We start from the raw sequence: 50702 nt of genomic DNA on the forward strand, positions 1-50702 counted from the left end.
CTTATTGATTGGTGGTTTGGCGACGTTAGCACCATTATTTGGTCGTAAAATGCTGGTTTGGATCGTAGATGCAGGTGGTTTTGGCATCGTCATTGCTTATACCTGTGTGGCGATATCATTCTTAGTATTACGCTATCGTGAGCCTGATATGGTACGTCCATTCAAAATACCCGCAGGTAAACTGGTCGGTATGGTCACGATTGCGCTCAGCATTGGTATGTTGATGCTGTATATGCCAGGTATGCCATCGGCACTGACACCAATCGAGTGGTGGATTTTCTTTGGCTGGACTGTCTTGGGCATCGTGTTATATGGCTATGCGAGAGTGAAATATCCGGGTATTAGTGAGGCAATCATGGCAGAAGAGCTGCGTGAATTAAAAATCGTCAATCAGTTGTGGTTAAAAGACAATCCTCCCAAACGTTAAGCTTGTCGAGCAGAACTTTTAGCCAAATCATCCTTCAAAAAAAGGCCTAACATTCAATGTTAGGCCTTTTGCTATTCTAGAAACCACGCTATTGATTAAGACTTATCACGAATCAACTTATAGTTTAAGAACTCAGTGATGCCAAGGGTGCCAAGCTCACGGCCAAAGCCTGAACGTTTGACGCCGCCAAATGGGGTATTGGCTTCGGTACCAGACGGCGCGTTGATAGTGACCATGCCCACTTCTAATTTATCAGCAATTTCAGCAGCTAGGGCAGCATCTTGCGTTTGGATAGAAGCACCAAGACCAAAAGGCACATCATTAGCAATCTTGATAGCGTGATCGACATCACGAGCCTTGTAGACGACAGCGACAGGACCAAACAACTCTTCACGGTAGACATCCATTGATTCAGTGACATCTGTTAGTACCGCAGGTTTGAACCATGCACCAGGCTTATCTTTTTCCATGCCGCCTTCTACCAATACTGTCGCACCTGCTTGGATAGCACTGTCTAGCTGCGCTTGCAAGTTGACCGCAGCGGCTTTTGATGACATTGGGCCAATAAACGTATCTTCCTTAAGCGGGTCGGCCAAAGTCATGTTACTGACCGCATTGGTAAAGCCTTCAACGAATTTATCATAGACTGATTCGATAACGATTAGACGCTTAGCAGCATTACAGGCTTGTCCAGTATTACCAAAACGACCAGAGATAGCGCCTTGTATCGCTTGCTCAATATCGGCATCGGCTGCAACGATAAAGGCATCGGAGCCGCCAAGCTCCAACACGACTTTTTTGAGTGCGCCGCCTGCTTCTTTTGCGACGGCTTGTCCAGCGCGCTCAGAGCCAGTGAGTGAGATACCTTGTACACGCTTGTCATGAATAATAGTCGCTGCCTGCTCGTTAGTGGCAAAGATATTGTTATAAACACCTTTAGGTACGCCGACCTCTTTGAACATATCAGCGATAACTTCTGCAGTCTTAGGGCATTGAGGCGCGTGCTTTAAGATAATAGTATTACCTGCCATAAAGTTTGGCGCGACAAAACGGGCCACTTGATAATGCGGATAATTCCACGGCATGATACCGAGTAGAACGCCAACAGGACGTTTTTCTACCGAAGCTGATCCTGAGTCAACGTCAATGGTATTCGGCGCGAGTAGCTGCTCAGCATTGTCTGCATAGTAACGATAGATCTCAGCGACCAGACCGATTTCACCCTTGGCTTGTGCAACGGGTTTACCCATCTCACCCGCCACGATACGAGCCAGCTCGTCTTGACGTTCCAGATAGCTATCGGCAATTTTATGCAGTAGTGCACTGCGCTCACTCAATGAGACTTGACGCCAGTCTTGATAGGCGTTGTCAGCCTGCTCGATGACTTGCTGGATGTCTTGTTCAGTGGCGGTAGGGTAAGTGGCTTCTAGTTCGCCAGTGGCTGGATTGTTGATTTGATAATCGCTCATATTTTTTCCTTATTTTTAGCGTGTTTTTGGGTTTAAAATCCATTTTTGGGTTTATGCTTATACTTTCAGTTGCTAATAAGTGCGATTTATTATGGTTCATTCTATGCCAAGCGGCGTGTTTTAGAGTGACGCTTTGGTTACAGGTTGTTGCTGGGTAATACAATGAATATTACCGCCGCCATAGACAATCTCTTTTGTGCGTACTCCCACTACTTGATGCTGCGGAAAGATTTTTTCAAGCTGCTCGATGGCGAGTGCATCATTTATATCATCATATTGCGGTACGATGACCGCGTCATTACAAATCAAAAAGTTGGCATAGGAGGCGATACAAACATCACCCGTTAGGCGAGGTTTGGCATCATGAGATTGATGAGTGTTTACAGTGGTTGATTGTCTTCAGTTGTTTCTGTCGTATCTACATTATCCGTTGTCTTCGATTTTTCTTTGGTTAGCTTTATTTTTGGATTTTTAGCAACAGGCTCAATATTTTTCACAGCGACGTTAAGGGCAGGTTTAGACGCTTTTTTCAGACTGCGTTTGATCCGTCGAACTGCGATAGCATCTGCTTCTGCTTGTTCTTCGGCAAGCGCCGCATCATGTAAGCTTTGATATACTTCAAGCGTCTTTTCAATCATTTCACGCATGGTGAATTTGTTGGTCATTTCAGGGCGCGTCACACTCTCTAGCTGATTTCTAACCGCTTTACAAAGCGCATTGGCATTGTACTTTTTTACCAATCCTTGCGGGTAGAGCGGTTGTAAAATCTCGCTAAAGGCAGCTTGATCCCATCCAATGACTGGCGTACCTAGATGTATGGCTTGTAGGGCATTGATACCGATTGACTCGGGCTCATTGGCAAGTGCCATGACAATATTGGCCGCCGATAGCCATTCTCGCATATCATTACGCTTGCTACCCACATAGGTAATGCGCTCCGCCAGTCCCAAGCTATTGGTACGTTGACGAAAATCTTCATGAGCGACATCGCCGTCTTTATAGTCTTCATCCATAATAATGACGTGAATATTGGGGAACTGCTCTTGCAGGTTACCCAAGATATCTATCAGCCACTCTTGCCCGTACTCGTTACCGATTACGGTTGGGAATACGAGCCATTTTTTGTGCTCAAGCTCAGGGTATTCAGCAAAGGTATGACGTAACCAATAGACCGAAGGATTATGACGATAAGGGTAGCGCCGAGTATCGACACCGCGATAGATACGCGTGATGACTTTGGGATCTACGTCTTCGATGCGCAGTCCTTTTTTTAAGTATTGCGTGACGCTATCAGATACGGTGATTATCGTATCAACATTGAGTAGGGCTTGAGAGTACTTATTAATAGGATAAAACCCATACATGGTCGAGACCAGTTTGGGAAAACGTCTAACGCGAGCACGGCGCAATGCCAAATGCAATATCCATGCAGGGGTACGCGAATGCACATGAATGACATCGGGCTCGTACTTTTCTATCAAATGCCGTAGGGCAGAGACTTGCAATAGCGATAGCCAAGACTTTTTATTCACATGTAGCTGATGGTAAATATTGCCATCACGTTTGAGACGTCTAACCAAGTCGTTGTCTTCATCGGCACTAGAGACAATGATAGAGGTATGCTCATTTTTGACCAATGCTCGCCCAAGATGAAAAATGCCGCGCTCGGATTCATCATGCTTTAGAGACGACAGTAAGCGCATAACTTTCATAATAGCGTTGGTCACCAGTTAGTAATATCAATTTGCTATTGTCAGTTAAAAGCGATTAAAACTCAACCATCAAGATAAAAAGATGAGGTCAGATAGGTATTTTTTAGACTATATAAGCGTAAGACATGGATTAATAAACACCAAAAGCCATTAGCGTCGTTTTTGTAAATGCTCAGCATTGGGCAGTACTTGTTTTTCACTCAAGTATTTCCAGTAGCGCTGCGGGAGATATTGCTTATGCAGCTTAGGATTTTTGCGCTCTTTGATATTGACGTTGGTAAAGTAACCTTGCCAGAACTTTTGATAGCGTTGCTCATCAGGACTATGGATGCTGGCAGGATTGCGTAGTACCGCATCATCGAGATCAGTAATGGTTTGCAGCTTTGCTGGACGTGATGGCGTGCTATTACTTTTATCATAATAGATACCGTAGCCCCGAGTCAGATCATAGATTGCCCAATGTTGATCCTGATAACGCTGCCGAAAGTGCTCTCCGATGAGTGGCAGTACATTAAAATCAGGATCTACACGTGCAAAATAAATATCATCAGTTGTATGCTCAAAACGTACAAATGCTTCCATACGATGTTTTTCACGGCCAACCGATTTGACCGTCTGCACCAGCTCAAGCACGTCCAAATTACCCAAATCCTGCATGATTTGACGATTGGGATAGTCGATGGCGTATTTGACCACGCGGAACAATGTCGTACCGATATCGTCCTTCTCTGATAAAAATCCCCACAAGATATTTCGCATGCCTGAGCGACCCAATAAGGTATTTAATTTGACCAACACACGCTCGGCTTTATCCTCATCAGTTGCCACGCTAGTCGCCTGAGCGATGAGTGATGGTACATAGCAATCTTGAGCGGTGAGCTTTAGTGACATATCGTTTTGTAGACGATTGGCATAGACATAAAACACAGCACTCAGCCAACCTTCAAAGCTAGGCTCATACAGTACAATGCTAGGCGTCAATTGACCGACAGCGTAAGAGTCATTTTGCACAAGTGCTGACATGGTTTGTCCTAAGTGTTTATCGTAAATAACTATTATAAATACAATAGCGAGATAGCAGGTTTTTTAACACATGCTATCTAGAGCCATTTTAAAATAAAGCCAACTGCCCAGTACGTTGATCGTTAAACTTGGTCTGCGTTTGAGCCAGTACATACTGACGGAAGTTATCGCGTGTCAAATGGGCAAGGTGCTCATTTTTGCCAGTGGTTGCGATGAAGTATTTAGCACGGTTGACCGCAGCCCCCATCTTTTTTAGATGGTAGAGCGTCAGTTGATTGAACTTACGTGCTTTGACGATTTTTTTAGCAGTTTTTGTACCGATACCTGGGATACGTACAATCATCTCATAAGTCGCTGTCTGAATATTGACTGGGAAATGCTCGCGATGGCGTATTGCCCAAGCAAGTTTTGGATCGCAGTCTAAATCTAAAAACGGCGACTCCGGCTCCACAATCTCATGCGCGCCAAAACCATAAAAGCGCATTAACCAATCTGCCTGATACAGACGATTCTCTCGTACCATCGGCACAGGCGTTCCAATCGCAGGCAAACGATTGTCAGAGAGCATAGGTACATAACCTGAGTAATAGACCCGCTTGAGATCATACGTTTTGTAAAAGTGACTCGACAGCTGAATTACCTGCAAGTCAGTCTCGTTACTTGCACCAACGATCATTTGACTGGTCTGACCTGCTGGCGTGAACTTAGGCGCTTTTTTATGAGTCTTTCGGCTTTCACGAATGGTGATAATTTCTTCTTTTACCGTCTCCATCGGCGCTTTTAATTGCTCGTGTGATTTTTCTGGTGCAAGTAAAGCCAGTCCTGATTTGGTTGGAATTTCAATATTCACACTCAAGCGATCGGCGTAGAGTCCTGCTTCGAGCAATAGTTCCTTTGACGCGCCGGGGATCGTCTTTAGATGGATGTACCCATTAAAGCGCTCGCGAGTACGCAGGATTTTGGCAACTTCGACCAGTCGCTCCATCGTATAGTCACCACTTTTGAAGATACCAGAGCTGAGAAAGAGACCTTCGATATAATTACGGCGATAAAACTGCATGGTCAAATCGACGACTTCTTCCACACTGAACGCGGCGCGTGGCGTGTCATTACTCTTGCGCGAGGTGCAATAAGCGCAATCATAGATGCAATGATTGGTCAAAAGAATTTTTAGCAAACTGACGCAGCGACCATCTTCGGTATAGCTGTGACAGATACCCGTTGCTGAGGCATCGCCTAGTCCGCCGCCTTGGTTTTTACGAGTACCAGCGGAGGATGAGCAAGAGACATCATATTTGGCAGCATCGGCCAAGATATTGAGTTTGCCCTGTAATCTTTCATAATTGATGTTTGCCATAAGTCGGTTATTACCAATTAATTGATGAAAGACTATTTTACCAAAATTATCGCTAAGTCATTGTATTAATAGGATAATTATAAAAACAACACGACAAATAGTGTCGTATGATTCGTGTCTGATATAGTAAACAGTAGTTTGAGGTTTATTTAAAGGCTAAACTCTGTGGCTTAATATATTCACTTTTTAAGGGTAAATATAGATTTTTTCAAACATTCCAAGAAAGGCTCTTTTAGAGGGATTTTATGCTCAAAAAATTTAAAGAAAAATCAGCGTCTCAAAAGTTCGATACGTTTCTAAATGTCTCGTTTATATCTTTTTTCATTGCACTCAATTTTTTGGAATGGCAGGGTAGAGGTTTTCCGCAGGAGTTGGAGCTACAATACAGTGAAGGCATTATCACTGATACGGGATTTAGTATAGCCTTGCAATCTATCGAAAATCCTAAACAAATAACGCTTTACGGCTGTAGCTATAATGTATTTGGCTTTATTAATACTGGGTCATGTATGGGTCCTACATACCTTGAACCTAGGCTTGGCAAGTACGCAAGAGTTGGTTGGTACTATCAGCCCAATTTTTTAGGCGTATCGAATAATTTACCGCAATTAGTCAGCTTAGACATTAGAGAATCAGAGGAAGATCTGCAAATAACTTACGAAGATACCAAAAACCTAATGTTCGATCAAAACATGATAAGAGTGCTCACTACGTCAATCTTTGGTTTTGGTTTTATCTTTTTTATGACAAAACTTAATAATCTAATTAATCGGCCTATTCTGTATAAAGAAAAATGATCTTCTCTAAAAGCTCAGCTATTTCTGCCACTGCATCAAGCATTTATATCCTAAGCTTAAAGCAGTGCTTTACCACACTCAAAACCAAGCTGCCGACACAAATAAAGGTCTTGTCGACTAGATAGCTAGTCCACAAGACCTTTTACATATTCAGATAGCTGTCAAATAATAATGCGCGACAGTTTGATGTTTATTGAACCTTGGCACGTATGACCACGGTTTTGGCCGCATTGGCATCAAAGTTCACCAAGTTCCATTTCAGACCAGAGTAGTTTTCTTGGACAACCACCGTATTGCCAACCTGCTGAATGGTTTGATAGCTGTCTCCGCCAGTGGTGGCAAGCGTCGGCAGAGGACTATTCAACGAGACTAACTGGACGCCACTTGGTAATGAGATCATGGCGTTAATGTCATTAACCGGCTGTGCTGTGGTGTTTGTATAAGTGGTGTGATACTCGATTACATCGCCTGGAGCAATATGATTGGCAGGAACGGCAACTTCACGTCCATCAGCATTTTTTAGAATTTTCATGACTTTGGTGTTGGCATTGACCACGCCAGGCGTGCTAAAGGTAGGAGTCAGTTGCAACGTATCTAACGTGGTCGTCGTTGTCGTTACTTGATTGGTCACTGGCTGCTGCATAATCACTGGCGGGGTGACGTTGGTTGCGACAGGTAGTACTTGCGTCACGCTGCTGGCAGGCGTGGTAATCACATCTACTTTAGTGACCTTATTGGTAATAGAGTTAGTCACTGGTACGCTAGTAACGGTCGTCGTACCTTGGACAACAGGAGACTGACGCACGACATAGCGTGGCACAGTGGTCACCTGAGTTACCGCGTACGGCATGCCATCTTGCATGGTGATACCGTTTGGCGTTGCCGTAATCGTAGCAGTTTTGCCATCAGAGTATTGCTCGACCACGGTGGTGCTACCGCTCGCAGATGAGCTAATAGCAATCTCAGGGGCAGCATTGGCCGATGATGTGGCCAATGCGATACCTGCTAGCAATACAGACATAGCTGTATTTTTTGCCATAGTTGTTTTAGCAGTTGATGCTTGAAAACCATCATTCATAATCATAAATATCTCCTCAAAAATAATAGTAAGTAATACAACAATAGATAATGCCTAGATAAACAAAACCCCCGCTAAATGACACCAAAAAATATGCCAAATAACGAGGGTAGTAGTGCTGATATTAGCCTATGTATGCGATCAGACCATCATTATTTTTAGTAAAAGCGCCGCAATACTAACTTGTATAAAAGCTAATCAATCTTAACTATTTCTTATTGAATAGACTGAATACTAAAGCTGTGGTGTGCTCAAACTCAAATAATTATGCGCCAAAACAAATCATGGATAAAAGCAGCATTGTGTAACCGAAACGGTATAAATGCTATCTATGTGTAGTACAGCTTTCATCTATGAAATTGAACGGCTAAGTAGTCAATCGCAATCATTGTCATCGAAGCTACTATCTAAAAGTCATTTCTCAAACTGTCTATCTTTGAGAACATCAAATTTATAGATTAGAACGCAGTGTAGCTATTAAGTGTCGCTATTAGTCATATATAACTTTCATGACTTCATATTCAACGACGCCCTTTGGCGTTTCGATGCGCACTTCGTCGCCTTCGAACTTACCAATCAAACCACGAGCGATTGGTGAGTTGACTGAGATTTTACCAGCTTTAAAGTCAGCTTCATCGTCGCCAACGATTTTGTATTGTTTTTCTTCTTCAGTGTCCATGTTTTCGATCACGACGCTGACGCCAAACACGATACGGCCTTCTTTTGGCAGTGTCGAAGGATCGATGACTTGAGCGCCACCAAGTTTGGCTTCGATATCACGAATACGTGCTTCACAAAAACCTTGTTGCTCGCGGGCAGCATGGTATTCAGCATTTTCTTTCAAATCGCCGTGTTCGCGTGCTTCAGCAATCGATGCTGTGATGCGTGGACGGTCGACACTTTTTAGCTGTTTTAATTCGGCTTCTAGAGCCGCGTGTCCTTGCGGAGTCATTGGGTAACGTTGCATGTTTTTTCCTTAAACCAATAACACCACACCACCTCATAATGAGATGGTGTCAGTGTTGTTGCAATGGATATAAAATATAAAAGAGTGATAATTAAGACGATGTAATGAATAAGTTGGCTATCATTTATGAGTGTATATCATCTCAATTCAAGCATAGGCGCACTTAAGCTTACGTAATAAAAAGCATAGTCGCAATTTAGCCACTATGCTTTTTAGGTCTATCACGGTAAAGGTATCGTTCCTCAAGCATGGTTGGCTATATTTAAAGCAAACAACGATACTTGAGTGAGCTTTTAGGCAAGCCTAACGGTTATGCTTAATCTACTGAAATTATTCAGCCACGTCAATAGACTTTGCTTGCTCATGCAAATCTTGTAACTTATAGACATCAAATGGTAAGTCAATCGCGTAAGATTTGCAGACGGCATCAGCGGCACCTAACGTGGTGACGTAGAATACTTTGCCCTGTAGCGCACTGCGGCGAATAGAGAACGAATCCTCTTGAGCTTGCTTACCTTCAGTCGTATTGATGATAAGGTCGATTTTGCCGTTTTTCAAGGCATCAACGATATGCGGGCGACCTTCAGTGACCTTGTTGATTTGCTGACTTTCGATACCAGCGTCGCTCAATACTTTTTGCGTACCAGTGGTCGAGACAATCTTAAAGCCAAAGTCTGCAAGCTGACGAGCAATCGGAGCGATTTGCGCTTTGTCACTGTCACGAACTGAGATAAAGACGGTTTTTGTCTCGCCTTCAGTCGGTAGACCTGGCAGACGCTCGTTACTACCGATAATGGCCTTGTAGAATGCTTCGCCAAAGGTTTTGCCCACGCCCATAACTTCGCCCGTTGATTTCATCTCAGGACTCAAGATTGGGTCAACACCTGGGAACTTAGCAAATGGGAATACCGCTTCTTTGACCGCATAGAATGCTGGGACAATCTCAGTGGTAAAGCCTTGATCTTTAAGCGAAGTACCAGCCATACAGCGAGCAGCAACCTGTGCTAAAGAAGTACCGATACACTTAGAGACAAACGGTACTGTACGTGCAGCACGTGGGTTCACTTCTAGGATATATACAGTTTCGCCTTTTACTGCGAACTGTACGTTCATTAGACCGATAACGCCTAGCTCTTTTGCCATAGCAACTGTCTGTGCGCGCATCACGTCACATAGCTCTTTAGATAGCGAGTATGGTGGTAGTGAGCATGCTGAGTCACCTGAGTGGACGCCAGCCTGTTCGATATGTTGCATGATACCGCCGATGACGACATCAGTACCATCGCATACACAGTCTACGTCGACTTCGATAGCATCATCTAAGAAGCGATCTAGTAGAACAGGGGCTTCATTCGATGCTTGTACCGCAGTACGTAGATAGTGTCTTAGCTCGTCTTCGTTATAGACGATTTCCATCGCGCGGCCACCTAATACATAAGATGGACGTACAACCAATGGATAGCCTACGTCTTTTGCTTTAACCAAGCCATCTTCCAAGCTGGTTGCTAGTGCGTTTGACGGCTGTACTAGGTTTAGTTGCTGAATCATATGCTGGAAACGCTCACGGTCTTCGGCACGGTCGATTGCATCTGGGCTAGTACCGATGATTTTAACGCCTGCTGACTCTAGTGCACGAGCAAGTTTCAATGGTGTTTGACCACCGAACTGGACGATCACGCCATCTGGATTTTCGATACGAACGATCTCTAGCACGTCTTCTAACGTGATTGGCTCAAAGTATAGACGGTCAGAAGTGTCATAATCGGTTGAAACCGTTTCAGGGTTACAGTTAACCATGATGGTCTCGTAACCATCTTCACGCATGGCGAGCGCTGCGTGTACACAGCAGTAATCAAACTCAATACCTTGGCCGATACGGTTAGGACCACCACCGATAACCATAATTTTCTTTTTGTCTGTTGGGTTTGCTTCACATTCGCTATCGTACGTCGAGTACATATAGGCCGTGCTAGTAGCAAACTCTGCTGCACAGGTATCGACACGCTTATAGACTGGATAGACGTTTAGATCCCAACGCTTTTTGCGAAGTTGCTTTTGTGAGATACCAAGCAATTTAGCCAAACGCAAATCTGATAAACCTTTACGTTTAAAGCTACGTAGATTTTTCTCGTTCAAGCCGCCAAAACCAAGTGATTTTACGGTAGCTTCTGTTTTGACGATGTCTTCTATCTGCACCAAGAACCATGGGTCAATCTTAGTAAAGTTAAACACTTCATCGACACTCATACCGACGCGGAAGGCATCAGCAACGTAGTAGATACGCTCAGGTGTTGGAATGGTTAGGCGGTTGATGATTTCGCTACGTGCTTTTTCGGCGCTTACTTTTGATAAGTCAATTTGCTCATCGAAACCATCCGCACCTGTTTCCATGCCGCGCAATGATTTTTGCATAGACTCTTGGAAGTTACGACCGATTGCCATCACTTCACCGACCGATTTCATCTGAGTCGATAGGATGTTGTCTGCTTGTGGGAATTTTTCGAAGTTAAAACGAGGTATTTTAGTCACGACATAATCAAGCGCAGGCTCAAAGCTGGCCGGCGTTTTGCCACCAGTGATGTCATTTTGCAATTCATCTAGCGTATAACCAATTGCCAGTTTCGCTGCGATTTTGGCAATCGGGAAACCAGTGGCTTTTGAGGCTAGGGCAGACGAGCGTGATACGCGTGGGTTCATCTCGATGACGACCATGCGACCAGTGTCAGGGTTGATACCGAACTGTACGTTTGAGCCGCCTGTTTCAACACCGATCTCACGCAGTACTGCTAATGACGCATTACGCATGATTTGGTATTCTTTGTCGGTCAAGGTCTGTGCTGGTGCGACGGTGATTGAGTCGCCTGTATGCACGCCCATTGGATCAAAGTTTTCGATGGCACAAATGATGATGCAGTTGTCGTTTTTGTCACGAACCACTTCCATCTCGTATTCTTTCCAACCAATCAATGATTCATCGATAAGTAATTGATGGTTTGGAGACAAGTCAAAACCGCGCTCGCAGATTTCAATGAACTCATCGCGGTTATAGGCGATACCGCCGCCTGAGCCACCCATGGTGAATGATGGACGAATGATACATGGATAGCCCATTTTTTCTTGAGTAGCAAAGGCTTCTTCCATGGTTTCAGCCGTTTCAGCGCGAGGGCACTCAAGGCCGATACGCTTCATAGCTTTATCAAACAAGTTGCGGTCTTCTGCCATCTCGATTGAGTCTTTGGTCGCGCCAATTAACTCGCAGTTATACTTGGTCAATACACCGTGCTTATCTAGCTCTAGCGCACAGTTTAGTGCTGTCTGTCCGCCCATCGTTGGCAAGATTGCATCTGGACGCTCTTTGGCAATGATTTGCTCAACGGTTTGCCAAGTAATCGGCTCGATATAGGTCGCGTCAGCCATGACAGGGTCAGTCATGATGGTCGCAGGGTTTGAGTTGACCAAGATGACACGGTAGCCTTCTTCTTTTAGTGCTTTACACGCCTGTGCGCCTGAATAGTCAAACTCACATGCTTGGCCGATGACGATAGGGCCTGCGCCAATGATAAGAATGCTTTTTATGTCGGTACGTTTTGGCATAGTTAGAGCTACCTTCGTTTGGGTGATAATTTGAGTAATCTTTATTTTTGATAACGCTCATGGCGTTTTATGCTTGCAGTGCTTATTTAATGCCGCTTGAACCGCTATGGACGATTCAAGCGTTTACTTATTATGTAGTTATAATCAACCGTTTACGCTTGGGCAGTTTTAGACTGTGCCATCATATCCGCAAACTTATCAAACAATGGTGCGCAGTCATGTGGACCAGGGCTGGCTTCTGGGTGACCTTGGAAGCTAAAGACTGGCTTATCGGTCAGCTCGATACCTTGGTTGGTACCATCGAATAATGAGCGATGAGTAGATTTAACGTTGTCAGGTAGCGTGTCTTCATCAACCGCAAAACCATGGTTCTGACTGGTAATCATAACCGTGCCAGTCGCTAGATCTTGTACTGGATGGTTGGCACCATGATGGCCAGTTTTCATCTTGATGGTGTTTGCACCGCTGGCAAGACCAATCAGCTGATGACCTAAGCAGATGCCAAACGTTGGCACGTCAGTTTGCTCAATGATGTGGCGTACCGCATCGATAGCGTAATCACAAGCTGCAGGATCACCAGGGCCGTTTGATAAGAAGATGCCATCTGGGTTCATTGCTAGCACATCTGCGATGGGGGTCTGTGCTGGTACAACCGTTACGTGACAACCGCGGTCGACGAGCATGCGTAGGATGTTGGTTTTGCTACCGAAGTCATAAGCGACGACGTTGTATTTAGAATCGATGTGAGTGCCGAGTTGCTTAAAGAAGCCGCCAGTACCGCTATCATGACTACCAGGGATATCACGGTTGAGTAGGGTGTCTGATAAATCCCAGGTACCCGCTGTCCACTCGAAGTTCTCTTTAGTACAGCATTCTTTTGCCAAGTCCATGCCCTTTAGACCTGCAAAACCTTTTGCTAACTCAATCGCTTTTTGCTCATCATCGCTGCTGATAGTCTCGCCGTTTGAGGCAGTCATGATACAGCCGTTCTGTGCACCTTTATCACGTAATAGACGTGTTAGCTGACGCGTATCAATTTCAGCGATAGCCACTGTCTCATTACGCTGTAGATAGTCGCTGAGTGACTCTGAGTTACGGAAGTTAGAAGTTGCCATGGTGGCATCACGGATGATAAGACCGTCTGCCCATACTTTGTGACCGTTGCCAGATTCTGTGTCCTCGCTATTAGTGCCTGTATTACCGATATGAGGGTAAGTCAAAGTCACCAGCTGGCGGGCATAACTTGGATCGGTTAGGATTTCTTGATACCCTGTCATGGCTGTGTTAAATACCACTTCACCAATACGATGACCTAGGCTGCCGATACTGACACCGCGAAAGATTGTACCGTCTGCTAGTGCCAAAATTGCTTGTATTTCTGCCGATGAATTCAAGGATTGCCTCCGCTGTTATTGGTGAGTGCCATCATGTTTTGTTGGTCTAAAATTGCTCCGTATCCTTTTATTTACGGCATTTGACTGTTGTCATATAAAAGTAAAAAAAGGGCGATACACAAAAATTTTCCACAAAAAAGCGAGAAGACATTATTGATGAAAACTACAAAACCCACTAGATAGTGAATAGGTAACTTGCATCATGTCCGCTCGCTTAGGCACAGATTTTGCGTATTATATACAAAATAGACGGTTATAGCTAGCCGATTTACTGGATTAATAGTCATTTCATGGCTAATAATGAGGTCTTTATAAAGATATTGACTTTATAAAATAGCCTAAGCAGGAACTGACTACTTTCTCTTTTATAAAAATCGACATCGAGCGTGTATTAATAGCGCTGGATTTTCGCAGTTGGCTTTGCCACAATGGACAGCGCAGCGCTAGACCCAATTTTTATGGTCGTTTGTTATAACAATAATGAAGATGACAAGGAGTCGTTATGATTTATCAGTATTTAGACAAAACCCCTGAGTTTGCTGCACCGTTCAATGGCTGGGTAGCAGATTCAGCGCAAGTGATGGGCGATGTATATTTAGGCCATCAAGCCAATATTTGGTTCGGTGCAGTGATACGCGGTGACAACGATCGTATCCATATCGGTGACTATAGTAATGTCCAAGAAAACAGCGTGATTCATACCGATGCAGGTGTCAAGGTGACCATTGGTAACTACGTGACTATCGGTCATCTGGCTATGCTACATGGCTGTGAAGTCGGTGATAACAGCCTAATAGGTATTGGCGCTGTGGTACTTAATAATGTCAAAATTGGTAAAAACTGTTTGATAGGGGCAAAAGCCTTGATTACTGAAGGTCAAGTTATTCCTGATAACTCGCTAGTGATGGGCGCGCCTGCAAAAGTGGTCAAGACGCTGACAGATGAGCAAGCAGCGATGCTAAAAATGTCAGCGCTACATTATGCTGAGCGTTGCCAGAAATTTAAAACAGGCTTAACAGAAATAGCGATGCCTGACTAAAGGTAAATAGTCTAAGCAATTCTAAAGAGGTAAATTACAAGGTACAGGCTTATTTCATTTACATGCTGTTTAGGTGATGAGCTCAGCCTGAATAGATAAATGTACCCAATTTTATTAAACGATTCATATTTTTTCGCAACCAACGATAAGGTCTCACCATGCAGGCAAATCAAGCACAAACAAAACAAAAACAACTGGCACTATTTGATTTAGATCATACATTACTTGATGTCGATAGCGATTATCTCTGGGGTGAGTATATCGTAAAGCATGACCTTGTCGATGAGGCGCAGTACCGTACTGCCAATCAGAAATTTTATAATGACTATATCGAAGGCACGCTAGACGCGACAGAGTACAATGAATTCGTCGCGCAGTTTTTAAGCAGTCTGCCGCTTGATAGACTGGATGAGCTAAGAGAAGACTATATCAAAAGCGAAATCGAGCCACATATTCGCCCAAAAGCAATGGAAGCATTGTGTCAGCACATTGAGCAAGGGCACGATGTAGTGATTATTTCTGCGACCAATGATTTTGTAGTGTCGGCCATTGCCAAGCGTTTTGGTGTAGAAGAAGCCAATGTATTGGCAACGCCATTAGAGATCAAAGATAATCGCTATACAGGTAAGCTAATTGACAGACCAAACTTCCAAGCGGGCAAGATATACCATTTGGATAAATGGCTAAATAAACAGCAAGCCTCTGGCATCTCGTTTGAAAAAACATACGCATATTCAGATTCTAAAAATGATATTCCGTTACTCGAATGGGCTGATGTGGCCGTTTGCGTGTCACCTGATGATGCGTTACATGCGCATGCTTTGGCCCATCGCTGGGCAGTAGAAGATTGGTCGATCTAGATTATTTAATCCAGTAATAGTAGCAACATTAGCAATAGTGATAATTAGCGAACCATTTAGTCTCAATCTCATTTAAAATAGCGCCACATTCGTTATTTATTTTATTAGAAAAACAGGAATATTCATGGAAATCAATCCGTATCAAGAGCAAATTAAAGACTTATCAGAGCGTGGGCAGGATTTGCGGAGGTATCTTTGACTTCGATGGTAAGCAAGAACGCTTAGAAGAAGTCAATTTAGAGTTAGAAAACCCCGAGCTATGGAATGATCCAGAGCGCGCGACCAAGATTAATAAAGAAAAAAGTCACCTTGATGGTGTCATCGATGTGGTAGTGTCACTTGAAACTACACTAGAAGATGCGTCTGCTATGCTAGAGTTGGCAGTTGAAGCAGAAGATGAGTCATTGCTAGCCGATGTGCAGAGCGAGCTAGATAGCGCTGAGAAACGTGTTGCTGATTTAGAATTCCGCCGGATGTTTAGCGGTGAGATGGATCCAAATAACTGCTACTTGGATATTCAGTCAGGTAGTGGCGGCACTGAAGCGCAAGATTGGGCTGAAATGCTACTACGCATGTACACGCGCTGGGCAGAAGCTCATGGCTTCAAAGTAGATGTTATTGAAGTGTCATCAGGTAGCGTGGCTGGTATCAAGTCGGCAACCATTGAGATTAAAGGCGATTATGCGTTTGGCTGGTTGCGCACCGAGATTGGTGTCCACCGTTTGGTACGTAAGTCACCATTTGATAGTAATAATGGTCGACATACCTCGTTTGCTGCGGTGTTTGTCTCGCCTGAGATTGACGACAACGTTGAGATTGATATCAATCCAGCGGATTTGCGTATCGATACCTATCGCTCATCTGGGGCGGGTGGTCAGCACGTAAACACGACAGATTCTGCGGTACGTATTACCCATGAGCCGTCGGGCGTGGTAGTGACCTGTCAGAATGAGCGTAGTCAACATGGTAACAAAGCCACTGCGATGAAGATGCTACGTGCTAAGCTGTATGAGCTGGAAATGCAAAAACGCATGGAATCACAGCAAGCAGTCGAAGACGGTAAATCTGATGTCGGCTGGGGCAGTCAAATTCGCTCGTACGTGCTCGATGACTCTCGTATCAAGGATTTGCGTACGGGTGTTGAGACCTTTAACACTGGTGCTGTGCTAGATGGTGACCTCGATCAGTTTATCGAAGCGAGTTTAAAAGCTGGATTGTAAGCAGCCGTTTTAAACAAGCAACCGTTTTAAAATAGTAACTAATTAAAATAGCAACTAACATTTAATTAAGGAAAATTATGCCAAGCGTTAATAATTATTTTGATGATAAAGTGACTTCTATTGCTTTTCAAACGGTGACCAAGCCTGCGACTGTCGGCGTCATGGAAATTGGTGAGTATGAGTTTGGCACTAGTGAATTCGAAACCATGAGTGTGGTGAGCGGTGCATTGACTGTTAAGCTACCAGAAAGTGACGAGTGGAAAACGTTTAACGCTGGCGAGCAGTTTACCGTTGAAGCTAACCAAAAGTTTCAGGTAAAAGTAGACGTCGAAACCGCTTATCTATGTGTATATGGTAAATAACGACTTCTAAGTTATAGCCGTATCAAAACGAAAAACGCCAAGTATTTTATGCTTGGCGTTTTTTATTTCTGAACTATAAAAAACTATAAGTTTTTACGGTACTGCACCATGTCCGTTAAGCTTGCGACTTTGTCATAAAGTTGGCGTGCATCAGCATTACTTTCTTGAGTTTTCCAATAAACGTGATTACAGCCTTTTTCATCAGCAAAGTTGTATACCGCTTCAATTAATGCCCGTCCGACACCCTTTCCACGTACAGACTCATCGACATAGAGATCTTGTAGATAACAACATGCCGTACTACTCCAAGTCGTTGGATGTATTACTACATGAGTAAAACCTACCAAAATATCATCCTTCCACGCCCCAATTCCATAGGTAGCGACGTCATTATTTATCAAGTTGCGCCAAGTTGTATCAATCGTGCTCATTGCCAAACTGGTCTCATAAAATGTTAGATAGTCTTGCCACAATATCAACCAAAAGTCATAGTCGGCTTTAGAGAGTGGTGCTATTATGATAGAAGTGTTTTTCATTGTGTTTTACTCAACTTAAGTTTTGATAGCCATTAAATTATGACCTAAAATTCAATAGTTGAGAACCCTGCCATTCGCTTACTTTTACACAGGATTACACTTTGTCTGTGCCAAATAAACAGCAAAAACTACCGTCATTAATTATGCTAAAACCATGAATTCTCAAAGGTATACAGGTTTATGACAAAGGCAAAATTACAGACAAGCAAGCAAACAATGATCAAAGACGTGCGTCATGATTACGAGCATCTCGCACGCCGTGCTAATTTGCGTTATGTGAGTGACGACGAACCAGGCTACGAGCGTAGACGTTGGGGTCGCGGCTTTACTTATCGTGATGCAACAGGCAACACGGTCAAAAACAAAGCATTGCGTCAGCGTTTTGATGCATTGGTGATACCGCCCATGTGGTCAGAGGTCTGGATATGCCAAGATGAAAGAGGCCATCTGCAATCAACAGGGCGAGACGAAAAATCGCGCAAACAGTACTTGTATCATCCGTCATGGAACAATATCCGTGATCAAGCAAAGTTTGATGCGATGATAGGATTTGCAGAGGCGCTGCCCAATCTACGCGCGCAGGTGGAGATAGATTTGGAAGCAGAGTCCTTATCACGCACCAATGTACTCGCTGCCGTTGTTAAATTGCTAGAGACCACTTTGATTCGTATCGGTAACAGCCGCTACGCCAAACAAAATAAAAGCTATGGTCTGAGTACGCTACGCAGCAAGCATGTTAGTGAAACCGACAATGGACTGGCGTTTGATTTCGTCGGAAAAAGCGCAAAAGAACACCACATTGAGCTGCAAGATGAGCGATTGATTGACATCGTGCAGGCCTGTTCTGAGCTGCCAGGTTATCAGATATTCAAATACTTAGATGATAATGGGCATAAGCAAGTCGTTGACAGTAGCGATATAAATGACTACTTACGGATGCATACGTGCGGCATGGACTGTGAAAGCAAACTGTACAGTGCAAAGGATTTTCGCACATGGATGGCAAGTGTACTCGCGGCAAGCTACCTCTACGACGAGCTACAAACGTCTGCAGGCGCTAGCATACTAGCCAGTGCGCCAGAAAGCGCTGAGCGACAGCAGTTAGTCACTGATATGGTAAAAAGTGTGGCAGCAGAGCTGGGCAACACGCCGACCGTATGCCGTGCCTCTTATATTCATCCCATTGTCATTGAGCGTTTTTTGGCAGGGCAGTTTTTTGAGACTTACAAACAAGCGCGCCGTGGTCGAACCAAAAAATACCAAAGCTGTGAAGAGAAAGCGTTGTTAGGGTTTTTAAGAGCTGATGTTTAAGTTGAGGTTGTAGATAATAATATTGAGGTGTTAATTCTTTAATAGGAAATTGAAAATATGTGGCAGTACCTTAGCTATTGTAGGTGTCTTCGCGGACTTATAGCGAATTAATGATAATTAGTTATGGATTATCTCTATTTCTATAAAATAAAAATGATACGTTATGTATTGAAATAAACGTAAAAATGCGTTACTAATAGAGCATGATAAATACGAACCTATGAAACGGTCTATAGGATGTGGCCGTTATTCAATCATAAATACCATTTTACCAGTTACCTGCTATTGCTAAAGGATTAGCTTATGAACACCGCCTTTCAAACTGCTACGATCGTTGATGTAGACGCTACCATCACACCAAAAAACTATACCGATTACTATAATAATTTTGATATGAATGCATTGCTGTCAGAAATATTTGGCGAGCACGTAGATGATCGTCTGAATGCCTATATGGCTTGCTGTGGTCGCCATGTACGTGATGGCCGCGCTGATAATGCTGCGTTAGTACACGAAGATACCGCAGGCAATATAACACGCATGAGCTTTGGTGAGCTTGACAAAGCAAGTGCTCAAATCGCTAACTTGCTACAGTCGTATGGGGTAAAAGCGGGAGACAAAGTAGCGACAATGCTACCGCGCACGCCTGAGCTACTGACTGTTGTATTGGCAACATGGCGTATCGGCGCCGTATATCAGCCGCTATTTACCGCATTTGGCTATGACTCAATCAAATATCGGATGGATAAAGCCGATACCAAAGTCGTTTTTACTAACTTAGAAAATCGCAGCAAGTTTGAAGACTTGGCTGAGCAAACCAAAATGGTATTGGTCGGCAGTATAGAAGATGCTCAGACATGGGGTGACGATCATTACACCCAGTCTATGGCAGCACAGCCGCAAACGTTTGAACCTGTGATGCTTGATACAGATGCGCCATTTTTGCAAATGTTTACCTCTGGTACAGTCGGTAAATCAAAAGGCGTCAGCGTTCCGTTAGCCGCATTACCTGCTTTTTACCTATATATGCGTTATGCCATCGACCTACGCGAAGATGATCAATATTGGAACATGGCAGATCCGGGCTGGGCATATGGCTTGTACTATGCCATCACAGGGCCACTGCTATTGGGTATCACCACTTATTTTAATGAAGCAGGATTTGACGCGACCAATACCCGTGAGTTTATGGTGCGTCATAAGATTACCAATTTGGCCTCTTCACCAACGGCATTTCGAATGATGAAATCTAGTGGTGTGTTTGATAGTGTTAATGAAGGCGATCATAACGATACTAATGCTAAGCTGTCTTTACGCTGTGCCAACTCGGCAGGGGAGACATTGAATACCGAAGTGGTCAACTGGGTCGAAACCTATCTAGAATGCCAAGTCAAAGACCAATATGGCCAAACAGAAACTGGCATGACCTGCTGTGCACATCATGCACTGGCGCATGATTGTCCTATTGGCTCGATGGGTATGGCGCTACCAGGTCATACGCTAGTCGTACTAGATGATGATATGAATGTGCTACCGGATGGTGAGCAAGGGCAGTTAGCAGTCGTGGTCAGTCAGTCACCTGCGTTTTATTTCCGTGGCTATAGCTGGAATGAGAAGCAAGCCTTTGTAGATGATTACTATCTGACAGGCGACGTGGTCGAGCGTCATAGTGACGGCAGTTACTGGTTTTCAGGTCGTGATGATGACATTATTATTACCGCAGGTTACCGCGTAGGGCCTACTGATGTCGAAAATACCGTCTTAGAGCATGATGCAGTGGCAGAGTCTGCGGCGGTAGGCGTGCCAGATGAAGTGCGCGGTCACACTATCAAGTCTTATGTGGTACTAAAAGACGGCATCGAAGGCAGTGAGCAAATCGCTAAAGAAATCCAAGAGCTAGTACGCAAACGCCTATCCACTCATGCGTATCCGCGTGAGGTTGAGTTTGTGACCGAGTTACCAAAAACGCCAAGTGGCAAGATACAACGCTTTTTGCTGCGTAGTTTATCTGCTGCGTAACTACCTAATAGAGCGTTTATAGATAATTCATAGAAAACAGCTAATAAAAAATGAAGATTTAAAGGAATAATCATGCAAGTTAAAGAAAACAGCTTTTTGGTCACAGGCGGGGCATCAGGATTAGGTGAATCAGTGGCTCGGGTGATTGTAGATCAAGGTGGTAACGTCGTTATCGCTGATTTAAATAAAACTGCTGGGCAAGCACTAGTCGCTGAGCTGGGTAATAGTGCGCGCTTTGTGCGCTGTGACATCACCAACGGCGATGAAGTGCAAGCAGCCGTTGAGATGGCTGAGTCAGCTTTCGGCGGCTTACAAGGTTCTATCAATTGTGCGGGTGTTGTAGTGGTACAAAAACTGCTAGATCGTGATAACAATCCGGCAGACCTTGAGGCATTTAGTCGCGGGGTCAATATCAATCTGGTTGGTTCATTTAACGTCGCTCGTTTGGTTGCTGCTAGCATTGCCAAGCGCATAGCGAATGACAGTAGTGCAGGCGACCATGTAGAGAAGAACATAGATCAAGGTATTATCATTAATACAGCTTCTATCGCAGCCTTTGACGGACAAGTCGGTCAAGCCAGTTATTCTTCGTCCAAGGCAGGCGTGGTTGGTCTGACCTTGCCACTTGCTCGCGAGCTAGCGCGTCATGGTATACGCGTTATGACCATCGCACCAGGTGTCTTTGCTACGCCGATGATGGACAGCATTCCTGAAAAGGCACGCGAGCAGCTAGAGGCAGGTGTGCCATATCCCAAACGTTTAGGCGCACCCAATGAGTTTGCCAAATTGGTGACTCATATCATCGATAATGCTTACCTAAATGGTGAAGTGATTCGCTTAGATGGTGCGATTCGCATGGTGTAACAGTTTAGTGAGTGATTCATCATTTTTGCACAAAACGTATCTACAGAATCTGGCATAGTGCTTTGATACATATGATTAATGACAAAAAATTAATTATGGGAATCAGAGTCTATGCCATTTTTTTATAAAAAATCTTACTCATCAAATGAGCAGCGGACGCCTTGGTTACACATTATCATTGGTCTTAGTCTTGCTGCCATTGTCAGCACCAGCGCTATTGCTTATGTCAAAAGCACCTCAAAACCCAAAAACCTCATTCCTGCGTCGTCAGTCATTGATAGAGTCTTTGTCGACAAATCAGACCGTATCTTAAAGTTGATGAGCGATGGTAAAGCTATTAGGTCGTATCGTATTGCGCTAGGGGGCAGTCCAACAGGTCATAAGCAACAAGAAGGTGACCAGCGTACGCCCGTTGGGATTTACACCTTAGATTATAAAAACGAGAACTCTATTGCCCATCGCTCTATCCATATTAGCTATCCCAATGATGAGGACAAGGCGCGAGCGCAGTCATTGGGGGTCAATCCGGGTGGCGATATCATGATTCATGGGCAAATGAATGGCTTTGGATATCTGGCTTTGTTTAATCAATGGCGTGATTGGACAGATGGTTGTATCGCGGTTACTAATGACGAGATGGATGAAATTATGGCAGCGGTGACACTTGGTACTCTTATCGAAATCGTGGAGTAGAATAGTCGGATTGTTATCTAATTTATACTAAGTATTTGCATTATTCGTTAGCTTATTTAATGGAGATTTATCTTTCATTTACACTAATAAAATGGCGTAACTTATCTACTAACTACCTTTAACTGATATTAATAGCTAATTTAAATATTATTAATAATAAATATCATTGCTTTAAGTAAGGTTTTATTTAGTAATCGTCTTGAAATAGGTGTATATATACCTTATATAAGTGACAGATAACAGTAGGCACTAGACTAAGATAATCCTTAGAGGTGCTACTGAAAATACCAATTATAAAAGGATATAGATATGAGATTTGAGAAGTTTACTCAAAAACTGCAGTCCGCCATTCAAGAAGCACAAAGTCTAGCGTTAGGTCGCGATCATACAGGTATCGATCCTGTGCATTTGCTTGCCGTGTTGCTACAAGATGAGTCTAATTTATCTATCTGCCAACAAGCAGGCGCTTCTATTCCAGCGCTAAAAAATGGCGTTGCCAAAGCATTGGACAACCAAGCGACCATTTCGGAGCCAACAGGTGACGTCAATTTAAATCCAAACTCGGTCAAAATATTGAATTTGGCCGATCGTCAGGCGCAAAAAGAAGGCGATGATTTTATCGCGACGGAATGGGTGATGTTGGCACTCGCTGAGCAGGGCGAAACCAAAAAGATATTTGAAAGTGCAGGCGTAACGGCTAACAAACTAAAAGCGGTGATTGAGCAATTGCGCGGCGATGATACAGTGAATAACCAAAACGCAGAAGATCAGCGTGACGCACTCAACAAGTACACGATAAATCTAACTGAACAAGCAGAACTTGGCAAGCTAGATCCAGTCATTGGCCGTGACGAAGAAATTCGCCGTACCATTCAGGTACTGTCGCGCCGTACCAAAAACAACCCTGTGCTCATCGGTGAGCCGGGCGTTGGTAAAACGGCGATTGTCGAAGGCTTGGCACAAAAAATCATCAATGGCGACGTACCAGAAGGTCTGCGCCGCAAAGAAGTGTTGTCATTAGACTTAGGCGCGCTGATTGCAGGGGCAAAATTCCGTGGTGAGTTTGAAGAACGCCTCAAAAGCGTATTGAGCGACTTGGCCAAACAAGAAGGCAATGTCATTCTGTTCATCGATGAGCTGCATACGATGGTTGGTGCAGGCAAGTCTGAAGGTGCGATGGATGCGGGTAATATGCTAAAACCTGCTTTGGCACGCGGTGAGCTGCACTGCGTTGGTGCGACCACCCTTGATGAGTATCGCCAGTACATCGAAAAAGACGCTGCGCTTGAACGTCGTTTTCAAAAGGTTTTGGTCGATGAGCCAACAGTCGAAGATACCATTGCGATATTACGTGGTCTCAAAGAGCGTTACGAGCTGCACCATGGCGTCGATATTCAAGATAGCGCCATCATTGCTGCTGCGCGCATGAGCCATCGCTATATTACTGACCGTAAGCTACCAGATAAGGCGATTGATTTAATTGACGAAGCAGCCAGCCGCTTGCGTATGGAGATGGACAGCAAGCCTGAATCATTAGGTAAACTCGATAGTCGCCTCATTCAGCTAAAAATGCAGCGTGAGGTGCTCAAAAACGAAGAAGATGCTGGCGCGCAAGCTGAGCGTAAAGTGCTCGATGCGCAAATAGCAGAATTGGAAAAAGAGTACGCTGATCTTAATGAAGTTTGGCAGGCAGAGAAAGCATTGGTCAAAGGCAGTCAACAGCTAAAAGATGAGCTAGATAAAGCCCGTATCGCGTATGACAAAGCCAGCCGCGAAGGCGATTATGAGACCATGAGTAAGCTGCAATACGAAACCATTCCGCAGTTAGAACGTCGTATTCATGAGTCTGACTTGGCAGAGCAAAAAGAGCAGACAGGTGAAGGTAGCGGTGTCAAATTGCTACGTAACAAGGTCACCGACAATGAAATCGCCGAAGTGGTTGCGGCCGCGACTGGTATTCCAGTCAGCAAAATGATGCAAGGCGAGCGTGATAAGATGATCGCAATGGAAGAAAAGCTCCATGAGCGCGTCATTGGTCAAAACGAAGCGGTCGAATCGGTGGCCAATGCGGTACGTCGTAGCCGTGCAGGCTTATCTGATCCCAACCGTCCTTCTGGTTCTTTCTTATTCTTAGGACCTACTGGTGTTGGTAAAACTGAGCTGACCAAATCACTAGCAAACTTCTTGTTTGACTCTGAAGATGCGATTGTACGTATCGATATGAGTGAATATATGGAAAAACACAGTGTCAGTCGCCTTGTAGGCGCGCCTCCAGGCTATGTCGGTTATGAAGAAGGTGGTACGTTGACTGAAGCGGTACGCCGTAAGCCGTATAGCGTCATATTGTTCGATGAAGTAGAAAAGGCGCATCCTGATGTGTTCAACATCTTACTGCAAGTATTGGACGATGGTCGCTTAACCGATTCGCAAGGTCGTGTAGTAGATTTCAAAAATACCGTGATTATCATGACCAGTAACTTGGGTTCACATAAGATTCAAGAGATGGTTGGCGAAAGCTATGAGGATATCAAAGCAGAAGTAATGGATTCTGTTGGGCAGCATTTCCGTCCAGAGTTCGTCAACCGTATTGACGAAATCGTAGTCTTCCATCCGCTTGGTATGTCACAGATGGCAGGTATTGCGGATATTCAATTGGATCGATTACGTCAGCGTATCCAAGAGCGTGAGATGGATATTGAGCTGTCAGCCGACGCGATGAATAAATTGGTTGCCGTGGGTTATGACCCTGTTTATGGTGCTCGTCCTTTGAAGCGTGCCATTCAACAAGAGATTGAAAACCCATTATCATTGAAGCTATTGGCAGGTGATTTTGTCGCTGGTGATATTATCAAAGTCGATGTAGGTGCCGATGACAAGTTAACTTTTGATAAGCTTAGAATGAGCTAATTGTATTGGCTTTGACGTCTTTATAACCCAATTGTACGCTTAAAACAAACCCCTTATCTACAATCGTAGGTAAGGGTTTTTTATTTATAAGATGCGTTTTACGTTACTGTTTTTTTACCATTTCAATATCTCTTAAGTCTTAGGACTATGCTATAACTAAATCAATGAATAATAGTATAAGTATCAACTGAATGGAGAAACAGAACGATGACAGCCCATATTGAACGTATAAATATACCTTTAACTTCGCCGCTAATTATTGCAGCATTGCTGTTTAGCACTGCCGCGTGCTCTAACCCTTCTACAGTAAGTCCTAGCAATAATAAAAGTACCGCAACGGAGTCTAAAGAAGTTTCAACTTCAGTTAACGACACTCAAACCGTCACACAAACAAAGACTAGCAAGCCTGACTTTACCACCAAAGCAATCGCTACCTTTGATGAGCCTTGGGCAATGACAGCGTTACCCATTGCAGATAGCAAAGCGCCAAAATTACTAGTAACACAAAAAACAGGTGAGCTATTTATCGTAGATACAGCGACGGGTAATAAGACCAAAATCGAAGGCGTTCCTACAGTCGCGTACGGTGGTCAAGGCGGCTTAGGAGACATTATCGTGGCTCCAGATTTTGTGACGTCCAATACCGTCTATCTTAGCTACGCAGAAGCAGGGGCAGGAAGTGATAGTAATAAGTTTGGGGCAAAAGTTATCAAAGCGACACTCTCAGGATTAGAGACAACCACACCTACGTTGCAAAATATCATGCCTATCTGGCAACAGTCTCCGAAAGTTACAGGGCAAGGACATTATAGTCATCGTCTGCTGTTTTCGCCTGATGGGCGCTATCTATATATTAGCTCAGGCGAGCGTCAAGACAAAGACCCAGCACAAAATATGAGCATGAATCTAGGTAAGATTATTAGATTGTATGCTGACGGCTCGGTTCCAAAGGACAATCCATTTGTCAATGATAGCAATGACATTGCCTCTCAGTTTTGGACAATGGGCAATCGCAATGTGCTTGGTATGGCATTTGACGATAGTGGACAGCTTTGGGCGCACGAGATGGGACCAAAGGGCGGAGATGAATTTAATATTATTGAGAAGGGTAACAATTATGGCTGGCCAGTGGTATCCAATGGACGCAATTATTCAGGTTTAGATATTCCTGACCATGATACAAAGCCAGAGTTTGCGGCACCCAAAATTACTTGGACACCTGTCATATCACCATCTGCTATGAGCATCTATGCGGCTGGTACTCATAATGACTTTCCTAGCTGGCAGGGCAATATGCTTATCAGTGGTTTATCGTCTAAAGCGCTTATCGTAGTTGGCATAAGCGAAGACAATACCGCCGCTGAGCGTTATCGCTATGACATGGGTGAGCGTGTACGCAGTGTGCTAGCAATAGACGGGCAAGTGTGGACACTTGAAGATGGTAATAATGCACAATTACTCAGATTATTACCCAAATAACATCTAGATAGCATCGAATTAATGACGTATTTATCTACCTGTATATTTAATTATTTTAATAAAACCGATCAAGTCTTTTAGAGTAAATTAATAGTTTTATCAAGTTTTATTTTGTAATAGATTGATAGTTAAGACCTATTTTGTTAAGGTAACGTTCCTTGAAATTTGAGACTTGCACATGGAAGAAGTAAAAGTAGGCAGATTAGGACCTTTTCCGCGGGTAAGTAAACCTGTGTTTATTACATCGTCACTGCTGATTGTTGGCTTTATTATTTTCGGTGCGTTTTTCACCGAAACAGCAGGGGCTGTTTTTAGTTTTTTACAAAATTTTATTACCGATAAGTTTGGTTGGCTATTCATTATTCTAGTCAATACCGCGCTCGCGCTTTGTATCTACTTGGCAATGAGTCGCTATGGTGACATTCGACTAGGTAACCAAACAGAACGACCGCAGTACAATCTGTTCTCTTGGATTGGCATGCTATTTTCTGCAGGTATTGGTATTGGTCTGGTTTATTGGGGTACAGCCGAGCCGTTGTATCACTTTATGGCACCACCAATGGGCGATGCAGAGACAGTAGAAGCTGCTAAGCAAGCAATGAATATCTCGTTTATGCATTGGGGTCTACATGCTTGGGCAATTTATACGATTGTAGCGCTATCTTTAGCGTATTTTCATTTCCGTCGTGGCCTACCATTATCGATTCGATCTACTTTGTATCCTTTACTTGGTAAAAAGATCTATGGTCGTTGGGGACACACGGTCGATATCTTGGCTGTGTTTGGTACGATGTTTGGTGTAGTTACCTCGCTCGGGCTTGGGGTTATGCAGATCAACTCTGGACTCGAAAAGCTGTTTGGTACGCCTAACAGTCTTACCGTACAGTTTGGTTTGATCGCTTTCATCACAGCGCTAGCGGCAGCTTCAGTCTTGATGGGTTTGGATAAAGGTATTAAGCGTTTAAGTGATATCAATATTGGTTTCACTATCGTCTTATTAGCGTTTATGGTCATCCTAGGACCAACGCTATTTATCTTTGATAGTTTTATCGAAAACATCGGCAACTATCTGACTGTGATTGTACCTCTAGGTACATGGGGTGAGTCTTATAGCGGTACAGATTGGCAAAGTAGTTGGACAATATTTTATTGGGCATGGTGGGTTAGCTGGGCACCATTCGTTGGTATCTTTATTGCCCGTATCTCTCGTGGCCGTACTATTCGTGAGTTTACGCTTGGTGTACTACTGATTCCGATGCTGATTTTGTTCTTCTGGTTTACCACCTTTGGCGGCGTTGCTGTTCATATGGAGCTTGCTTCTGCTGTGTCAGGTGTTAGCCCAGGATTGGTTGAAGCAGTACAAGCGGATTCTGGTAGTGCGATCTTTAAGTTGGTTGAGTACTACCCATTGGCAAAACCGATTACGCTACTGATTGTCGTCATGATTATGCTATGGTTTGTGACCTCGTCAGATTCTGCTAGCTTTGTCATCGATATGTTGACTGCTGGTGGTGATACCAACCCACCGAAAATCCAGCGCTTATTTTGGGCAACGACAGAAGGCGTTATCGCCGCTATCTTGCTAGCGGCTGGTGGATTGTCTGCGCTACAGGCGGCGGCTATCGTAGCGGGACTACCGTTTGCCTTAGTGGTCTTTGTCATGATGTATGCGCTACTGCGTGGTTTGAGTCGCGATCGTCTGATTCTATACAGAGCGCAACAAGGCTTTATTACGGATGAATCAGCAGACCATAACTCAGCTAATGAGTTCGTCGATGAGCATCTGTTAAAAGGACCACCTAAGATTGTTAAAGGTGACTAAGCAGTAGATAGCATCAAGACAGCTATTTAAGCTTTTGATAGAAGAAGCCCCAATTTATTTTTAAATTGGGGCTTCTTATTGGGTAAAGATATTTAAATTTATTCAGGAAAAATTCAGATTGTTGAAATATTATTGCTGCAATGTTACTACGATTTTTATACATTCGGCAGTATTTACATGGTGTTATATTTAGTGATTCGTTCATACCTTGGTATGGTTACGCACTTTTTTTGGGATATACCTATGGATCATGTAAAAGTTGGCAGGTTAGGCCCTTTCCCGCGGGTAAGCAAACCTGTTTTTTTGACTTCAGCATTACTTATTATTATATTTATTGTTCTTGGCGTTTTTTTTACTGAATCTGCCGGCACGTTGTTCAGTTTTTTACAAGGCTTTATTACCGATAAATTTGGTTGGTTTTTCATTATTCTCGTTAATGTAGCCTTAGGACTTTGTGTTTATTTGTCTATGAGCCGTTATGGCGATATTCGTCTTGGTGCTCAAACTGAGACACCACAGTACAGTCTATTTTCGTGGATCGGTATGCTGTTCTCTGCTGGTATCGGTATTGGACTTGTCTACTGGGGTACAGCGGAGCCCTTATATCACTTTATGGCACCGCCACTTGGTGAAAAGGAAACGATAGAAGCCGCCAAGCAGGCGATGAATATTACCTTTTTACATTGGGGCTTGCATGCTTGGGCATTGTACGCAATTGTAGCGCTATCTTTAGCTTATTTCCATTTTCGCCGTGGCTTACCACTATCGATTCGCTCAACCCTTTATCCTATACTGGGTAAAAAAATATATGGCTCGTGGGGTCATGCCGTTGATATCTTAGCCGTATTCGGTACGATGTTTGGTGTGGTGACGTCACTCGGTCTTGGCGTTATGCAAATTAACTCAGGGCTTGAGAAGTTATTTGGTATTCCTAATAATCTCACAATACAAATTGCTCTGATTGCCTTTATTACTGCTTTAGCCGCCTGTTCTGTCATGATGGGCTTGGATAAGGGTATCAAGCGTCTAAGTGATGTAAACATCGGTCTAACGGCTATTCTACTTGGCTTTATGGTCGTCTTAGGGCCGACGCTTTTCATTTTTGATAGCTTCCTAGAAAATATCGGCAACTATCTTTCAGTGGTTGTGCCATTAGGTCTGTGGGGGGAGTCTTATGAAGGTGAGGCAAACTGGCAGTCAGCATGGACGATATTTTATTGGGCATGGTGGGTAAGTTGGGCACCATTTGTCGGCGTGTTTATTGCTCGTATCAGCCGTGGTCGTACGATTAGAGAGTTTTTACTTGGGGTATTACTTATTCCTATGACCATATTGTTCTTCTGGTTTTCAACTTTCGGCGGCGTTGCTATTCATATGGAGCTGCTTGCTGCTATTGATCCAGCGTTGGTTAGTCCTGGACTGGTCGAGGCTGTACAAACAGATTTTGGTAGTGCCATTTTTAAATTGGTTGAGTACTATCCATTGGCGCAACCCATTACATTTATGATTGTGATTATGATTGTATTGTGGTTCGTGACCTCATCAGATTCAGCAAGTTTTGTCATTGATATGTTGACCGCAGGTGGTGATACCAATCCGCCAAAGATTCAACGTTTATTTTGGGCAAGCACTGAAGGCGTCATTGCTGCTGTTTTGTTAGCTGCTGGTGGATTAAGCGCGTTACAAGCCGCCGCTATCGTAGCAGGATTGCCATTTGCTTTGGTTATATTTGCCATGATGTATGCGCTACTGCGTGGCTTGAGTCGCGATCGTCTGATTCTATATAGAGCGCAGCAGCATTATATTACTGAAGAGTCAGCAGATCACAACTCGGCAGATGAATTTGCTGATGAGCATCTACTCAAAGGACCACCTAAGATTGTTAAAGGTGACTAAAAAATAGAATTAAGATAACTTCTCAAGCTTTTAACAGAAGAAGCCCCAATTCATTTTTAAGTTGGGGCTTCTTTATTGGGAGAAGATACTTAAATTTATTCAGGACAAATTCGGTTTGTTGAAAATTATTACCGAAATGTTACTACCATTTCTATACATTCGGCAGTATTTACAAGGTGTTATATTTGATAATTCGTTCATACCTTGGTATGGTTACGCACTTTTTTGGGGATATACCTATGGATCATGTAAAAGTTGGCCGATTAGGCCCTTTTCCGCGGGTAAGTAAACCTGTATTTTTGACTTCAGCAATCTTGATACTGGCGTTCATTATTTTTGGCGCTTTATTCAATGAACAAGCAGAAGTCGTATTTAACCAAGCAAAAGCATTTGTCTCTTTACGCTTTGGCTGGTTCTTTATTGTCGTGGTCAATTTAACATTGGTCATGAGTATTTATATGATATTTAGCCGCTACGGCGATATCAGACTCGGTCATCAGAATGAGAGACCAGAGTACAATATGGTTTCTTGGATTGGTATGCTGTTTTCAGCTGGTATCGGTATTGGGCTGCTTTATTGGGGCACCGCTGAGCCGCTGTATCACTTCATGGCACCACCATTAGGCGAGGCGGAGACAGTTGCCGCTGCCAAGCAAGCGATGAATATCTCATTCCTACATTATGGTCTACATGTATGGGCGCTATATGGCATGGTTGCGCTATCGCTTGCTTATTTTCATTATCGAGTAGGTTTACCACTGGCTATCCGTTCGACACTTTATCCAATATTGGGTAAAAAGATCTACGGCGGTTGGGGGCATACGGTAGATACGCTCGCCGTATTTGGTACGATGTTTGGGGTAGTGACCACGTTAGGTCTTGGTGTCTTGCAGATTAACTCAGGCCTTGAGACGTTATTTGGTATACCCAATAATATTACGGTGCAGATTATTTTGATTGGCCTTATCACCATGCTAGCAGGGTTATCTCTGTTTATGGGATTGGATAAAGGCATCAAGCGTCTAAGTGATACCAATATATTGTTCACTGTGATATTGCTAAGTTTTGTGATTATCTTTGGGCCTACGCAGTTTATCTTTAACAGCTTCGTAGAAAACATCGGCAACTATTTGCATCAAATTGTGCCGTTAGGTCTATGGACAGAGTCTTATAGAGGCGAAGAAAATTGGCAAGCTTCTTGGACGATTTTCTATTGGGCATGGTGGATTAGCTGGTCACCATTCGTTGGAGTATTCGTTGCACGTATCTCTCGTGGCCGTACCATCCGTGAGTTTATATTAGGCGTATTATTAATTCCTATCACAATATTGTTCCTGTGGTTTACCGCTTTTGGTGGTTCTGCAGTAAATATGGAGTTGGTAGCAGCAGCAGACCCTAACATAGTTAGCCCAGGTCTGATCGAAGCGGTCAAAGCCGATACAGGTAGCGCTATCTTTAAATTGATGGAGTCTTATCCATTAACGGGTGCGGTTAACTTGCTCATCGTGGTGATGATTGTATTATGGTTTGTTACCTCATCAGATTCAGCCAGTTTTGTTATCGATATGCTGACATCAGGTGGTGATACCAATCCGCCAAAGATCCAGCGCTTATTTTGGGCAGGTTCTGAAGGCGTTATCGCTGCTGTATTGCTAGCAGCAGGTGGTTTGAGTGCATTACAAGCGGCATCGATTGTCTCAGGCTTTCCTTTTGCTATTGTGATCGTCGTGATGATGTACTCTCTATTGCGTGGTCTCAGTCGAGATCGTTTGATACTATATCGTAATCAGCAATGGTTCACCACAGAAGAGTCGGCAGAGCACAATTCGGCCAATGAATTCCGTGATGAAGAGTTGCTAAAAGGCCCACCAGCACTTGAGAAAGATGCTTAAGCTTTAAGTTTATTTCTTAGCTACAAAAATACCCAGCTTATATAGGCTGGGTATTTTTATGGATGTTCAATATTTTTAATAGAAAGTCTTCCAATACAGCAGCTATCAGTACAGTAGCTTTCGATATAACCGCTTTATAGGTTAATTGCATTCGCCTTTTGTATAACCAATGGCTTCAGGAATATTACAGGCTGAGCAAGCATTGCTAGCCGTTCGGTAGCTAACAATTGATCCAACTTTCGTTTTTACACAGACGGGTTCATATTGTGCCGTACAGATATTATTGGCGGGGTTAGCGGGCGGGCATTGAGTCAGAGGACCTTCAAACTGCTGACTGATATCAGGACTGGATGGGGTAGGTATTTGACCAGACGTGCCTACATCAGACATAGAGCTACAGCCAGTTAAAGCTAAGGCTAAAGTCAGTATCAGTAATGACGGTTTGAACGAAGATTGATTAATTGTGGAAAATCGACGAGTAGATATAGTTTGTTTCATAAGAAATGTCCTTATTAATAATATTCGATAGTGTCCTGTTATCGTTGATGTATTTGCCTACTGAGGCTAAATGCTTAAGCATTTATGGTAGCTCATTTGTCAGTAGCTATCCACTTAAGCATCATACAAAAACCCCCAAGCTTAGTTAAGCTTGGGGGTTTATTTTCTGCCATCAAATACTGATTTTACGACAGTATGTCTAAATGAAAGACATCTAGACTGACGAGATTCGCTTATTCAGCTGGTTTGACGTCTTGATTTAGCTGCACGTATTTGTCAAAGTTTTGAGCATAATCAGTTAAATTATCGCTCAGCATTTGGCGATACTGTTTGACATAAAACTCGACGATATCGTCTTTTTCTTTGGCGAAATCATCGCCTTTTACGAAGCCGATAGAGGCAACTGACGCGCTATAGCGTGCTGCAGCATACAATAAAGAAGCACCTACCTGTCCTGAATGGGCATCAGGGCCTAACTGGCTGTTTGCGATACCGATGATAGCGTCAGCACGTTGATAGAACGCCTGCATTTCAGGGGTGATTTCGATGTTAGCATCAGCGTTTTGGTCTTGAATATTGTCTTGAGACATAAGCAACTCCTAATAATAAGTGTCAGTAGTTTTTAGTATATAAAAATGGTTGGTAAACGTTTTAAAGTAGTGACTCTTATAAACCAGCGTCTGCTTTTAAGATATCAGCTTTGTCTGTTTTTTCCCACGTAAAGGCAGTCTCTGAGCCTGGACGACCAAAGTGTCCAAAGGTAGCAGTCTGCTGATACATTGGCTGTAGTAAGTTCAACATACGGGTAATGCCGTAAGGACGTAGATCAAAGTGAGTGCGAATCAAGCGAATGATCTCATCGTTACTGATTTTGCTAGTACCAAAGGTATTGACAGAGATAGAGGTCGGCTCAGCGACACCAATTGCGTAGCTGACCTGTACTTCACAGCGCTCAGCAAGACCTGCTGCGACGATGTTTTTGGCCACATAACGTACCGCATAAGCAGCACTGCGATCGACTTTTGAAGGATCTTTACCACTGAACGCACCGCCACCATGACGTGCCATACCGCCGTAAGTATCAACAATAATTTTACGACCAGTCAAACCAGCATCACCAACAGGACCACCAATCACAAACTTACCAGTTGGGTTGATATGATAGCGTGTGCCAGCGTGCAATAGGTCAGCTGGTAGCACTTGCTTGATGATAGATTCCATCACAGCTTCTTGTAGATCTGACTGCGAGATGCTTGGATCATGCTGTGTTGATAATACAACAGCATCGATGGCGACAGGACGATTGCCGTCATACTTCAAGGTCACCTGCGCTTTAGCGTCTGGACGCAACCATGGCAACTCGCCTGCGCGGCGCAGCTCCGACTGACGCTCCATCAAACGATGGGCATACTCGATAGGCGCTGGCATCAGTACTTCGGTCTCATTACTTGCATAACCAAACATCAAGCCTTGGTCACCTGCACCTTGCTCTTCTGGGTCGCTACGATCGACGCCTTGCGCGATTTCAGGAGATTGCTTACCTAGCATGTTGATGACTGCACAAGTCTCGCCATCAAAGCCTAGGTCTGAATGGTGATAGCCGATGCCATTTACGGTGTCACGAACCAGACGCTCTAAATCGATATTTGCCGTTGTAGTGATTTCACCTGCAAGTATGACTGCGCCTGTTTTTACTAAGGTTTCGCATGCCACACGTGCATGTAGATCTTCACGTAAGATAGCGTCAAGGATAGCGTCTGATATTTGGTCAGCCATTTTGTCAGGATGGCCTTCGCTCACAGATTCTGAGGTAAATAAGTTGTATTCACGCATAATGGGATCGCTTAATTGAATCAATAAGGGTAGGAAAAGCAGCACATCTGGGTGCTGCTCTAATTAATTTTGACCACGCATTTACGCGGCAGATAATCGGTATTTCTCAATTTAAAATCGGTTTTGACTAAAATCTTTGCTAATAAATTTGACCAAAGGGTGAGCGGACTATCATTCAATCAATATATAAAATGATACTGCCTCGCTCTAATATGGTCTTGGCGGTAACGAGTTGGGTCATTACTTGCCCTAATAGACAACGCTAATGTGCAGATTGCCTTATCAGAAACAGGGTAATGGCCAAAATCTCTTAACGCAAAATAGGGTTATTCTACCTTGAAACGTTATAAAACTCTAGTGAGCAACACTTGCTCTACTATAAGAAATGCTCAACAAGCAGTTCACTGCAATCAAAGGTGGTTACTGGATAGCGGTTTATCTAGCTGAATGATTAGCTAGCAGTAGCATCTGCTTGAAATGAACAATACGTTACAACTCTAAAAATGCAGCTTTATCTTTAAACATACATTCTTCATAGACAGGGCAAGCGCCGCATTTGGGTGTACGTGCCTGACAGGTATAGCGGCCGTGTAATATAAGATAATGATGGGCGTCTACGATGAAGTCTTCTGGGATGCGCTCGACCAGCTTTTTTTCGACGATGAGTACGGTTTTGCCAGTGGCAAGCCCAGTACGATTGCCCACACGAAAGATATGCGTGTCAACGGCCATGGTCGGCTGGCCAAAAGCCGTATTTAACACAACATTTGCAGTTTTGCGGCCGACACCTGCCAGTGACTCTAAGTCTTTGCGGTTATCAGGAACGGTGCTATCAAACCTCTCAATTAAATCACGGCAGGTTTTAATGACGTTTTTTGCTTTGGCATTATATAAACCAATGTTTTTGATATAGGATTTGAGACCGTCTTCACCTAATGCCAGTATTGCCTCAGGTGTATTGGCCACAGGGTACAATTGCTTGGTGGCAATATTGACACTAACATCAGTCGCTTGTGCGGACAAAATTACCGCGATAAGTAACTCAAAATTACTGTCATAATTGAGTTCGGTGACAGGCTCATCAATAGTCGCTGCCAGCTTTTCAAAGAATGGACGCACGTCACGATTGGGCATTCGTCTAGAGGGCGGCGTGTCAGCTGTTTTATGTTTAACCGTTTTACTCATGGCATTTTGACTATTATTTTGATGAATGTTTGTGCCAAATTATATGCTAGCGCTAGCATTCATGTTAATGATTAAAGTATCAATTTATTAACGCATTCACTGCGTAATCAGCTATTACCGTTATAACGCTACTTGCAATGACTCAAGCTCAGCTTGTAAGGATTCGAGCTCGGCTTGTTTCTTATCATTTGCACGCACACTCAATTGCTTTTCTATTTTTTTGATTTTGGTACGGAGCTTGGCAGCTGCAATGGTGTTTTTCGCTTGCGACTCACTGATGTTTAGAGACTGGCTTGCTGCATTATTGAGCTTAGCCTCTACCATACTAACGACAGGTCTACTATTGCTCGTATCGGCAAGCTGTTCTGTGACACGTTTTAAATGGGTATGGTAGCGTTGTCTCAAATCCTCTTGCTCTGCTATTCGCTCAGTCTCAGATATTTCCCGCTCAACCGTGACTAAGTCAATGCAATCAACAGGGCAGGGCGCGATACATAGCTCGCAGCCCGTGCACAAATCTGTAAAAATCGTATGCATATGCTTACCAGTACCAACGATAGCATCGACTGGACAAGCAGGGATGCATTTGGTGCAGCCGATACAGTCATCTTCACGGATAACCGCACGAACCTCGGTCGGACGTTCAGAGGTGGCATCTATTGGCCACTGTGAAGGCACCGCCGTCAGCGTAGTGTCAAGAGTATCTATATCGAGAGTCTGAGCAATCGCATTGGTGACTGGCTGACCACCAGGCACACATTTATTATATGGCTCGCCATTTAATACAATTGCAGCGGCATATGGCAGGCAACCATCTGGGTGCTCACATAGTCCGCATTGCGTCTGTGGCAAACAAGCATCCACACGTGCAATTTTTGCCTGTATGTCAGCGGGCAAGGTATCAATGTGTAATGTATCGAATAAGATAGGTAGGTTGACTAAGCGTATATTGGTGCTACTTTGCATTTAATTAAGGACCTTAATACCAGTCGTAAGAATAGGTATTAGTATAAATAGAGATAAAGTGTTGAGAAAGCGGTCTTTGTAAAACAGTATCTATAAGAGCATCTGCTCATGTTAGCGTGTTACTGCTCATGTTGGCGTGTTACTTACTAAAAAATAAAATTTAAAGTAAAACGCTTATCACAGAAGCAGCGATTTTAAAGATATGAGATTGAAAATACAATACTATAGCGTAATGTGGTATTTGTAGATAAGTACTGATTATAAATCTATATTTTGTTCTTTAGCCACTTGATCAATCAAATCGCGAGCGATACTACCCTTTGGCGGAATTCTGGGTAGGTTTGAGAGATCAAAGAAGTCAGCATGTGCTAGCTCATCTTCTTGCAAGATAATATCGCCACTGGCATACGAGGCTCGAAAACCAAGCATCAAGTTAGAGGGGAATGGCCATGGCTGACTACTGACATAGCGGATATCTGATACGCTGATATTGACCTCTTCCGCGACTTCACGTACTACCGCATGCTCCAGACTCTCTCCAACTTCTACAAACCCTGCGATCAAACCATACATTGGCGGCAGGTTTTGCTGTCCATGACGATGATGGTGAGCCAATAAGATTTGCATCTCATCCGTCACTGGGTTTGGACGAGTAATAGCAGTAATGACGCACGGTTGTACGCGAGGGTATTGGCGCAATCGACATATTGGACAAACCATGGCACGTTCGCCTTGGTCAGCATGTACGGTAGGGCTAGCACAGCGACCACAAAACTGCGTATCTGCTTGCCAGCTTAATAGCTGTATCGCTTGGCTAATCTGATCTGACAAGGCGACTGGTAGATGAGTCATCAATTTTCGATAAGGAACAAAAGTGTTACCACTGCTTTCAGCGATAATTGGTAGCGTCACGTTATGAGCAACTGCATAGTCATAAGTCATGGCGCTTGTCGCTTGGGCAGTAAAGCTATGAGCCATATTGGCATCAACCGTACCCTTTGCATGGTTGCCAGCGCTACTGCTATCGTCTGATAACCAATGATTTGGTGCTAGGCTCTCGTGAAGCCTTATGTGACCAACCTGATAAGCTTGCTCGCTTAAGTTATTACTATCGGGCGATAGCTGAACTTGCAAAGGCCACCAACCATCTGGCATTTGACGGCATAAGATACTGTCATCACTTAATACAAAAGCATGAGCCATATAAAATTCCAAACATTATAAAGTAAGTCCGCATCGACGTAGACACAGACTTATTTAGAGTAAAGTATCATCAATTCTATACAAATCAGATATGCAGATATGTTGTCAAGTTGATTCAGCCTAATGACTGTAGCGCTTTCACGTGCCTGACTTGTACCTACATTATCTTGAGTTATCTATACGTAAATGAGATGTCATGGTTAAGAGGTGATGACCATGACATGACAATGAGAAAAGTTAAGCAGCAAGTAGGTGGCTCAAGCTCTGTTGACCAACATCAAGCGCTTGCTTGCTAACAGGGCGATTATTCTCAAAACCATCTAAGTGATGATCGACCGCCATGATAACATCAGCGATGCAGGCTAACGTACTGTCTTCGATACGTCGTCCGCCTTCGATACGCTTTTCAATGTAGTTGGCTAGCTGACTCAGCATGCTGGCAGGTGTGGGCAGTTGTAAGAAACGTACTGCGCCTGCTACTTGACGCATCATCCCAGGTATATTTTGGATATTAAGCATGTCGCGCTCAGGCTCCGCCAAATAATCATTGATGGCTTGCTCAGCACTAGCAATCGCAGTTCGGCTTTCTTGTATCAAGGTATCATTGGCCGTATTAAGCTGATGCAATGAGATATGCGGATTATTCAGTGGTAGATAGATTGCCCCTGGTGTATGCATCTCTGCCATAGCAATGGTGGCGTTCTCTGCATGCATTAATGCTAGTAGCAAATGATCAAAATCTTCAGGAGAAGGTGCTTGCCAATGGCTCACAGCTTCTGCTGCTTCGCTAAGACTATTGGCTGCGTTGGACAGACCTAACAAACGTAATGCCGAACTCAGTTCGGTCAGCTCTTTAATAATCTGTGCTGTCTGCATATCAATAGGATTGATTGAATCGCCACGTGCATAGCTATCGACGTGTTCTTTAATATTGTTGATCTGATTTTGAATAATTGTGTTTAACGTATCGGTAAGTTCGCGGTTAGGACCGAATAAAAAGCGCTTCATTTGTTCTAGCTGAGCACCTTCTAAATGGTTACTTGCATATTGTTCACGTAATTGCTGCGCTTGCTCGTTATCACGTTGACAGGCAAAGCTCACTAAATCTGCAAAGCGGGTATCCATGACTGGTAAATAGCTTTGAAATTGCTGCTCTAAATAGATAAGTGTGTGCTTTTGACTTAGGTTTAATGGTAATACTGCTGCGATATCAGTCACGGCAGCAGTCGCCGCTTGCCAAAACAAACTATCAGTATTTGCAGCGATTAATGCACAAGCTGCACTCATAGCATCCAGCTTTTGCTGATCCGTAGAGTCAATGTTGCCATCTTGATTGAGTAGTGCAATGCTAAGGCCACTACGATACGCGTTGGTCAGCAGCTCTGTGTCTAGATTAAGCGTGCTTAGAGATTCAAAGTTTTGTTCAGGGTTGGCGATGATGACACTACTGCTACCAAATGCAGAGAAATAGTCTGCCGTAATAGGAGCTTCTTGACTATGCGCATTAAGCTTGTTGATTACAGGTATCAGTAGAGTAGGCTCTACCGATTCAGTCAAGAGGACAAACTCAACATAACGATCCAAGGTCATGATGGCTTCTGATAGATCCATGATCAAGTCGGTATCGTTGTTATCACCATTGTCATAAAGTCTCTGTAAACCACCAACAATGGCATCATTCAATGCTTCTGCACCGACCAAAGAAATGAGTTTAAAAATACAAGACAGCTGCTTTAATACTTCGATAGAATCTGACAACAAAGGTGCCTGACTACTATCATCGTTGAACTCGCCTAGATGAATTTCAGTATCTTTAAGCGTTGCTATAACCTCATCATGCAATAAATGAAGTGATGGCAGGTTAAAATCAGTAACACTAAGCGTTGGGGCGGTTAGCTTCATTTGCGCAGACTGGTCCATAAGTATTTTTCCATAATGTACTGATGAGAATAGCAATAGTGTAAAGTTGATTTAGAAAGTATTGGTTAGTGATGTTTTAACGCTTTCTATCATAATAATCAAGACTAAATTATACAAATGTCGGTTCAATAAAAATTCAAAGGACAATTACATGCTAGCTTTTAGGGCAGGATAATCTTCTGCCAAAGCGGTATACCAGCTTTGTTCAGCAGTTTCATCCGATGTTGAAGCCAGTAATAAATTTGCTAAATTGGCGAAACTTGCATGAGCGGTTTGTCCGCCATCGGTATCTGTATCCTCTTCGATGGCAAGCGTGACCTGTCCGCCAGTCATCGCCAAATAAACTTCGGCTAAAATCTCTGAATCAAGTAATGCTCCGTGAAAAGTACGGTCTTGCTTACCAACATCTAGGCGACGCACGAGGGCATCTAGCGTGTTTTTTTGCCCAGGGTATTGCTGCTTGGCCATCGCCAGCGAATCGGTTACTTGCACTCGATTAGCAAAGTCATTCAGACCAACTTTTGCAAACTCCATATTTAAGAAGTTCATATCAAAAGTAGCGTTATGAGCGATAATCTCAGCGCCGTCCATAAAGTCATATAAAGACTGAGCCACTTGATCAAAGGTCGGCTTGTCGGTCAAAAATGCTTCAGAGATACCATGAATACGAATAACTTCATCATCCATACCGCGCTGCGGATTGATATAAACGTGCAGCTTTTCACCAGTAAACTTACGTCCGACCAGCTCCACAATACCGACCTCGATAATACGGTCGCCTTTTAGTGCATCAAGCCCTGTGGTTTCTGTATCCATGATAAGCTGACGATCTGCTTCATGGCGATGTATCGGCTTTGGTAATAGCGGCTTAAAATGTGGGTTGGCACGGCTAGTATCCCCATCGAACTTAGGTGCATCAAAATCAACACTTGGCAACATATCATTGTCGACGGTATCATCTAGGTGCGTTTGAATATCTGGCATAGCTTTGGTACTCGTCGGGTTGTATGTATTGTCTTGATGGTTGCTAAATTCTACAGCAATGTTTTCATTCATATTACGATTGTCAGCAGCACTCTGACTATCTTCTTTTAGCGGCTCAGGTTCTAATAGCGCTTCATCAAACTCATCGTCCATCATATCTAAACCCAATGGATCGAAACTTAGCCAGTCAGCGCTAGACGATTTTTGCAAGGTATCCGTGTTAGCGTCAGTATTAGTATCAATGTTAGGATTAATATCAGTCGCTATATGGTCTTTTTTTTTAGTCGTATCTGCTTCACTGACTATAGCTGAATGCCCGCTGTTTGAGGTGACACCTAGGTTTGCCAGCTCGTCTGCTTTTTCATTACCCGCATGTCCAGCGTGACCCTTGACCCAATGCCAGCTAACATCACGCTGTTGGCAGAGTTTATCCAATTGTTGCCATAGGTCTTGATTGGCGACTGGCTTTTTACTGGCAGTTTTCCAGCCCTTTTTCTTCCAACCTTCAATCCATTCAGTAATGCCTTTTTTGACATAACTGGAGTCAGTCCAAATCTCAAGAGTATGCTCATGCGGGCTATGGGTCAGGGCTTGTATTGCACCCATTAGCTCCATACGGTTATTGGTGGTTTCTTTGTCGCCGCCGTACAAATCTTGCGTGCTGCCATCACTAAATATAAGATGTGCGCCCCAGCCGCCAGCGCCAGGATTGCCTTTGCAAGCACCATCAGTATAGGCCACAGTGGTATTTGTTTTAGCAGCCAATGGATCAATCGCGTTGTCTTTATGAGTGTTTGGCATTGAATTACGGTTGTCTGACATAAAGGAGTATGGACCTGATAAGTGGTAAGCATAGGGTAGTATTAGAGCATCTCGTTTACGTTATTCGAACGATGATGATGACGTTGTGAGTATAGCAAATCTATCATAAATATGGGCAGTCGTGACGCACAAAGTCAGAAAACTCTTACGGTAACTTATAACATAATAGTAACGTCTTGGTTTTCTGTTAAAATAGCGAAGCTCTCTGAAAGGCTCTAGTTTTTAGTTACAGAGCTGCCTTTGCTACAAAGATGCCCAAGCGCATTTTTCTGATACAGCTATCTAGGGCGTGTCATCAATTAGCACATTAATGCAATTTATGGCCTTAAAATGGCTAAATTTTCGCTAAACTGTGTCAAAGTTCTTGTCAATATGTTTATATTCACTGCGAATTTTTCCTTGGTTAGCATCAATTTATCTTATTTTAATGCTCATAATCTAATTGGTGACACGCCCTAGTGACATTTTGACAATAGTACACTTAATAAAAGTTTTTAATGCATGATTGCAGGATAACCCCATTATGTCCTTACGCTCGAATTTATTTAATAAGAGACTGACCTATTTGATGCTCAGTGTGACTGCCAGCAGCGCGATTTTTCTGAGCGCTTGTAATGATACTAGCCCTCAAGTAGATACTGAAGTTGCAGCAGATCTGTCTGTCTTTGAAGGTTGTTATACGGTGAGTCAAGATGAGCCTGCTCAGATAAAAGTCAGCCAGCAAAATGACACTTGGGTAATGCAAATGAAAGAACCCGTCACTGCTAAGCGCGTCTGGGATACTCCAGAGCCGTTAGAAGTGATTGAAAATAGCGACATACCGCAGTTCTTCTCTATCGATCCAGACAATGTCGATGCGGTTATTGGTCGTCCTGATCGAGTGCTTGTGTTGGCTCATGTCAAACCAGCTTACGCAAATATTGATCCGCTCTTAGACAGTGAGTACTTGTCTTATATTTACCGAGGCGCCAACACGATCTATCGCGTGGAATGTGATGAGGTGAATACTGATATTTTAGCCAACCCACATGCCAATCTTGTTATCGATAATGTTGATGACAGTATTTAAATAAGCATTGATGATAGTATTTAAATAAGTATCGACTATAAATATCATTGTTGGTCGATGATATTTGTATAAACAGCATTTTGTTATAAACAGTCATACCATTAGAGTTAAGCGATATGAATTTTTTCAGTTACGTAGTGTTAGGTGGGTTCTCTTATGCAGCTGGTTGGGCAGTAAGGACGTATGTATTAGACAAACAACCGAAGCCTGAACAGCCTTATAATTTGAAACACCCTGCAATTTTGGCATATTTGGGTGCATTTTTTATTATCATGTTGATCGTCTCTTGGCTGCTTGGTCGCTATGCACTTGGTCATACTGCGATTGATTTACCTTTCATTATTGTCAATAGTCTCGTTGCGACCTTCGTCTACTCGTTTGGTCTTAATCCAGAAAAAGCTAATTATGAAGTGCCTGATTAAAATACAGTATTGAATGGATTGTGAGTAACAAAAGCCACGACCGAAATATTAATTCGCGGTCGTGGCTTTTTTAATACTGTGATTATGAATCACTTTTTTTAATAGCTGAAAGTATTAATCTTCACGAGGCTTTCTTCAGATTAGTACCAGTCTCGTCGCTGTCTTTCTCATCAGTACTAGTCTTGTCGTTACTAGTCTTATCCGTATCATTGTTAGATTCTAACTTATCCTTAGTAGCTGATTGTTCCTGCTTCCATTCTTTGTATTTTTGCAGATCTTTTCTGGCCTGCTTCAAACAAAATTTAAGTACTAGCGCATCATCGATATGACCGATAAACGGAATAGAATCAGGAATAAGGTCAATTGGATTTAGCACATAGAGCGCACCAATAACGCCAGCTGAGATTGTCTTAAAAGGAATCTTACGGTAGTCACCTTTGTAATAGTCTTTGACAAGACTCATAAATAGCATTAAATCATCACTAAACGGCTCAAGATAGCCGCTGTCCTCTAACTTTTCTTTTAGCTTATCTTCTTTGCCCAGCAAGTATTCTAAATTAGAGTCAAGTGTCTTGTTTTTATCGGTTTTTTTATTAAACATAATTATTACCTTTTATTTTTTGCAATGAATTTGTATTTACAGTAACAAATCTAATCGACCTATATTGTGTGTCTCAGTAGCGAAAAAGTAAATATCGGTAAAGATTAGGCAACCATCAGTGTCAGAAAAGCGTCTACAATATGCTGCCATAAGATTTAAAAAAATCATAAAAATAAAAGTGATAAGGTAGCAGTAAGATATGGGGATTAAACGTCAGGCATGGATAGATAATAAAAATACTCATGCAACTGAAACAAACTCTGGGCTAAACCGTCGGCAGTTTCTACGTCGAATCGTTGTGAGTGCAGGCACAGCAGTATTAGCGAGCCAAAGTATTTCTCAAGCGCTTGCAGCCAGTCCTATCGAGTCTGGTCATAGTACGCAGCTGACTAAAGATGATCTGCCAACTTCGTTGTTGGATAATCGCTCATTAGCACAAACGTCACAGGAGTCACTGACGCAGACAGGTTGTATCACGCCTACGATTGAGACGCGACTTTTTGCTAGCTCCAATGTCGGTGGTAGTGATGAGCGTAATCAGTTGGCATTAGATCGGGTGGCTTGTGCTGGGTTTAAAGTAGAAAATCCTGCTATTACCAATCGTCAGTACTTACGCTTTGCGGGAACGGACTCACAGCGTGCTAGCGATTTTCAAAACCTTGCCACTGGGGCAATAGCCGTGCCAAAGCTGCTGCTAGGTGTGCGCGGTGGTTACGGTGCCATGCGTATATTGCCTATGGTGGACTGGGCGACGCTAGGACACATTATGAAGGAGCGCGGCACGATACTCGCAGGATTCAGTGATGTAACGGCTATTCAGTGTGCGCTATTGGCAAAAGGGTCAATGAGCACGCTTGCCGCGCCGATGCTCTATAGTGAGTTTGGCAAAACTGCGCCTGACAAGGTCAGCTGTCAGCAGTTTGTTGAAGCACTAACTAACTCCAATCTAACTATCAGCATACAAGATACCTCGCTAACCAGTCAGCAGCTACCTGCCATACTGACAAAGAATGAGCCAAAACCATTAACTGGTACGATTTGGGGTGGTAACTTAAGTGTCGTGTCAGCGCTGGCAGGTAGTGAGTATTTACCGCGTATTGATGGTGGTATTGTGTTTTTAGAAGATGTTGGCGAGCAGGCGTATCGTATTGAGCGCATGTTATATGACTTATATCTCGCAGGTGTGTTTAAAAATCAGCAAGCGATTGTATTTGGGGCCTTGTCTGGTACGGGCGAGGACAGCTATGACAAACGTTATGATGTCGCCACAGTCATTCGTCAGTTGCATGAATTAACAGGATTGCCGGTATATAGTGGTATGCCTTTTGGTCATATCGGCAAAAAATACAGCTTTCCGCTAGGAGCGACTTGCCAGCTTATACCTAATACAGATGGTGGCTATCAGTTGGTATTTACCGATTATCCAACTATTAAAGCTGATGCTATCCAAGTAGAAGGCTTGTGGCAAAATGCTTAAACGCTAAGCACTGTTCTTTTTAAATAGCCAACCGCGAAAACTTATCTTGATATTCTTTAGGTGTCAGCTCTGTCGCACGTTTAAATAGACGCGTGAATGAAGAGATATCATCATAACCTACTTGATCGGCAAGCGACTTGATCGATACATCGCCCAACTCAAGTAAGCGTTTGGCTTGTTCAATTCTGACGGCCTGAATATATTCAATCGGTCGCATCGCCACGCAGGACTGGAAGCGCCTGTTTAAAGTGCGCGGGGTAATGTTTACCATAGCGGCTAAACTGCTGACCTGCAAAGAATGTTGAAAGTTCTCTTCGATATATTCTTGTACTTGTTTAATCAAATGGTCCGAATGTGGCTTGTGTAAGGTTACATTGGTATAGCTATTTTGACTGCCTCTTTTGCTATCGATGATTTGGGTTTTTGCTACCTGCGTAGAAATCTCACGTCCGCAGTAACGCTCTATCAATAATAGCCCCAAATCATAAAAGGCGCTGCCACCAGCTGCACAAAATATATTGCCTGACTGGTTTGTTGACTCGCTTCTTGAATGGGTCACAAACTGATTTTCTTGTAAGTCCACGAGTGGAAAGTCTGCCTTAAACTTATTGGCGTAGCCCCAGTGTGTAGTGGCTATCTTATGATCTAATAATCCCGCCTTTGCCAAAAAAAATGCACCGCTACAATTGCTTGCTATATCGGCCTTGGTATTCGCAAGTCGTACTAGGTGCGGCAGCAGCTCATTGTTTTGCTTCAATACCTTATCAATAGAATCGCCAATGGTTGGCACAAGCAATAAGTCGCACTCTGTCACGTCTCGGATATCACAGTGGGCTTGCATGATTAACCGATTACTACACCTGATATCACCGCCACCCAAGCTTGCAATCTGTACATTAAATCGTGGCTCTACAGACTCATTCGAAAAGCGTTGCCAGCTAACCCCTGTGAATGAAAACAAGTCCAATGCGCCAGAGAGCACACTGCCAAGTACCCCGTCGAAGCCAAGAATAATCATTTTAAAAGGTTTGAAATAGGGCATAAGTCACTCGTTTCCTTTGCTGTGCTTACCAAAATAGCCATTATTTGGCTGATTTTAACCGGTTAGACACTCTGTTTATGTCTTATTTGACCATAATTATGTCATAAATGACAATACGGACAGGTATCAAATTAGACTAATATCAATTGATAACCAAATTTAATTAGTTAATGAGAATACTATGGCCGCAGATACCCTCCTAAACGATTTTGAATTACCTTTCCAATTGTATGATGTGCTAGGCACAGAATCACTCACCGAGCACGCAAAGTTCTCAGAACATAGCCGTGAGACATTTGATGCTGTGCTAGAGACGGCAAATAAGATTGCGACAGATTTATTTTTGCCACACAACCATATCGCAGATAAGAACGAGCCGCAGTTCGATGGCAAAAAAGTCAGCATGATAAGTGATGTGAAAGTCGCTTTTGATGCGTTTCGCGAGTCTGGGTTTATTGCTGGTCGTTATAGTTTCGAAGACGGCGGCATGCAGTTACCTGAGACGGTTATGACTGCTGTGGCAGGCTATTTTATGGCAGCCAATCCATCAACGACTGCCTATCCATTTCTGACCACTGCGGCAATCAACGTCATCTCGCATTTTGCTAGCAATGATATCAAAGCAGCCTTTATGCCGCGCATGCTGACAGGTGAGTTCACCGGCACCATGGCACTGACTGAGCCACATGCAGGTTCATCGCTTGCCGATATCAAAACCATCGCGGTAAAACAAGACGATGGCTCGTACCGCGTCAAGGGCAGCAAGATTTATATTTCAGCAGGTGATCATGAGCTATCTGACAATATCGTGCATTTGGTACTGGCCAAAGTACCAGGTGGCCCAGGTGGCGTCAAAGGTATCTCTTTATTTGCCGTGCCTAAATATCGCTTGAACGCTGACTTGTCTGTTGGCGAGCGTAACGATGTACATCTGACTGGACTGATTCATAAGCTTGGCTATAGAGGTGCAACTTCTACGGCATTGAGCTTCGGTGACGAAGGCGATTGTCATGGTTATTTAATCGGCGAAGAGCACTTTGGCTTGCGCTATATGTTCAAGATGATGAATGAGGCACGTATCGCTGTCGGTTTTGGCGCTTCTATGATTGGTTATCGTGGCTATCAGTATTCGCTAGATTATGCCAAAGACCGTACACAAGGTCGCATTGCGCCAAACAATAAGCCTGAAGATGATGCAACGGCTATTATTCAGCATGGTGACGTAAAGCGCATGCTATTGGCGCAAAAAGCTTATTCTGAAGGCGGCATCTCATTATGTCTATATGGCTCAAACCTAATTGACCGTATCAACACTTGCGAAGACGAAACGCTAAGAAATGAGCTAACAGAGTTGTTGGATTTGCTAACGCCAGTGCTAAAAGCATGGCCATCTGAGTATGGCCCAAAAGCCAATGACTTAGGAATTCAAGTATTGGGTGGCGCAGGCTATACGCGTGAATATCAAGCTGAGCAATTTTGGCGTGACAATCGTCTAAATCCCATTCATGAAGGCACAAACGGTGTACAGGCGCTAGATTTGTCATTCCGCAAGTTATGGCAAAAAGGTGGGTTAGGCATTCAAATCCTAAAACGTGAAATTACAAAAGATTTAGAAAGCATCACGACACCTGAGAGCGCGCAACTTGCAGGCAAGCTGATGCCTTATATGGGTCAGTTGCATGAAGTGCTCGTGCATTTGGGTAAAGTGTTGCAGACAGAAGAAGCACTAACCCTTACTGGTAATGCTCAAGCATTAATGAATATTTTTGCCTCAATTGTACTGAGCTGGATTTGGATTCGCCAAGCCAGTAAAGCCGAGCAGCTGCTAAGTACGACGCAAGATGTCGAGCAGCAAAACTTTTACAAAGGCAAGATACAAGCAGCCAAATACTTCATCGATTGGGAACTACCATTAGTTAAACGTGACATCGAATTATTAACCAACACCAACTCGGTTTGCACTGATATGCAAGCGGACTGGTTCTAAGGACAACTCTAAGGAAAGAGACATGACAGCGATAAACAAACAATGGCGCCTAAAAGCAAGACCAGTAGGCGAGCCAAGTGCTGAGACTTGGGATTATACCGAGACAGAAATACCGACGATCACCGATGGTCAGCTACTGATTAAGGTTGAATACATCTCTATCGATCCGGCGATGCGTGGTTGGTTGAACGATGCCAAATCTTATATCGCGCCAGTACAAATTGGTGAAGTTATGCGCGCCGGTACTGTGGGTGAAGTGATTGAAAGTAAGCATGAGAAATTTGCAGTAGGTGACTATGTCGCAGGTCACGACGGCATACAGTCATATGCGGTCAGCGATGGTACTGGTCTGCATAAAGTTGATCCAAGCCTAGCGCCGCTGTCTTACTACTTAGGCGTCCTAGGTATGCCGGGTATGACAGGGTATTTCGGTCTGCTAAAAACAGGTCAACCAAAAGCAGGCGAAACGGTAGTGGTATCAGGAGCTGCTGGTGCGGTTGGTAGCTTGGTTGGTCAAATTGCTAAAATTAAAGGCTGCCGCGTCGTTGGTATCGCGGGCGGTGCTGAGAAATGTAAATTCTTGGTCGATGAGCTTGGGTTTGATGCGACGATTGATTACAAAAATGAAGATGTGAAAAAAGCACTAAAGAAAACCTGCCCAGACGGTGTCGATGTGTACTTTGACAACGTAGGCGGTGATATCTTAAATGACGTGCTTACTCAGATTAATCTACATGCGCGTATCGTTATTTGCGGGGCTATCAGCCAATATAACAACACCACAGCAGTAAAAGGCCCATCGAACTATCTATCACTGTTGGTCAATCGTGCTCGCATGGAAGGCATCGTGGTGTTTGATAATATCAAAGAATATCCAATCGCAATGAAGGATATCGCTGGCTGGATTCAGTCAGGTGATATGAAAGTAAAAGATCATATCGTTGAAGGTATCGAGACGTTCCCTGATACTCTAATGATGCTCTTTAACGGTGAAAATTTTGGCAAACTAGTACTTAAGGTAGAGGGATAGATCATGACACTGAATACAGATGGAGTTGCATCAGATGTAGCTGGCAAACGAATTTTGATCACTGGCGGTGCGTCAGGCATCGGCGCAGCCAGTGCATTACTACTAGCCAGTCGCGGTGCAAAAGTCGTCATTGGTGATATGGCAGAAGAGATGGGCGAAGCAGTTGCCAAGCAGGGTCAAGATGCTGGCAATAGTATCGTCTTCAAAAAAGTAGACGTGACCAGTGGTGATGAAGTGCGTGCGTTGTTCGACTTTGCAGTAGAAACGCTTGGTGGCCTAGATGTTGTGGTAAACAACGCTGGTATCGATCACAAGCCTTCACCAATGCACGAGCTAAGCGATGAGGATTTTGATCGTAATATCGCAGTGAATTTAAAAGGTGTGTGGCACTGTATGCGTGCTGCGGTCAATTGTATGCTGCCTAATGGCGGTGGTCATGTGATCAACGTCGCCTCTATTGCTGGTCTTCGTTCAGCGCCTATGATTTCAGCCTATAGTGCAGCTAAACATGGGGTTATGGGTCTGACTAAATCTGCTGCCCATGAGTATGCCCGTGCCAATATCCGTTTTAACGCGGTATGCCCAAGCTTCATTGATACGCCAATGGTTCGCAATACTATGGCAACGATGGATGAGCGTACGCAGCAAGCAACGATAAAGGCCAGTCCACTGCGCCGCCTAGGAAACGTCAGTGAAATTTCTAGTGCGATTGCGTGGCTTGCCAGCGATGAAAGCAGCTTTATGAATGGTCATGCCTTCACCTTAGATGGTGGTATGCTAGCGTAACCGTGAGCATTGAGCGCTCATTATTCAGTTCATTAGTGCTCGATAATCGCTGTTAGTTTCGACAGCGATTATCTGCGTTTAGTTATCTGCGTTTAGTTATCTGCGTTTAGTTATCTGCGTTTAGTTATCTGCGTTTAGTTATCTGCGTTTAGTTATCTG

The 50702-nt window shown here is 43.6% G+C and carries 40 protein-coding genes and 1 pseudogene (1 of these 41 only partly in view); 21 read left to right on the forward strand and 20 right to left on the reverse strand.

Translation table 11 applies throughout. The annotated features are described in order from the left end of the window. Window positions 1-427, forward strand: partial view of an APC family permease gene (locus JMY00_RS06825; RefSeq protein ID WP_102083155.1) — the end only. The gene continues 1016 nt to the left of window position 1, outside the view; the window shows 427 of its 1443 coding nt (coding positions 1017-1443); its start codon lies beyond the left edge, outside the window; its stop codon occupies window positions 425-427. Between the two features lie 95 nt (window positions 428-522). Here JMY00_RS06825 and JMY00_RS06830 read toward each other — a convergent pair whose 3' ends face one another. The 5 genes and pseudogenes from JMY00_RS06830 to JMY00_RS06850 form a co-directional block, all read right to left on the reverse strand. Further along, a complete protein-coding gene (locus JMY00_RS06830) occupies window positions 523-1896 on the reverse strand; it encodes an NAD-dependent succinate-semialdehyde dehydrogenase (protein ID WP_201579579.1) in 1374 nt (457 codons plus the stop codon). Window positions 1897-2016: 120 nt separating this feature from the next. Further along, a pseudogene (locus JMY00_RS06835) lies at window positions 2017-2232 on the reverse strand (agmatine deiminase family protein); the annotation flags it as partial. Between the two features lie 44 nt (window positions 2233-2276). Further along, the gene (locus JMY00_RS06840) at window positions 2277-3608 is read right to left on the reverse strand and encodes a glycosyltransferase family 4 protein (protein ID WP_201579580.1); all 1332 of its coding nucleotides are present in this window, start codon (window positions 3606-3608) and stop codon (window positions 2277-2279) included. A gap of 150 nt (window positions 3609-3758) precedes the next feature. Further along, complete coding sequence (locus tag JMY00_RS06845; protein WP_201579581.1) at window positions 3759-4631, reverse strand: TIGR03915 family putative DNA repair protein; 873 nt, start codon at window positions 4629-4631, stop codon at window positions 3759-3761. 88 nt (window positions 4632-4719) lie between these two features. Then, the gene (locus JMY00_RS06850) at window positions 4720-5988 is read right to left on the reverse strand and encodes a putative DNA modification/repair radical SAM protein (RefSeq protein ID WP_201579582.1); all 1269 of its coding nucleotides are present in this window, start codon (window positions 5986-5988) and stop codon (window positions 4720-4722) included. A gap of 245 nt (window positions 5989-6233) precedes the next feature. On the opposite strand from JMY00_RS06850, the gene JMY00_RS06855 reads away from it, so the two are divergent. Beyond that, a complete protein-coding gene (locus tag JMY00_RS06855; protein WP_201579583.1) occupies window positions 6234-6785 on the forward strand; it encodes a hypothetical protein in 552 nt (183 codons plus the stop codon). Window positions 6786-6975: 190 nt separating this feature from the next. On the opposite strand, the gene JMY00_RS06860 is transcribed toward JMY00_RS06855, so the two are convergent. From JMY00_RS06860 to carA, 4 genes are all read right to left on the reverse strand, one after another. Then, complete coding sequence (locus tag JMY00_RS06860; RefSeq protein WP_240990681.1) at window positions 6976-7869, reverse strand: hypothetical protein; 894 nt, start codon at window positions 7867-7869, stop codon at window positions 6976-6978. Window positions 7870-8353: 484 nt separating this feature from the next. After that, complete coding sequence (greA, locus tag JMY00_RS06865) at window positions 8354-8830, reverse strand: transcription elongation factor GreA (RefSeq protein ID WP_057760725.1); 477 nt, start codon at window positions 8828-8830, stop codon at window positions 8354-8356. Between the two features lie 330 nt (window positions 8831-9160). Then, complete coding sequence (carB, locus tag JMY00_RS06870; protein ID WP_201579584.1) at window positions 9161-12424, reverse strand: carbamoyl-phosphate synthase large subunit; 3264 nt, start codon at window positions 12422-12424, stop codon at window positions 9161-9163. A gap of 152 nt (window positions 12425-12576) precedes the next feature. Beyond that, entirely contained in the window at window positions 12577-13818 is a 1242-nt protein-coding gene (carA, locus tag JMY00_RS06875; protein WP_201579585.1) for a glutamine-hydrolyzing carbamoyl-phosphate synthase small subunit, read from the reverse strand. A 502-nt stretch (window positions 13819-14320) separates the two neighbouring features. On the opposite strand from carA, the gene JMY00_RS06880 reads away from it, so the two are divergent. The 4 genes from JMY00_RS06880 (at window position 14321) to JMY00_RS06895 (ending at window position 17299) form a co-directional block, all read left to right on the forward strand. Then, a complete protein-coding gene (locus JMY00_RS06880; RefSeq protein WP_201579586.1) occupies window positions 14321-14857 on the forward strand; it encodes a gamma carbonic anhydrase family protein in 537 nt (178 codons plus the stop codon). A gap of 158 nt (window positions 14858-15015) precedes the next feature. After that, the gene (locus JMY00_RS06885; RefSeq protein ID WP_201579587.1) at window positions 15016-15717 is read left to right on the forward strand and encodes an HAD family hydrolase; all 702 of its coding nucleotides are present in this window, start codon (window positions 15016-15018) and stop codon (window positions 15715-15717) included. A gap of 124 nt (window positions 15718-15841) precedes the next feature. Continuing rightward, a protein-coding gene (gene prfB / locus JMY00_RS06890) for a peptide chain release factor 2 (RefSeq protein ID WP_102078362.1) occupies window positions 15842-16937 on the forward strand; the annotation gives its coding sequence in 2 pieces (ribosomal slippage) (window positions 15842-15913 and window positions 15915-16937; 1095 coding nt in all). A 77-nt stretch (window positions 16938-17014) separates the two neighbouring features. Then, window positions 17015-17299: a pyrimidine/purine nucleoside phosphorylase gene (locus JMY00_RS06895; protein ID WP_201579588.1), complete on the forward strand. Its 285-nt coding sequence runs from the start codon at window positions 17015-17017 to the stop codon at window positions 17297-17299. Between the two features lie 83 nt (window positions 17300-17382). Here JMY00_RS06895 and JMY00_RS06900 read toward each other — a convergent pair whose 3' ends face one another. Next, a complete protein-coding gene (locus tag JMY00_RS06900; protein ID WP_201579589.1) occupies window positions 17383-17835 on the reverse strand; it encodes a GNAT family N-acetyltransferase in 453 nt (150 codons plus the stop codon). 180 nt (window positions 17836-18015) lie between these two features. Between JMY00_RS06900 and JMY00_RS06905 the strand changes: the two genes are divergently transcribed. From JMY00_RS06905 to JMY00_RS06945, 9 genes are all read left to right on the forward strand, one after another. Further along, a complete protein-coding gene (locus tag JMY00_RS06905; RefSeq protein ID WP_201579590.1) occupies window positions 18016-19146 on the forward strand; it encodes a DNA topoisomerase IB in 1131 nt (376 codons plus the stop codon). A gap of 303 nt (window positions 19147-19449) precedes the next feature. Next, window positions 19450-21165, forward strand: a complete 1716-nt coding sequence (locus tag JMY00_RS06910) for an AMP-binding protein (RefSeq protein WP_201579591.1) — start codon at window positions 19450-19452, stop codon at window positions 21163-21165. A gap of 72 nt (window positions 21166-21237) precedes the next feature. Further along, a complete protein-coding gene (locus JMY00_RS06915) occupies window positions 21238-22029 on the forward strand; it encodes an SDR family NAD(P)-dependent oxidoreductase (protein ID WP_201579592.1) in 792 nt (263 codons plus the stop codon). 111 nt (window positions 22030-22140) lie between these two features. Further along, the gene (locus tag JMY00_RS06920; RefSeq protein ID WP_201579593.1) at window positions 22141-22722 is read left to right on the forward strand and encodes a L,D-transpeptidase family protein; all 582 of its coding nucleotides are present in this window, start codon (window positions 22141-22143) and stop codon (window positions 22720-22722) included. Window positions 22723-23031: 309 nt separating this feature from the next. Continuing rightward, window positions 23032-25629, forward strand: coding sequence for an ATP-dependent chaperone ClpB (gene clpB, locus JMY00_RS06925; protein ID WP_201579594.1), 2598 nt, complete (start codon window positions 23032-23034; stop codon window positions 25627-25629). 207 nt (window positions 25630-25836) lie between these two features. After that, complete coding sequence (locus JMY00_RS06930) at window positions 25837-27108, forward strand: PQQ-dependent sugar dehydrogenase (protein ID WP_201579595.1); 1272 nt, start codon at window positions 25837-25839, stop codon at window positions 27106-27108. 178 nt (window positions 27109-27286) lie between these two features. Then, complete coding sequence (locus JMY00_RS06935; protein ID WP_191113839.1) at window positions 27287-28930, forward strand: BCCT family transporter; 1644 nt, start codon at window positions 27287-27289, stop codon at window positions 28928-28930. 243 nt (window positions 28931-29173) lie between these two features. After that, entirely contained in the window at window positions 29174-30826 is a 1653-nt protein-coding gene (locus tag JMY00_RS06940) for a BCCT family transporter (RefSeq protein WP_201579596.1), read from the forward strand. Between the two features lie 239 nt (window positions 30827-31065). Next, window positions 31066-32718 carry a BCCT family transporter gene (locus JMY00_RS06945; protein ID WP_057760694.1) on the forward strand — a complete coding sequence of 551 codons (1653 nt, stop codon included), beginning with the start codon at window positions 31066-31068 and terminating at the stop codon, window positions 32716-32718. 141 nt (window positions 32719-32859) lie between these two features. Here the strand turns inward: JMY00_RS06945 and JMY00_RS06950 are convergent, their stop codons facing one another. From JMY00_RS06950 to dnaQ, 8 genes are all read right to left on the reverse strand, one after another. Then, window positions 32860-33216: a hypothetical protein gene (locus JMY00_RS06950; RefSeq protein WP_201579597.1), complete on the reverse strand. Its 357-nt coding sequence runs from the start codon at window positions 33214-33216 to the stop codon at window positions 32860-32862. A 233-nt stretch (window positions 33217-33449) separates the two neighbouring features. Continuing rightward, window positions 33450-33806, reverse strand: coding sequence for a DUF3144 domain-containing protein (locus tag JMY00_RS06955; RefSeq protein WP_201579598.1), 357 nt, complete (start codon window positions 33804-33806; stop codon window positions 33450-33452). A gap of 76 nt (window positions 33807-33882) precedes the next feature. Next, a complete protein-coding gene (metK, locus tag JMY00_RS06960; RefSeq protein WP_057760687.1) occupies window positions 33883-35049 on the reverse strand; it encodes a methionine adenosyltransferase in 1167 nt (388 codons plus the stop codon). Window positions 35050-35538: 489 nt separating this feature from the next. Beyond that, window positions 35539-36234, reverse strand: a complete 696-nt coding sequence (nth, locus tag JMY00_RS06965) for an endonuclease III (RefSeq protein ID WP_201579599.1) — start codon at window positions 36232-36234, stop codon at window positions 35539-35541. 120 nt (window positions 36235-36354) lie between these two features. After that, the gene (locus JMY00_RS06970; protein ID WP_201579600.1) at window positions 36355-37200 is read right to left on the reverse strand and encodes an RnfABCDGE type electron transport complex subunit B; all 846 of its coding nucleotides are present in this window, start codon (window positions 37198-37200) and stop codon (window positions 36355-36357) included. 258 nt (window positions 37201-37458) lie between these two features. Beyond that, a complete protein-coding gene (nudC, locus tag JMY00_RS06975; protein WP_201579601.1) occupies window positions 37459-38403 on the reverse strand; it encodes an NAD(+) diphosphatase in 945 nt (314 codons plus the stop codon). 237 nt (window positions 38404-38640) lie between these two features. Further along, window positions 38641-40323, reverse strand: coding sequence for a hypothetical protein (locus tag JMY00_RS06980; protein WP_201579602.1), 1683 nt, complete (start codon window positions 40321-40323; stop codon window positions 38641-38643). A gap of 147 nt (window positions 40324-40470) precedes the next feature. Further along, window positions 40471-42129: a DNA polymerase III subunit epsilon gene (dnaQ, locus tag JMY00_RS06985; protein WP_201579603.1), complete on the reverse strand. Its 1659-nt coding sequence runs from the start codon at window positions 42127-42129 to the stop codon at window positions 40471-40473. A gap of 523 nt (window positions 42130-42652) precedes the next feature. Here dnaQ and JMY00_RS06990 point away from each other — a divergent pair. Continuing rightward, complete coding sequence (locus tag JMY00_RS06990; protein ID WP_238052329.1) at window positions 42653-43198, forward strand: hypothetical protein; 546 nt, start codon at window positions 42653-42655, stop codon at window positions 43196-43198. Window positions 43199-43314: 116 nt separating this feature from the next. Beyond that, window positions 43315-43620, forward strand: a complete 306-nt coding sequence (locus tag JMY00_RS06995; RefSeq protein ID WP_201579604.1) for a hypothetical protein — start codon at window positions 43315-43317, stop codon at window positions 43618-43620. 121 nt (window positions 43621-43741) lie between these two features. Here JMY00_RS06995 and JMY00_RS07000 read toward each other — a convergent pair whose 3' ends face one another. Beyond that, window positions 43742-44221 carry a YkvA family protein gene (locus JMY00_RS07000; protein ID WP_201579605.1) on the reverse strand — a complete coding sequence of 160 codons (480 nt, stop codon included), beginning with the start codon at window positions 44219-44221 and terminating at the stop codon, window positions 43742-43744. A gap of 199 nt (window positions 44222-44420) precedes the next feature. Between JMY00_RS07000 and JMY00_RS07005 the strand changes: the two genes are divergently transcribed. Then, on the forward strand, window positions 44421-45698 hold the full coding sequence (locus JMY00_RS07005) for an LD-carboxypeptidase (protein ID WP_201579606.1): 1278 nt from the start codon (window positions 44421-44423) through the stop codon (window positions 45696-45698). A 19-nt stretch (window positions 45699-45717) separates the two neighbouring features. Here the strand turns inward: JMY00_RS07005 and JMY00_RS07010 are convergent, their stop codons facing one another. Continuing rightward, complete coding sequence (locus tag JMY00_RS07010) at window positions 45718-46740, reverse strand: helix-turn-helix domain-containing protein (RefSeq protein ID WP_201579607.1); 1023 nt, start codon at window positions 46738-46740, stop codon at window positions 45718-45720. A 181-nt stretch (window positions 46741-46921) separates the two neighbouring features. Here JMY00_RS07010 and JMY00_RS07015 point away from each other — a divergent pair, with 181 nt between their 5' ends. The 3 genes from JMY00_RS07015 to JMY00_RS07025 are packed head-to-tail and all read left to right on the forward strand — an operon-like array spanning window position 46922 to window position 50543. After that, window positions 46922-48727 carry an acyl-CoA dehydrogenase gene (locus JMY00_RS07015; protein WP_201579608.1) on the forward strand — a complete coding sequence of 602 codons (1806 nt, stop codon included), beginning with the start codon at window positions 46922-46924 and terminating at the stop codon, window positions 48725-48727. A 22-nt stretch (window positions 48728-48749) separates the two neighbouring features. Then, window positions 48750-49757, forward strand: coding sequence for an NADP-dependent oxidoreductase (locus JMY00_RS07020; RefSeq protein ID WP_201579609.1), 1008 nt, complete (start codon window positions 48750-48752; stop codon window positions 49755-49757). Window positions 49758-49760: 3 nt separating this feature from the next. Continuing rightward, window positions 49761-50543 (forward strand): SDR family NAD(P)-dependent oxidoreductase, encoded by a 783-nt coding sequence (locus JMY00_RS07025; protein ID WP_201579610.1) that lies wholly within the window; start codon window positions 49761-49763, stop codon window positions 50541-50543. Window positions 50544-50702: the final 159 nt, after the last annotated feature.

Origin of the sequence: Psychrobacter sp. Pi2-52, assembly GCF_904846705.1 — a bacterium.
Classification (GTDB): domain Bacteria; phylum Pseudomonadota; class Gammaproteobacteria; order Pseudomonadales; family Moraxellaceae; genus Psychrobacter.

Bases quoted from the DNA above. Each gene is read 5' to 3' on its own strand.
- JMY00_RS06860 (WP_240990681.1), bottom strand. From the start codon at position 7,869: ATGATTATGAATGATGGTTTTCAAGCATCAACTGCTAAAACAACTATG.
- JMY00_RS06910 (WP_201579591.1), top strand. From the start codon at position 19,450: ATGAACACCGCCTTTCAAACTGCTACGATCGTTGATGTAGACGCTACC.
- JMY00_RS06830 (WP_201579579.1), bottom strand. From the start codon at position 1,896: ATGAGCGATTATCAAATCAACAATCCAGCCACTGGCGAACTAGAAGCC.
- dnaQ (WP_201579603.1), bottom strand. From the start codon at position 42,129: ATGTCAGACAACCGTAATTCAATGCCAAACACTCATAAAGACAACGCG.
- JMY00_RS06980 (WP_201579602.1), bottom strand. From the start codon at position 40,323: ATGGACCAGTCTGCGCAAATGAAGCTAACCGCCCCAACGCTTAGTGTT.
- JMY00_RS06895 (WP_201579588.1), top strand. From the start codon at position 17,015: ATGCCAAGCGTTAATAATTATTTTGATGATAAAGTGACTTCTATTGCT.
- JMY00_RS07010 (WP_201579607.1), bottom strand. From the start codon at position 46,740: ATGCCCTATTTCAAACCTTTTAAAATGATTATTCTTGGCTTCGACGGG.
- JMY00_RS06955 (WP_201579598.1), bottom strand. From the start codon at position 33,806: ATGTCTCAAGACAATATTCAAGACCAAAACGCTGATGCTAACATCGAA.
- JMY00_RS07005 (WP_201579606.1), top strand. From the start codon at position 44,421: ATGGGGATTAAACGTCAGGCATGGATAGATAATAAAAATACTCATGCA.
- JMY00_RS07000 (WP_201579605.1), bottom strand. From the start codon at position 44,221: ATGTTTAATAAAAAAACCGATAAAAACAAGACACTTGACTCTAATTTA.
- JMY00_RS06845 (WP_201579581.1), bottom strand. From the start codon at position 4,631: ATGTCAGCACTTGTGCAAAATGACTCTTACGCTGTCGGTCAATTGACG.
- JMY00_RS06850 (WP_201579582.1), bottom strand. From the start codon at position 5,988: ATGGCAAACATCAATTATGAAAGATTACAGGGCAAACTCAATATCTTG.
- nth (WP_201579599.1), bottom strand. From the start codon at position 36,234: ATGAGTAAAACGGTTAAACATAAAACAGCTGACACGCCGCCCTCTAGA.
- JMY00_RS06950 (WP_201579597.1), bottom strand. From the start codon at position 33,216: ATGAAACAAACTATATCTACTCGTCGATTTTCCACAATTAATCAATCT.
- JMY00_RS06855 (WP_201579583.1), top strand. From the start codon at position 6,234: ATGCTCAAAAAATTTAAAGAAAAATCAGCGTCTCAAAAGTTCGATACG.
- nudC (WP_201579601.1), bottom strand. From the start codon at position 38,403: ATGGCTCATGCTTTTGTATTAAGTGATGACAGTATCTTATGCCGTCAA.
- JMY00_RS07025 (WP_201579610.1), top strand. From the start codon at position 49,761: ATGACACTGAATACAGATGGAGTTGCATCAGATGTAGCTGGCAAACGA.
- JMY00_RS06915 (WP_201579592.1), top strand. From the start codon at position 21,238: ATGCAAGTTAAAGAAAACAGCTTTTTGGTCACAGGCGGGGCATCAGGA.
- JMY00_RS06885 (WP_201579587.1), top strand. From the start codon at position 15,016: ATGCAGGCAAATCAAGCACAAACAAAACAAAAACAACTGGCACTATTT.
- carB (WP_201579584.1), bottom strand. From the start codon at position 12,424: ATGCCAAAACGTACCGACATAAAAAGCATTCTTATCATTGGCGCAGGC.
- JMY00_RS06990 (WP_238052329.1), top strand. From the start codon at position 42,653: ATGTCCTTACGCTCGAATTTATTTAATAAGAGACTGACCTATTTGATG.
- JMY00_RS07020 (WP_201579609.1), top strand. From the start codon at position 48,750: ATGACAGCGATAAACAAACAATGGCGCCTAAAAGCAAGACCAGTAGGC.
- JMY00_RS06920 (WP_201579593.1), top strand. From the start codon at position 22,141: ATGCCATTTTTTTATAAAAAATCTTACTCATCAAATGAGCAGCGGACG.
- JMY00_RS06935 (WP_191113839.1), top strand. From the start codon at position 27,287: ATGGAAGAAGTAAAAGTAGGCAGATTAGGACCTTTTCCGCGGGTAAGT.
- JMY00_RS06900 (WP_201579589.1), bottom strand. From the start codon at position 17,835: ATGAAAAACACTTCTATCATAATAGCACCACTCTCTAAAGCCGACTAT.
- JMY00_RS07015 (WP_201579608.1), top strand. From the start codon at position 46,922: ATGGCCGCAGATACCCTCCTAAACGATTTTGAATTACCTTTCCAATTG.
- JMY00_RS06940 (WP_201579596.1), top strand. From the start codon at position 29,174: ATGGATCATGTAAAAGTTGGCAGGTTAGGCCCTTTCCCGCGGGTAAGC.
- greA (WP_057760725.1), bottom strand. From the start codon at position 8,830: ATGCAACGTTACCCAATGACTCCGCAAGGACACGCGGCTCTAGAAGCC.
- JMY00_RS06945 (WP_057760694.1), top strand. From the start codon at position 31,066: ATGGATCATGTAAAAGTTGGCCGATTAGGCCCTTTTCCGCGGGTAAGT.
- JMY00_RS06970 (WP_201579600.1), bottom strand. From the start codon at position 37,200: ATGCAAAGTAGCACCAATATACGCTTAGTCAACCTACCTATCTTATTC.
- metK (WP_057760687.1), bottom strand. From the start codon at position 35,049: ATGCGTGAATACAACTTATTTACCTCAGAATCTGTGAGCGAAGGCCAT.
- clpB (WP_201579594.1), top strand. From the start codon at position 23,032: ATGAGATTTGAGAAGTTTACTCAAAAACTGCAGTCCGCCATTCAAGAA.
- JMY00_RS06840 (WP_201579580.1), bottom strand. From the start codon at position 3,608: ATGAAAGTTATGCGCTTACTGTCGTCTCTAAAGCATGATGAATCCGAG.
- JMY00_RS06995 (WP_201579604.1), top strand. From the start codon at position 43,315: ATGAATTTTTTCAGTTACGTAGTGTTAGGTGGGTTCTCTTATGCAGCT.
- JMY00_RS06880 (WP_201579586.1), top strand. From the start codon at position 14,321: ATGATTTATCAGTATTTAGACAAAACCCCTGAGTTTGCTGCACCGTTC.
- JMY00_RS06930 (WP_201579595.1), top strand. From the start codon at position 25,837: ATGACAGCCCATATTGAACGTATAAATATACCTTTAACTTCGCCGCTA.
- JMY00_RS06905 (WP_201579590.1), top strand. From the start codon at position 18,016: ATGACAAAGGCAAAATTACAGACAAGCAAGCAAACAATGATCAAAGAC.